The 56,936-nt window shown below is 71.8% G+C and carries 50 protein-coding genes, 2 tRNA genes and 1 riboswitch (2 of these 53 running past the window's edge); of the genes, 16 read left to right on the forward strand and 36 right to left on the reverse strand.

The features are described from left to right. The 11 genes from KKR01S_RS02690 to rpsB all read right to left on the reverse strand — a co-directional run. Positions 1-956 carry the 5' portion of a GNAT family N-acetyltransferase gene (locus tag KKR01S_RS02690; RefSeq protein WP_061225245.1) on the reverse strand. The gene continues 22 nt to the left of window position 1, outside the view, so 956 of the gene's 978 nt are visible here — the first part of the coding sequence; the start codon lies at positions 954-956; its stop codon lies off the left edge, out of view. Continuing rightward, positions 953-2,338, reverse strand: a complete 1,386-nt coding sequence (locus tag KKR01S_RS02695) for a M50 family metallopeptidase (protein ID WP_061225246.1) — start codon at positions 2,336-2,338, stop codon at positions 953-955. Before KKR01S_RS02695 ends, KKR01S_RS02690 begins: the two co-directional genes overlap by 4 nt. Positions 2,339-2,459: 121 nt before the next feature. Then, complete coding sequence (locus tag KKR01S_RS02700) at positions 2,460-2,726, reverse strand: GlsB/YeaQ/YmgE family stress response membrane protein (RefSeq protein ID WP_055684404.1); 267 nt, start codon at positions 2,724-2,726, stop codon at positions 2,460-2,462. Positions 2,727-2,897: 171 nt separating this feature from the next. Beyond that, entirely contained in the window at positions 2,898-4,517 is a 1,620-nt protein-coding gene (locus KKR01S_RS02705; RefSeq protein ID WP_061225247.1) for a monocarboxylic acid transporter, read from the reverse strand. After that, entirely contained in the window at positions 4,514-4,933 is a 420-nt protein-coding gene (locus KKR01S_RS02710; protein ID WP_081101501.1) for a DUF485 domain-containing protein, read from the reverse strand. Before KKR01S_RS02710 ends, KKR01S_RS02705 begins: the two co-directional genes overlap by 4 nt. Positions 4,934-5,038: 105 nt before the next feature. After that, positions 5,039-5,686 carry a DivIVA domain-containing protein gene (locus tag KKR01S_RS02715; protein WP_061225248.1) on the reverse strand — a complete coding sequence of 216 codons (648 nt, stop codon included), beginning with the start codon at positions 5,684-5,686 and terminating at the stop codon, positions 5,039-5,041. A gap of 50 nt (positions 5,687-5,736) precedes the next feature. Further along, on the reverse strand, positions 5,737-6,597 hold the full coding sequence (locus KKR01S_RS02720; protein ID WP_061225249.1) for a phosphatidate cytidylyltransferase: 861 nt from the start codon (positions 6,595-6,597) through the stop codon (positions 5,737-5,739). Then, complete coding sequence (gene frr, locus KKR01S_RS02725) at positions 6,597-7,154, reverse strand: ribosome recycling factor (RefSeq protein WP_058731838.1); 558 nt, start codon at positions 7,152-7,154, stop codon at positions 6,597-6,599. The genes KKR01S_RS02720 and frr overlap by 1 nt, the downstream gene beginning before the upstream one ends. Before the next feature lie 111 nt (positions 7,155-7,265). Continuing rightward, the gene (gene pyrH / locus KKR01S_RS02730) at positions 7,266-7,997 is read right to left on the reverse strand and encodes a UMP kinase (RefSeq protein ID WP_055684400.1); all 732 of its coding nucleotides are present in this window, start codon (positions 7,995-7,997) and stop codon (positions 7,266-7,268) included. Positions 7,998-8,220: 223 nt separating this feature from the next. After that, positions 8,221-9,051, reverse strand: a complete 831-nt coding sequence (gene tsf / locus KKR01S_RS02735; protein WP_058731225.1) for a translation elongation factor Ts — start codon at positions 9,049-9,051, stop codon at positions 8,221-8,223. A gap of 139 nt (positions 9,052-9,190) precedes the next feature. Beyond that, positions 9,191-10,078, reverse strand: coding sequence for a 30S ribosomal protein S2 (gene rpsB, locus KKR01S_RS02740; RefSeq protein ID WP_061225250.1), 888 nt, complete (start codon positions 10,076-10,078; stop codon positions 9,191-9,193). Between the two features lie 541 nt (positions 10,079-10,619). On the opposite strand from rpsB, the gene KKR01S_RS02745 reads away from it, so the two are divergent. Further along, complete coding sequence (locus KKR01S_RS02745) at positions 10,620-11,198, forward strand: M23 family metallopeptidase (protein WP_081046279.1); 579 nt, start codon at positions 10,620-10,622, stop codon at positions 11,196-11,198. Positions 11,199-11,354: 156 nt separating this feature from the next. Here KKR01S_RS02745 and KKR01S_RS02750 read toward each other — a convergent pair. From KKR01S_RS02750 to dusB, 8 genes are all read right to left on the reverse strand, one after another. Then, a tRNA-Met gene (locus KKR01S_RS02750) sits at positions 11,355-11,428 on the reverse strand. A gap of 97 nt (positions 11,429-11,525) precedes the next feature. Continuing rightward, positions 11,526-12,725, reverse strand: a complete 1,200-nt coding sequence (locus KKR01S_RS02755; protein ID WP_061225251.1) for a glycosyltransferase — start codon at positions 12,723-12,725, stop codon at positions 11,526-11,528. A 150-nt stretch (positions 12,726-12,875) separates the two neighbouring features. Continuing rightward, positions 12,876-13,748, reverse strand: coding sequence for a phage holin family protein (locus tag KKR01S_RS02760; RefSeq protein ID WP_055684396.1), 873 nt, complete (start codon positions 13,746-13,748; stop codon positions 12,876-12,878). Positions 13,749-13,888: 140 nt separating this feature from the next. After that, a complete protein-coding gene (locus KKR01S_RS02765; RefSeq protein ID WP_055684395.1) occupies positions 13,889-14,452 on the reverse strand; it encodes a ketopantoate reductase family protein in 564 nt (187 codons plus the stop codon). Between the two features lie 121 nt (positions 14,453-14,573). Further along, positions 14,574-14,649: transfer RNA gene (locus KKR01S_RS02770), tRNA-Asn, on the reverse strand. A 128-nt stretch (positions 14,650-14,777) separates the two neighbouring features. Further along, positions 14,778-16,658 carry a DNA primase gene (gene dnaG, locus KKR01S_RS02775; protein ID WP_061225252.1) on the reverse strand — a complete coding sequence of 627 codons (1,881 nt, stop codon included), beginning with the start codon at positions 16,656-16,658 and terminating at the stop codon, positions 14,778-14,780. A 79-nt stretch (positions 16,659-16,737) separates the two neighbouring features. Continuing rightward, complete coding sequence (locus KKR01S_RS02780; protein WP_058730350.1) at positions 16,738-18,048, reverse strand: deoxyguanosinetriphosphate triphosphohydrolase; 1,311 nt, start codon at positions 18,046-18,048, stop codon at positions 16,738-16,740. A 2-nt stretch (positions 18,049-18,050) separates the two neighbouring features. After that, positions 18,051-19,250 (reverse strand): tRNA dihydrouridine synthase DusB, encoded by a 1,200-nt coding sequence (gene dusB, locus KKR01S_RS02785; RefSeq protein WP_055684392.1) that lies wholly within the window; start codon positions 19,248-19,250, stop codon positions 18,051-18,053. A gap of 164 nt (positions 19,251-19,414) precedes the next feature. Between dusB and KKR01S_RS02790 the strand changes: the two genes are divergently transcribed. Continuing rightward, the gene (locus tag KKR01S_RS02790) at positions 19,415-20,212 is read left to right on the forward strand and encodes a glucose 1-dehydrogenase (protein ID WP_061225253.1); all 798 of its coding nucleotides are present in this window, start codon (positions 19,415-19,417) and stop codon (positions 20,210-20,212) included. Between the two features lie 9 nt (positions 20,213-20,221). Here KKR01S_RS02790 and KKR01S_RS02795 read toward each other — a convergent pair whose 3' ends face one another. The 3 genes from KKR01S_RS02795 to KKR01S_RS02805 are packed head-to-tail and all read right to left on the reverse strand — an operon-like array spanning position 20,222 to position 23,006. Further along, entirely contained in the window at positions 20,222-20,620 is a 399-nt protein-coding gene (locus tag KKR01S_RS02795; RefSeq protein ID WP_081101503.1) for an MGMT family protein, read from the reverse strand. Between the two features lie 10 nt (positions 20,621-20,630). Then, positions 20,631-21,593 carry a GNAT family N-acetyltransferase gene (locus KKR01S_RS02800; protein WP_055684390.1) on the reverse strand — a complete coding sequence of 321 codons (963 nt, stop codon included), beginning with the start codon at positions 21,591-21,593 and terminating at the stop codon, positions 20,631-20,633. Between the two features lie 30 nt (positions 21,594-21,623). Then, a complete protein-coding gene (locus KKR01S_RS02805; RefSeq protein ID WP_061225254.1) occupies positions 21,624-23,006 on the reverse strand; it encodes a glycine--tRNA ligase in 1,383 nt (460 codons plus the stop codon). Positions 23,007-23,123: 117 nt separating this feature from the next. Between KKR01S_RS02805 and KKR01S_RS10520 the strand changes: the two genes are divergently transcribed. Then, entirely contained in the window at positions 23,124-23,351 is a 228-nt protein-coding gene (locus KKR01S_RS10520) for an RNA-binding S4 domain-containing protein (RefSeq protein WP_081046277.1), read from the forward strand. Here KKR01S_RS10520 and KKR01S_RS02810 read toward each other — a convergent pair. The 4 genes from KKR01S_RS02810 to KKR01S_RS02825 all read right to left on the reverse strand — a co-directional run bounded on the left by KKR01S_RS02810 (position 23,243) and on the right by KKR01S_RS02825 (position 27,690). Then, complete coding sequence (locus KKR01S_RS02810; protein WP_055684388.1) at positions 23,243-24,277, reverse strand: glycosyltransferase family 2 protein; 1,035 nt, start codon at positions 24,275-24,277, stop codon at positions 23,243-23,245. The genes KKR01S_RS10520 and KKR01S_RS02810 overlap by 109 nt on opposite strands. A gap of 81 nt (positions 24,278-24,358) precedes the next feature. Then, a complete protein-coding gene (locus tag KKR01S_RS02815; RefSeq protein WP_061225289.1) occupies positions 24,359-25,021 on the reverse strand; it encodes an alpha/beta hydrolase in 663 nt (220 codons plus the stop codon). A gap of 120 nt (positions 25,022-25,141) precedes the next feature. Further along, a complete protein-coding gene (gene metX / locus KKR01S_RS02820; protein ID WP_055684387.1) occupies positions 25,142-26,284 on the reverse strand; it encodes a homoserine O-acetyltransferase MetX in 1,143 nt (380 codons plus the stop codon). Next, the gene (locus tag KKR01S_RS02825) at positions 26,281-27,690 is read right to left on the reverse strand and encodes a bifunctional o-acetylhomoserine/o-acetylserine sulfhydrylase (protein WP_055684386.1); all 1,410 of its coding nucleotides are present in this window, start codon (positions 27,688-27,690) and stop codon (positions 26,281-26,283) included. Before KKR01S_RS02825 ends, metX begins: the two co-directional genes overlap by 4 nt. A gap of 163 nt (positions 27,691-27,853) precedes the next feature. Then, a riboswitch (SAM riboswitch) is annotated at positions 27,854-27,972 on the reverse strand. A 204-nt stretch (positions 27,973-28,176) separates the two neighbouring features. Between KKR01S_RS02825 and KKR01S_RS02830 the strand changes: the two genes are divergently transcribed. The 3 genes from KKR01S_RS02830 to KKR01S_RS02840 are packed head-to-tail and all read left to right on the forward strand — an operon-like array spanning position 28,177 to position 32,992. After that, positions 28,177-29,604: an amino acid permease gene (locus KKR01S_RS02830; protein ID WP_055684385.1), complete on the forward strand. Its 1,428-nt coding sequence runs from the start codon at positions 28,177-28,179 to the stop codon at positions 29,602-29,604. Continuing rightward, on the forward strand, positions 29,601-31,871 hold the full coding sequence (locus tag KKR01S_RS02835) for a S9 family peptidase (protein WP_061225255.1): 2,271 nt from the start codon (positions 29,601-29,603) through the stop codon (positions 31,869-31,871). Before KKR01S_RS02830 ends, KKR01S_RS02835 begins: the two co-directional genes overlap by 4 nt. Beyond that, entirely contained in the window at positions 31,868-32,992 is a 1,125-nt protein-coding gene (locus KKR01S_RS02840; RefSeq protein WP_061225256.1) for a glycosyltransferase family 4 protein, read from the forward strand. Before KKR01S_RS02835 ends, KKR01S_RS02840 begins: the two co-directional genes overlap by 4 nt. Before the next feature lie 82 nt (positions 32,993-33,074). On the opposite strand, the gene gatB is transcribed toward KKR01S_RS02840, so the two are convergent. The 9 genes from gatB to KKR01S_RS02885 all read right to left on the reverse strand — a co-directional run bounded on the left by gatB (position 33,075) and on the right by KKR01S_RS02885 (position 44,049). Beyond that, a complete protein-coding gene (gatB, locus tag KKR01S_RS02845) occupies positions 33,075-34,577 on the reverse strand; it encodes an Asp-tRNA(Asn)/Glu-tRNA(Gln) amidotransferase subunit GatB (RefSeq protein ID WP_061225257.1) in 1,503 nt (500 codons plus the stop codon). Next, positions 34,577-36,151, reverse strand: coding sequence for an Asp-tRNA(Asn)/Glu-tRNA(Gln) amidotransferase subunit GatA (gene gatA / locus KKR01S_RS02850; protein WP_061225290.1), 1,575 nt, complete (start codon positions 36,149-36,151; stop codon positions 34,577-34,579). Before gatA ends, gatB begins: the two co-directional genes overlap by 1 nt. Before the next feature lie 10 nt (positions 36,152-36,161). Further along, positions 36,162-36,458 carry an Asp-tRNA(Asn)/Glu-tRNA(Gln) amidotransferase subunit GatC gene (gene gatC, locus KKR01S_RS02855; protein WP_055684381.1) on the reverse strand — a complete coding sequence of 99 codons (297 nt, stop codon included), beginning with the start codon at positions 36,456-36,458 and terminating at the stop codon, positions 36,162-36,164. Positions 36,459-36,682: 224 nt separating this feature from the next. Next, a complete protein-coding gene (locus KKR01S_RS11445; protein WP_061225258.1) occupies positions 36,683-37,429 on the reverse strand; it encodes a transglycosylase family protein in 747 nt (248 codons plus the stop codon). Positions 37,430-37,843: 414 nt separating this feature from the next. Further along, the gene (gene ligA / locus KKR01S_RS02865) at positions 37,844-40,111 is read right to left on the reverse strand and encodes an NAD-dependent DNA ligase LigA (RefSeq protein WP_061225259.1); all 2,268 of its coding nucleotides are present in this window, start codon (positions 40,109-40,111) and stop codon (positions 37,844-37,846) included. A gap of 70 nt (positions 40,112-40,181) precedes the next feature. Next, positions 40,182-41,222 (reverse strand): PP2C family protein-serine/threonine phosphatase, encoded by a 1,041-nt coding sequence (locus KKR01S_RS02870; RefSeq protein WP_081046349.1) that lies wholly within the window; start codon positions 41,220-41,222, stop codon positions 40,182-40,184. Continuing rightward, entirely contained in the window at positions 41,219-42,361 is a 1,143-nt protein-coding gene (locus KKR01S_RS02875; protein WP_055684444.1) for an adenylate/guanylate cyclase domain-containing protein, read from the reverse strand. The genes KKR01S_RS02870 and KKR01S_RS02875 overlap by 4 nt, the downstream gene beginning before the upstream one ends. Before the next feature lie 165 nt (positions 42,362-42,526). Then, positions 42,527-43,018, reverse strand: a complete 492-nt coding sequence (locus KKR01S_RS02880) for a PH domain-containing protein (protein WP_055684378.1) — start codon at positions 43,016-43,018, stop codon at positions 42,527-42,529. Beyond that, entirely contained in the window at positions 43,015-44,049 is a 1,035-nt protein-coding gene (locus tag KKR01S_RS02885) for a biotin--[acetyl-CoA-carboxylase] ligase (RefSeq protein WP_061225260.1), read from the reverse strand. The genes KKR01S_RS02880 and KKR01S_RS02885 overlap by 4 nt, the downstream gene beginning before the upstream one ends. A gap of 145 nt (positions 44,050-44,194) precedes the next feature. On the opposite strand from KKR01S_RS02885, the gene KKR01S_RS02890 reads away from it, so the two are divergent. The 8 genes from KKR01S_RS02890 (at position 44,195) to KKR01S_RS02925 (ending at position 54,077) form a co-directional block, all read left to right on the forward strand. Further along, positions 44,195-44,497 carry a YciI family protein gene (locus KKR01S_RS02890; protein ID WP_055684376.1) on the forward strand — a complete coding sequence of 101 codons (303 nt, stop codon included), beginning with the start codon at positions 44,195-44,197 and terminating at the stop codon, positions 44,495-44,497. Positions 44,498-44,579: 82 nt separating this feature from the next. Further along, a complete protein-coding gene (locus KKR01S_RS02895) occupies positions 44,580-46,202 on the forward strand; it encodes an acyl-CoA carboxylase subunit beta (RefSeq protein WP_055684375.1) in 1,623 nt (540 codons plus the stop codon). Then, entirely contained in the window at positions 46,199-46,441 is a 243-nt protein-coding gene (locus KKR01S_RS02900) for an acyl-CoA carboxylase subunit epsilon (protein ID WP_061225261.1), read from the forward strand. Before KKR01S_RS02895 ends, KKR01S_RS02900 begins: the two co-directional genes overlap by 4 nt. A 78-nt stretch (positions 46,442-46,519) precedes the next feature. Continuing rightward, on the forward strand, positions 46,520-48,250 hold the full coding sequence (locus KKR01S_RS02905; protein ID WP_081101507.1) for a DUF885 domain-containing protein: 1,731 nt from the start codon (positions 46,520-46,522) through the stop codon (positions 48,248-48,250). 53 nt (positions 48,251-48,303) lie between these two features. Then, positions 48,304-49,752 (forward strand): dicarboxylate/amino acid:cation symporter, encoded by a 1,449-nt coding sequence (locus tag KKR01S_RS02910; protein WP_081101508.1) that lies wholly within the window; start codon positions 48,304-48,306, stop codon positions 49,750-49,752. Between the two features lie 135 nt (positions 49,753-49,887). Next, positions 49,888-50,529, forward strand: coding sequence for a Maf family protein (locus tag KKR01S_RS02915; protein WP_061225292.1), 642 nt, complete (start codon positions 49,888-49,890; stop codon positions 50,527-50,529). A gap of 105 nt (positions 50,530-50,634) precedes the next feature. After that, positions 50,635-52,452, forward strand: coding sequence for an acetyl/propionyl/methylcrotonyl-CoA carboxylase subunit alpha (locus KKR01S_RS02920; protein ID WP_058730375.1), 1,818 nt, complete (start codon positions 50,635-50,637; stop codon positions 52,450-52,452). A 158-nt stretch (positions 52,453-52,610) separates the two neighbouring features. Further along, the gene (locus tag KKR01S_RS02925) at positions 52,611-54,077 is read left to right on the forward strand and encodes an MFS transporter (RefSeq protein WP_081101509.1); all 1,467 of its coding nucleotides are present in this window, start codon (positions 52,611-52,613) and stop codon (positions 54,075-54,077) included. A 100-nt stretch (positions 54,078-54,177) separates the two neighbouring features. Here KKR01S_RS02925 and KKR01S_RS02930 read toward each other — a convergent pair whose 3' ends face one another. Next, complete coding sequence (locus KKR01S_RS02930; RefSeq protein ID WP_439709792.1) at positions 54,178-55,602, reverse strand: NAD(P)H-quinone dehydrogenase; 1,425 nt, start codon at positions 55,600-55,602, stop codon at positions 54,178-54,180. 97 nt (positions 55,603-55,699) lie between these two features. On the opposite strand from KKR01S_RS02930, the gene KKR01S_RS02935 reads away from it, so the two are divergent. Further along, the gene (locus tag KKR01S_RS02935; RefSeq protein ID WP_439709793.1) at positions 55,700-56,542 is read left to right on the forward strand and encodes a purine-nucleoside phosphorylase; all 843 of its coding nucleotides are present in this window, start codon (positions 55,700-55,702) and stop codon (positions 56,540-56,542) included. Between the two features lie 54 nt (positions 56,543-56,596). Beyond that, positions 56,597-56,936, forward strand: the 5' portion of a protein-coding gene (locus KKR01S_RS02940) for a phospho-sugar mutase (RefSeq protein ID WP_061225263.1). Its footprint extends 1,409 nt past the window's final position; the window shows 340 of its 1,749 coding nt (coding positions 1-340); its start codon is at positions 56,597-56,599; its stop codon lies off the right edge, out of view.

Here is a 56,936-nt window from a genome sequence, read left to right on the forward strand (position 1 = left end):
GTCCCGATCCGCTCGAAGCCGACGGCGCGGTACAGCGCGCGGGCCGGGGCGTTGTAGCTGTTCACGTACAGACTGATCGTGTCATACCGCGCGCCGATGAGGGAACAGGCCTGGCGCAGCAGCGGCTCGGATAGGCCACGCCCGCGCAGGCGCGGATCCAGCCACACCCCCTGCAGCTGGCAGACCCCCTCGTGGGCCAGGCCCACGTCGGTCTTGAACACCACCGCGCCGTCCTCGTCCAGGGCCAGGACCGTGCGCCGGTCCATGACCCCCTCGATCACGCGCTGGCGGTAGCCCTGGGGGTCCCGCTCCAGCGGGGAGTAGCCGACCTCCTCGGTGAACATGGCCACGGCCGCCGGGAAGAGGCGAGAGACGTCCTCCCCCTCGGCCCAGCGCACCGGGGAGATCCCGGCGTCGTGCAGGCGGGCCCGGTCCCGCCGGGAGCGCAGGCCCCGCCGGTCCGGGTCGGGCGGGGCCAGGGCCAGCAGCGGCTGCTCCGGGCGCACGTCGAAGGCGCGCAGGCCCCCGTCCTCGCGCAGGGCCTCCCACAGCGGCAGGACGTCGGCGGCCGGGCCGAACAGCGAGGAGATCGGCCGGCGGGTCGCGCGCACCCATGCGGCGATGGCGGGGGCGTGCTCCGGGGCCAGGCGCAGCGGCACGAGGTTGGCCCCGAACCACACGGCGCCGAGCAGCCCGGTGCCGTCCTCGGCATCGAGCACGCCGAGGAACGGGGAGGCCGTGCGCATCCCGGCCAGGCGGGAGGGCCGGGGCAGGCCGGTGCGCTCCAGGTGCTCCGAGGCGAACAGGTGGGTCACCGGATCGGCGTCGAGGATCGCGTGCAGGCCCGGGGCGTCCTCGGTGGTCAGCGGACGCACGATGGGCCCGTCCAGTCGGTGGCGCAGTCTCCGGGCGGGCCCGGCCCCGGCGCGCAGGGCGCGGCGCAGTCCGCGGCTCACAGGGCCTTCACCGGGTCCAGCAGATCCGCGGCGATCAGCAGCACGGACATCCCGAGGAACGCCAGGACGACGACGTAGGTCAGCGGCATCAGCCGCAGCGGGTCGAAGGGACCGGGGTCCCGCTTCCCGCGCAGCCGGGCGAGGCCGCGGCGGATCCCCTCCCACAGCGCCCCGGCCACGTGCCCGCCGTCCAGGGGCAGCAGCGTGATGAGGTTGAAGGCGAACAGGCTGAGGTTCAGGGTGCCCAGCACGGAGATCAGGGAAGCGACCTTGGCCTTGTCGGTGATCTGCTGGGCGGAGGCGACCTCACCGGCCACCCGCCCCACGCCCACCACGGACATCGGGGAGTCCGCGGGACGCTCCTGCCCGGAGAACAGGGCCACGCCCACATCCCACACCCGCACCGGCAGCTTGACGATCACCCCGGCGATGCTGGCGAAGGTCTGCCCCACCACCCCGGGCACGTCCCGGATGCTGCCGGGCTGCAGGTCCTGCACCGGGCTGACCCCGATGAACCCGACCTCCCGGGTGCGCAGGGTGCCGTCCGGGTTGCGCTGCGGGACCCCGGCGGCGTCGGTCACGGGACGCTGGGTGGCGATCGGGGTGATGCTCAGCTGCACGCGCTGCCCGTCCCGCTCCACGACCACGGGCACGGTCTTCCCGCCGTCCTCGCGGATCAGGGCGCTGACCTGATCCCAGGAGGTCACCTCCCGCCCGCCGAAGGAGATCAGCCGGTCCCCCGCGCGGATGCCCGCGGCGTGGGCGGGGGCCTGCGGGTCCGCGTCGGTGCAGGTCTGGGCCCCGGAGTCCTCGGCCTGGCTGGTGCGCACCTGCTGCACGCAGGCGCTGACCGAGCCCACGGTGGTGGTGGGCGCGGCCGTGCCGAAGCCCACGACGACGATGCTCAGGCACACCAGGCCGATGAGCAGGTTCATGCACGGCCCGCCCAGCATGATGATGATGCGCTTGCCGATGGGCAGGCGGTGGAACTGCCGGTCCTCGTCCCCGGGCTGGCGCTTCTCGGCCTCGACGGCGCGGGCCTCGGCGGCCATCCGCCGCAGCATCCCGCGGGGCCCGGACGGCGTCTCGGCCTCGGCATCGGCTCCGGTGTCCGCACCGGCCGGCGGATACATCCCGATCATGGAGATGTATCCGCCCAGGGGGATGGCCTTGATGCCGTACTCGGTCTCGCCGCGGCGGCGGGAGAACAGGGTCTTGCCGAAGCCGATCATGTACTGCGTGACGCGCACGCCGAAGAGCTTGGCGGGCACCAGGTGCCCGATCTCGTGCAGGGCGATGGAGGCGGCGATGCCCAGCACCATCAGCACCACACCCAGGAGGAACAGCGGCCAGGAGCCGCTGAACAGCGTCGAAAGATCCATGGCTTCCCAGTCTAGGCGCGCGGACGGGGCCCGCCGCTCCCCGCCGCCGCGCTCGGCGGGCGGGAGAGCGACGGGCCCCGTCGCTTCCGGGTTGCGCCCCGTCAGGCGGGGCACTGCCGGATCAGCGGGCCTTGCGCCCGGTGATCAGGCCCCAGATGAACAGCACGACCAGCGTGCCGATGATCGCGAGGATCCAGGTGCCGATGGACCAGAAGCCGTTGCCGCCCAGGCCCACGGCCTGGCCGATGAAGCCGCCCACCAGGGCGCCCACGACGCCGAGCAGCATGGTGGCGAAGAAGCCGCCGCCCTGCTGACCGGGCATGATGGCCTTGGCGATGGCGCCGGCGGCCAGGCCGAGGACGATCCATCCGAGGAATCCGAGTCCCATTGCTGTCACTCTCCAGGTTCTTGCTCTCGGGCGGGCCCCGCGGGAGCGTGTTCGCTCCCGTGGTTCACAGGGAACCGCCGTCTTCCTCCGATCCTACCGGGGTCGCCCCGCCCGGACCCCGGATCCGCCGCCCCTGTGACCCATCGCTCACCTATCGGTCCCTGGCCCGCCTCAGTGCTCCACTGCCCCCTCCGCGCCGATGCCGGTCAGGGAGCGGACCTCCATCTCCGCCTGTTTGACCGGGTCCTCCCGGGTGCGGGAGGTGACCGAGCCGAGCCAGCCGAGCAGGAATCCCGCGGGGATGGAGACCAGCCCCGGGTTGGCCAGCGGGAAGATCGCGAAGTCGGCCTCGGGCAGCATCGAGGTCTCGGAGCCGGAGATCACCGGGGAGACCAGGATGAGCCCGACGGCGAGGATCAGTCCCCCGTACATCGACCACACCGCCCCGCGGGTGGTGAAGCCCTTCCAGAACAGGGAGTAGAGGATGGTGGGCAGATTCGCGGAGGCCGCGACGGCGAAGGCCAGCGCCACCAGGAAGGCGACATTCTGCCCCTGAGCGCCGATCCCACCGGCGATGGCCAGCAGACCGATGACCACGACGGTGGTCTTGGCCACCCGGATCTCCCGGCGCGGGTCCGCGTTCCCCTTGCAGATGACGTTGGTGTAGACGTCGTGGGCGAAGGAGGCCGAGGCCGTGATGGCCAGGCCCGCGACCACCGCGAGGATCGTGGCGAAGGCGACCGCCGCGATGATGCCCATCAGCAGGGAGCCGCCGAGCTCGAAGGCCAGCAGCGGCGCGGCCGAGTTCACCCCGCCGGGGGCCTCCTGGATGCGCTGCGCCCCGATTATCGCGGCCGCACCGTACCCCAGGACGAGGGTGAACAGGTAGAACAGCCCGATCAGGGCGATGGCCCAGACCACCGAGCGGCGGGCCTCCTTGGCGGTGGGCACGGTGTAGAAGCGCATGAGCACGTGCGGCAGCCCGGCGGCCCCGAAGACCAGGGCGAGGGACAGGGAGAGGAAGTCCAGCTTGGTCAGCTCGGTCTTGCCGTACTTCTGGCCCGGATCCAGGATCCCGGAGCTTCCGGCGGTCTCCACGGCCCGGCCCAGCAGCTCGGAGAGGCTGAAGCCGTGCAGGGCGAGGATCCACACGGTCATCACGGCGACCCCGGCGATCAGCAGGCAGGCCTTGATGATCTGCACCCACGTGGTGCCCTTCATCCCGCCGATCAGCACGTAGGCGATCATCAGCACGCCCACCACCACGATCACCAGGGACTGCCCGGCGCTGGAGCTGATGCCCATGAGCAGGGAGACCAGGGCCCCGGCCCCGGCCATCTGGGCCAGCAGGTAGAACAGGGTCACCGCCAGGGTCGTGATGCACGCGGCCACGCGCACGGGCCGCTGGCGCAGGCGGAAGGAGAGCACGTCCGCCATCGTGAACTTCCCGGTGTTGCGCAGCGGCTCGGCCACCAGCAGCAGAGCCACCAGCCAGGCGACCAGGAAGCCGATGGAATACAGGAAGCCGTCGTAACCCTGCACGGCGATGGCCCCGACGATGCCCAGGAAGGAGGCGGCCGAGAGGTAGTCCCCGGCGATCGCCAGGCCGTTCTGGGTGCCGGAGAAGGAGCGTCCCCCGGCGTAGTAGTCCGCGGCGGTCTTGGTGTTCTTGGAGGCCCGCAGCACGACGACGAGGGTCACGGCGACGAAGGCGCCGAAGATCGCCATGTTGATCCACGGGGTGCCGACGGTCTGCGCGGTCGTCGCGCTCAGGACGGGGGTGACGCTCATGCTCGTCCTCCCGTGCCGGCCGGGGCGAAGTCCCCGTGCTCCATGCGTCCGCGCAGGTCCGCGGCCTGGGGGTCCAGGCGGCGCCCGGCGAAGGCGATGTACGCGCCGGTGATGGCGAAGGTGGAGACGAACTGCAGGATGCCCCAGACGATGCCGACCGTGATGTTGCCCCACAGCCGCTGGGACATGAACGCGGGAGCGTACATCGCCGTCAGGGCGTAGGCCAGGTACCAGACCAGGAAGAGCCCGGCCATCGGGAAGACGAAGCGCCGGTGGTCCCGGCGCAGCCGTCCGAAGGCCGGGGAGGCCTGGGCGGCGGGGAAGTCGATCGGGGGCTGTGGGGCGGGGCCCGATGCCGCGGCATCGCGCTCCGGTTTCTGGTCCGCGTACGGTGCGGGGTGGTGAGTGGGGCTCATGCCGTCCTCCTCGTTGAGAGACATGGCCCGAACTATACCCCGGATCACACGTGATCGTGACTCAGGGCACTTTCACTCCGGTTTCGGCTCCGCTCCGTTCGGGGATCAGCGGATGAGCTGGATCAGCTCCTGCACCCGCTCCAGGAAGGCGTCCACCTGGGCCTCGTCGTAGGCCCGGGTCCCGGTGCCCTCGCGGAAGGCCGCGGTGCGCACCGCCCCCGGGTGGGGGTGCTCGCTGACCCGCAGGTGCTCGGCCAGCTGCGCGCACAGGGCGTCCGCATCCGCGGCGAGGTAGCCGATGTCGCGGCGTCGGGCCGGGCGACGGAAGCGGCGCCCGTCCGGGCGGTTCAGGCGGCCCATGATCAGATCCGCCAGGGGCTCGGCCCGCTGCCGCACCGCGTCCGGTCCGCGCACCGCATCCAGCCGGGCGCGCTCGGCCGCGGCCAGCTCGTCCTCGACCTCGTCCATCAGGGCGTCCACGGTCTCGGCGTCGTAGCCGCCATCCTGGGCGGGGAAGACGATCTCGCGGACCTCCGCGGAGCTCAGCTCCGGGTAGGACCCGCCCTCCCGCAGGGTCTCCAGGGATGCCTGCGCCCGGGCCAGGAAGTCCCGCACCCGCAGCACGTCGTAGCCCCGCGCGGAGGCCGGCACCCGGCGCAGCACCCCCAGCTCCCGCGAGCCGGAGACCACCCGGTCCTCGGGCTCCTGTTCGGGGCGCTGCTGCGAGGCGTGGGGGTCGGTGGTGGGGGTCATGGGTGGGCCTTTCGCTTCGTGGGGGACGGCGCGAGGATCGAGGAGCCGGCTCAGCTGAGAGCCGCGAACACGACGTAGCCGATGGCCACGGCGAACACGATGGAGTCCAGCCGGTCCATGACCCCGCCGTGCCCGGGCAGGATGTGGCTCATGTCCTTGATGCCGACCTCCCGCTTGACCATGGATTCGGAGAGGTCCCCCACGGTGGAGGCGATGACCAGCAGCACCGCCAGCACGGCACCGTGCCACCAGGGGTCGTGCAGCAGCAGGACCGCGCAGAGGATGCCCACGGCCACCGAGCCGACCATGGAGCCCGCGAAGCCCTCCCAGGTCTTCTTCGGGCTGATCCGCGGGGCCATGGGGTGCTTACCCCACAGGACGCCGGCCAGGTAGCCCCAGGTGTCGTTGCCGATCGCCATCACGACGATCGTGAACACCCGCGCCGGGCCGTCCTCCCCGCGGAACAGGACCACGGCCAGCGCCAGCATGAACGGCACCCAGGACATCGTGAACACGGCGGCCATGATGGAGGGCAGCATCCCCTCCCGGGGGCCGGCCATCCGCCACAGCACCACCACGATCACGGCCGCGAGCACCGAGTAGAGCAGCGCTTCTCCCCCGCCCAGATACGCGGCGACGGGGAACAGGGCCCCGGTCACGACCGCCGGGGCCAGCGGCACCTGCAGCCCCGGGCGCAGGTTCAGCGCCCGGGTGACCTCCCAGGTGCCGACCCCGGCTCCGGCCGCGGCGACCGCGACGATCACCGGCGGCACGAAGAACATGCCGATCACCACCAGCGCGCCGAGGACCACGCCGACGCCGATCGCGGCCGGCAGGTCGCGTCCGGCGCGCGGCGTGCGCTTCGGCGTCGGCTGGGTGGGGGTGGACGGCGGGGTGGGCTGGGCGGACATCAGACGGCGAGCAGCTCGGCTTCCTTGCGCTTGAGCAGCTCGTCGATCTGCTCGATGTGCTTCTTGGTCACGGCCTCGAGGTCCTTCTCCGCGCGGGTGCCCTCGTCCTCGCCGGCCTCGCCATCCTTGACGAGCTTCTCGATCTCGGTCTTGGCGTGGCGGCGGATGTTGCGCACGGACACGCGGGCCTCCTCGGCCTTGCCGGAGACCATCTTGACGTACTCGCGGCGGCGCTCCTCGGTCAGCTCCGGCATGACCACGCGGATCACGTTGCCGTCGTTGGCGGGGTTCGCGCCCAGGTCCGAGTTGCGCAGGGCCTTCTCGATCTCGTTCAGCGCGGACTTGTCGTACGGGGTGATCAGCAGGGTGCGGGCCTCGGGGTTCTGGAAGGAGGCCAGCTGCTGCAGCGGGGTGGGGGCGCCGTAGTAGTCCACCAGGAGGGAGGAGAACAGGGAGGGGTTGGCGCGGCCGGTGCGCACCGCCGCGAAGTCCTCCTTGGCGGCGTCCACGGCCTTGCCCATCTTGGTGCGGGCTTCGGTCAGGGAATCTTCGATCACGGGGGTCTCTCCTGGATTCGGGGGTGGGTGCGGGTGCTCCGGCCTCCAGCTTACCGGCCCGCCTCCGAACGGGCCGGGGCGGGTCGCGGCCGGACACAGGCCGGTGGGGTGTCAGGCGGTGACCAGGGTGCCGATCTGCTCGCCGAGGATCGCGCTGGCGACGTTGCCCTCCCCCTCCATGCCGAACACGCGCATCGTGACGTCGTTGTCCCGGCACAGGCTGAAGGCGGTCTGGTCCATCACGCGGATGTCCCGCTGCAGGGCCTCGTCGTAGGTCAGGTGGCGCAGGCGCTTCGCGTCCGGGTTGGTCTTGGGATCGGCGGTGTAGACCCCGTCCACCCCGTTCTTGGCCACCAGCACCTCGTCGGCGTGGACCTCCAGGGCGCGCTGGGCGGCCACGGTGTCCGTGGAGAAGTACGGCAGGCCGGCCCCGGCGCCGAAGATCACCACGCGGTCCTTCTCCAGGTGGCGGATGGCCCGGCGGGGGATGTAGTTCTCCGCGACCTGCGCCATCTGGATCGCGGACTGCACGCGGGTCTCCACCCCGGCCTGCTCCAGGAAGTCCTGCAGGGCCAGGGAATTCATCACGGTGCCGAGCATGCCCATGTAGTCCGCGCGGGAGCGGTCCATGCCGGCCACGGACAGCTCCGCACCGCGGAAGAAGTTGCCGCCGCCGACGACGATCGCGGTCTCCGCCTGGCCCACCGTGGAGGCGATCTGCTCGGCGATGCGCCGCACCACGCCGGTGTCGATGCCGACCCGGCCGCCGCCGAAGACCTCCCCGGACAGCTTGAGCAGGACGCGGCGGCGGGTGGGGGCGAGGCGGGGAGTCTCGTCGGGCATGGTCTTGTATCCTCCTGGCGCGCGGACGGCGCGGTGGTGGGTCCCGGGCGGCGCGGTGCGGCGGGGATGCCCGCGGCGGGCTCGCGGACCCCGGGGGCGGTCTGGTCCGGGCACCAGCATACGCAGTCCACGCGCGAGGAGCGCCCGCCGTGTGACGGCGGACGCTCCTCGATCAGACCCCGGGGCTATGCCCCGGGTGCGGTGTGCGCGGTGCGCGGGGAGGTCAGTTCCCGACGCGGAAGCGCACGAAGCCGGTGGCCTTGGCCCCGGCCTCCTCCAGGACCTGACGCACGGACTTCTTGGAGTCCTTGGCGAAGTCCTGGTCCAGCAGGGTGTTCTCCTTGAAGAAGCCCTTCAGGCGGCCCTCGACGATCTGCGGGATGATCCGCTCCGGCTTGCCCTCGGCCTTGGCGGTCTCCTCGGCGACGCGGCGCTCGTCGGCCACCTCGTTCTCCGGGATGGAGGTCTCGTCCAGGAACTTCGGGGACATCGCGGCGATGTGCACGGCGACGTCGTGGGCGATCTCCTCGACGTTCTCGCCCTCCACGGCCAGCAGCACGCCCACCTGGGCGGGCAGGTCCTTGGAGGTCTTGTGCAGGTACTGGGACACGTGCGCGCCCTTCAGGCGGGCCACGCGGCGCACGATGACCTTCTCGCCCAGCAGGGCGCCGGCTTCGGTGACCTGCTCCTCGACGGTCTTGCCGTTGGACTCGGCCTTCAGCAGGTCCTCGAGGTTGTCCACGTCGTTGGCGACGGCCGCCTCCAGCACGGAGTTGCCGAAGTCGATGAACGGGGCGGACTTGGCGACGAAGTCGGTCTCGGAGTTGACCTCGACGAGGTAGCCCACGCCGTCCTGGACGCGGGCGGCGACCAGGCCCTCGGCGGTGGCGCGGCCCTCGCGCTTGGTGACGCCCTTGAGGCCCTTGACGCGGATGATCTCCATCGCCTTCTGCTGGTCGCCGTCGGCCTCGTCCAGGGCCTTCTTGACGTCGAGCATCCCGGCGCCGGTGCGCTCGCGCAGGGCCTTGATGTCGGCTGCGGTGTAGTTCGCCATGTGTGCTCCTTCGTAAAGAGTCGTGTTCTGCGGCGTAGGTGTCGGTGGCGCACCGGGGGCCATCGGGCTCGGGCGGGGCCGGATTCCGACGGCGCCCCGATGCGGTCGGTCGGCACCCCGGTGGGGCGCCGTCCGGGTGCTACTGGCCGGAGACCTCGTGCTCGGCGGCCTCGGCCTCGGCGGCCTGCTCGTCCTTCTTGGCGGCCAGGGCCTCGGACTCGTCGACGATCGCGCCGGCCTCGGCCTGGGCCTCCATCTGCTGGTGCTGCTCCAGCAGCTCCTTCTCCCACTCGGCCATGGGCTCCTCGGCGGTCTCCTCGGAGCCGGACTTCTTGGAGTTGCGCTCCAGCAGGCCCGCGGCCACGGCGTCGGCGACGACGCGGGTCAGCAGGTTCACGGAGCGGATGGCGTCGTCGTTGCCCGGGATCGGGAAGGCGACCTCGTCCGGATCGCAGTTGGTGTCCAGGATGGCCACGACCGGGATGCCCAGCTTCTGGGCCTCGTCCACCGCGAGGTGCTCCTTGTTGGTGTCCACGACCCACAGCAGGGACGGGGCCTTGGTGAGGTTGCGGATGCCGCCGAGGGTCTTCTCGAGCTTCTCGAACTCGCGGCGCAGGAGCAGCAGCTCCTTCTTGGTGTACTGGGAGGCGGCGACGTCGTCGAAGTCCACCTGCTCCAGCTCCTTCATGCGCTCGATGCGCTTGGAGACGGTGGAGAAGTTGGTGAGCATGCCGCCGAGCCAGCGGTGGTTGACGTAGGGCATGTTCACGCGGGTGGCCTGCTCCGCGATGGTGGCCTGCGCCTGCTTCTTGGTGCCGACGAACAGGACGGTCCCGCCGTGGGCGACGGTGGCCTTGACGGCCTCGTAGGCGCGGTCGATGAACTCCAGGGACTGCTGGAGGTCGATGATGTAGATGCCGTTGCGCTCGGTGAAGATGTAGCGCTTCATCTTGGGGTTCCAGCGGCGGGTCTGGTGGCCGAAGTGGACACCGGAATCGAGCAGCTGGCGCATGGTCACGACGGGCATGTCGCTCTCCTTCATCACGACGCCGGCCGCGCACCGGCGCGGAGCGTCGCGTTCTCGTGGGTTTCGGTTTCTGTGCGGCACCGCTCACCGGCCCCCTGCGGCGGGGCGGCTCGTCGGTGCTCCTGGCGGTCGATGGGATCCCGTCCCGCATCCCCTTTCGGGGACGGAGGGGTATCCGCGCGGCCCGTGCCGAGCGGTCACCGTCAGGTGCCCGCGTGCGGAACCGAGAGCCGCGCCCGCATCGGGACGGGTGCCACCTGCTGGGGTGGTGGTCCCTGATGCGCATCGCCCACGCGAAGTCAGCGGGCGCACTGCGCCCACTGCTGCCCCTCAGTGTACCCCACCGACGCGCGGGGGCCGAGACCCTCCGAATGCGGCGCCCGGGATGGTGGACGCTGGGGCCGCGGACCGGGGTGCCGGGTCTCTGCACGCCCTGGGACCGTGGATGGGCGCCCCGATCCCGGCGGGTTCTCCCCAGCGGCCCCGCCGGAGCGCGGAGGCCCGGCCCGCGCACCCGAGGTCTGGGGCTGGAATGGGACCCATGAGAGCCCCCATCGCGTCCCGCGCCCCGGTCCCGCCGTCATCACATCCCGCACCCCGGCCGCGCGCGGTCGCGGTGCTGGTCGTCTCGCTCCTGCTGCTGGTGGGACTGCCCGGGGGCGCGGCTCCGGCAGCCCTGGCCGGGACCGACCGGCCGCGCTGGGAGTGGCCGCTGTCCCCGCGCCCGGCCGTGGTCGGGGCGTATCGGCCCCCGGCGCAGCGGTGGCTGTCCGGGCACCGCGGGGTGGATCTGGCGGCCGCCCCGGGCCAGGAGGTCCGCTCCCCCGCGGCCGGGACCGTGAGCTTCTCCGGGACGGTCGTGGATCGGGGCGTGATCACGGTGACCACCGCGGATGGGCGCCGGATCAGCATGGAGCCGGTGGCTCAGCAGCTGCCCCGCGGCACGCGCGTCTCGGCCGGGCAGCGGATAGCGGTGCGCGATGAGCAGGCAGTGCACGAGCCGTGCGGGACCTGCCTGCACTGGGGCGTGCGTGAAGGCGAGGAGTACGTCAATCCCCTGCTGTTCGTCGGGGATCTGCGCCCTTCGGTGCTGCTGCCGGTCCCGGAGCACCTGAAGTGACCGGCCGGAGCGCGCGGGCACCGGGCAGGGGCGTGCGAGCCCTCGCTGAGACGCGGGTTCTGTGCTGAGATACCGCGTTCGTGCTGAGATGCGCCCCGTCGTGACGCATCTCAGCACGAACCGCGCATCTCAGCACGAAGGCACCATGTGAACTAGTAGGGGGTGCGGGGCTTGAACCCGCGACCCAAGGATTATGAGTCCTCTGCTCTGACCAGCTGAGCTAACCCCCCGCGATCACTCCCGACGCACCGCGGCGCGCCGGGGGCGGATCGGTGCACCACTGTACCGCAGGCCCGCCCGAAGCACGGGGAGGCCCAGAGGTACGGTTCAGCCGGCGACGTCGGGCGCGGTCTCGGGCAGGGGGTGCTCACCGCGGTACAGGGCCTCGAACAGGTCCCAGGTGCGGTGCACATCGTGCTGGCGCACCAGCTCGCGACCGGCCCGGCCCATCGCGGCCCGCTCCTGCGGGGTGGCCTCCAGGACCAGGCGCAGCTTCGCGGCGAGGTCCTCCGGGTCCTGCGGGGTGAACAGGTAGCCGTTGACCCCCTGGCGCACCAGGTGCGGCAGGGCCAGGGCATCGGCTAAGACCACGGGTCGGGAGGCGGACAGCGCCTCCAGGGTCACCAGGGACTGCAGCTCCGCGGTGCCCGGCTGGCAGAACACGGTGGCGCTCAGGTATTCGCGGCGCAGCTGCTCGTCGGAGACGTACCCGAGGAACTCCACGCGATCGGCCACGCCCTCGGCGCGGGCGACCTCGCGCAGGGCCGGCTCCACCTCCCCGGTGCCGGCCAGGCGCAGGCGCGCGTCCAGCTCCTTCGGGAGCCGGGCCAGGGCGCGGATGAGCACGTCCACGTTCTTCTCCACCGCCAGGCGCCCGGTGAACAGGATGGTCGGGTGCGCCGGCTCCTCCACGCGCTCCCCCGGGCGGAGTTCGTAGGCCGCGGAGTCGATGCCGTTGGACACGGGCAGGATCGGCTTGGCGAAGCCGTGCTCGTGCATGGACCGGGCGCCGATCGGCGTCGGGGTGGTGATGACCTCGGCGCGCCCGAGCACGTGCTCCATGTCCTTCCAGGACAGCTTGGCGAAGCCGCGCAGGAACCAGTCGGGGAAGGGCAGGAAGGGATTGAGGTTCTCCGGCATGAAGTGGTTGGTGGCCACCAGCCGGATGCCGCGGCGCTGGGCGGCCCAGGCGAGCATGCGACCGACGACGTAGTGGCATTGGATGTGCACGACGTCGGGCCTCACCTCGTCCAGGATCCGCCCGACCCGGTGCTGCATCTCCCACGGGAAGCACAGCCGGTAGTACGGGTGTGTGGGCGGGTGGTGGCTGCGCAGGCGGTGCTCGGTGATGCCGTCGATGTCGATGGTGTAGGAGGGGCCGGCCCCGGTGCGGGCGGCGACGACGTGGACCTCGTGCCCGCGGTCCCGCATGCCCATGGCCAGGCGGTGGCCGAACTGGGCGGCGCCGTTGATGTCCGGCGGGTAGGTGTCCGCGCCGATCAGGATGCGCAGGGGCTTCTCGGGCATCGGTGGGGCTGCACCTCTCGTCGCGGGGCGTGCGCCGGGCTCGGACGCATCGACGCCCCAGTCTACCCGCGCCCGTCCCGCCCATGAAGCGCCGATGCCTCCCCACCCGGGCGGGTGGGGAGGCATCGGCGGTCGGTTGCGGCGGGGTGCTCAGCGGCGCTTGAGCAGGCGCCCCAGGAAGAGCACGAACGCCCCGAGGGAGACAGCCAGCGCGGACAGCGGGGCCCAGCGCTGCTTGGCGGCCTCCGGGTCCATGGCGTTGTCCGCGAGGCCCTCGGCGACGTCGCGGGCCCGGTTCGGGACGGCCTTGGCGTCCGCGGTGGTCTTGCCGACCAGGCCGCGGGCGGTGGAGCTGACCCGCTCGGTCTGGCTGGAAAAGTCGTCGCGCAGGGTCTTGAGGTGGTCGCGGCGGGCCTTGGTCCGCTGCTCCACCTGCTCGCGGGTGGGGGTGGGCTCCTCGGGCACCTCGCCGGCATCCTCGCGGCGCTTCTTCTCCTTCTTCTCGGCTTCCTTCTCCTCCTGCTTCTCGCGCAGCTCGCGGCGCACGCGGGAGGAGGTGTAGGCGGAGCCTTCCTTAGCCACGCCGAGGTCGTAGAGCAGGCCGAAGATCGCCGACTCCGGCTTCAGCGGCAGCTGCTTCTTGATCTTGGAGATCCCGACCAGCACGAAGATCGCGAGCAGAATGAGGAAGAGCACGCCGAGCAGCAGGGCGGCCAGCCAGGCCTCCATGACCTTGGCCAGCCCGGCCACGGCAGCCACGAGCAGCACGATGACGGCGAACAGCGCGAAGACGAGGCCGACGGCGACGAAGGCGGCGCCGACGCCCAGCTTGGCGCCCTTCTCCTTCATCTCCATCGTGGCGATCTTCAGCTCGTCCTTGACCTGCTTGGGGCCGAGCCGGGAGGCGACCCTGGAGATGCCCACGACCTGGCGGGCGCCGTTCTTCAGCGACGCGAAACCGCCCCGGTAGGACCGGGGCTCAGCGGTGGTGCGGGTCTCCGGCGCACCGGGTTCGTGAGACATCAGTACTCCCTTGTGACGACGTGATGGTTCAGCTCCCAACGTACCATCACGGATCTGCATCGACGGCCTCGGGGAGGAGCCCCCGGCCGGGGTTCACCCCGCTTTCGTCGCGCCCCATTTCCTCCCGATCACCTGCCGGTTCATGCCTCGGCCCGAGCGATCGCCTCACGGGCCGACTGCGTCCGATAGATGAACCCGCGCATCGGGACAGCCACACCCACCTGCCCGGCCCGGGCCACCACAGTACCGGTCTGATCCTCCAGCTCCGACGGACGCCCAGCCGCAAGATCCCGCTGCATCGACGACGTCGTCCCCGCCGCGAAGCCATCGGCGTACACCGCGAAGACCTCAGCAGCATCCTCCTCGGTGAACTCCACCCCATGGGCCCGAGCCACCGTCCGCACCTCCTCGATCGCCTCCCACACCAGGGACCGGGTGCCCTCATCCGCACGGGTCTGCCCCACCGTCAGCCCCGTCACCGCCCCGACCCCGCCGTAGGAGGCGATCAGCGCCAGCTTCTTCCACAGGGCCCGCTGCACATCCGCCACGGGCACCAGCTCCACCGTCTCCTCGGCGTCCTCCGTCGCGATCCGCACCCGGGGAGCATCCGCCCACCCCGTGCGGGCCACCAGGCGCACCCGATGCCCGGCCTGCTGCAGCCGAACCGCGAAGTACAGGCCCATCGCCCCAGCCCCATGGATCATGGATCTCCACGATCCGACTCCTCCCCGTCCGGAATGGGCGAGGTGCGCATCACACCCCCAGGGTAACCCGGACGGGACGCAGAAACGGCCCCCTCCCCTTCCGGGGAGGAGGCCTCCAGACTGGCTCCCCCGACTGGACTCGAACCAGTAACCCTTCGATTAACAGTCGAATGCTCTGCCAATTGAGCTACGGGGGACCGTGGCCGCAGCGGCTCGCGCCGCTGGCAACAACACGGTACTCTACCGGCCGCCGCGCGAGCGCGCAAAACCGGCCCGCGGTGACACTGAGCACGCCCGACGTCTGCCCCGAACCGGACGACCCGCCTCAGGTTCCGGCCAGCTGACGGCGTCGGGACTCCAGCTCCAGCAGGTCCCGCTGCACGGCCTGCCACCGCTCCCGGTCCCGGGCGGCGTCCAGCCGGTTCAGCTCCGCGAGCTTATCCGCCTTGCGGGCCACGAGCTCCTGGATGAGCAGCCGGTTGAGGATCCCGGCCGCGTAGCGGGTCAGCTGTTCCGGGGTCGCGGCCGGGATCTGCGCGACGGAGAGCTGGGCGATGAGCCCGTGGGCCTCCGGATCCGCATGGGCGCGGATCGCGTTGACCCACGCGGCCCCGGGCGCCCGGCTGGCCTCGCCCGCCGCGGCCAGCACGGCCCGCAGCACCTCGTGGTGCAGGGCGTAGCGCACCCGGGTGCGAGCCAGCACCTCCCACTGGGAATCCGCCACCAGGTCCGGCTGCTGGACCAGAACCTCCAGGGCCTCCCGCTCCATCCGCGCCGCCGGATCCCGCAGATCCGGGACCTCGAAGCGCCGCGTCTCCTCCCGGTGGGCATCCTGCTCCTCCGGCTGGGCGCCGCTCTGCTGCTGTGGAGCGGGCTCACCGGGGGCGCGGGCGGCGGCGTCGACGGCCCGCTCCACCTCCACCGGCTCCATCCCGATCCACCCGGCCACACGCCGCGCGTAGGCCGGACGCAGGGCAGGATCCCGGATCGTCGCGATCATCGGCACGACGGCGCGCATGGCCCGCACCCGCCCCTCCAGGGTCTCCAGGTCGTAGTCCTCCAGGGTCACCCGGATCGCGAACTCGAACAGGGGCCGCTTGGTCTCCAGCAGGTCCCGCACGGCCCGGTCCCCGCGGGCCAGACGCAGATCGCACGGGTCCATCCCGTCCGGGGCCACGCACACGTAGGTCTGGGCGGTGAAGCGCTGATCCTCCTGGAAGGCGTGCAGCGCGGCCTTCTGCCCGGCCTCGTCGCCGTCGAAGGTGAAGATCACCTCTCCCCCGGAGCCGTCATCGCCCAGCAGGCGCCGCACGATCTTGATGTGCCCCGCGCCGAAGGCCGTGCCGCAGGTGGCCACGGCCGTCTCCACCCCGGCCAGGTGCGCGGCCATCACGTCCGTATACCCCTCGACGACGACCACCTGCTGCCCCTGGGCGATCTTCCGCTTGGCCAGATCGATGCCGTAGAGCACCTGGGACTTCTTGTACAGGGCGGTCTCCGGGGTGTTCAGGTACTTCGGCCCCTGGTCCTCCTCGAACAGCTTCCGCGCCCCGAAGCCGATGGTCTCCCCCGTGATGGTGCGGATGGGCCAGATCAGGCGCCCCCGGAACCGGTCGTACAGTCCCCGCCGACCCTCGGAGAACATGCCCGTGGCCTTCAGCTCCTCCTCGGTGAAGCCGTGGTCCCGCAGGTGCTTGAGCAGGTGGGACCAGCCCTGCGGGGCATAGCCGACGCCGAAGCGCTTCGCCGCGGCGCCGTCGAATCCGCGCCCGCCGAGGAAGCGCTGGGCGGCGGCGGCCTCGCGGGTGTAGAGCTGGCGCTCGAAGAACTCCTGGGCGATCTTGTGCGCGTCCACCAGCCGCTGCCGCCGGCCCTTCTCCTCCCGGTCAGGGCCGCGCCCGTTCTCGTAGTGCAGCTCGTAGCCCACGCGGGCGGCCAGCCGCTCCACGGTCTCGGTGAAGCCGGTGTGGTCCATGGCCATGAGGAAGGCGATGACGTCCCCGGACTCCCCGCAGCCGAAGCAGTGGTAGGTGCCCATCTGCGGGCGGACGTGGAAGGAGGGGGTGCGCTCGTCGTGGAAGGGGCACAGCCCCTTGTAGGAGCCGATGCCGGCGGACTTCAGCGTCACGTAGCCCTCGACGATCTCCCGGATGTCCGTGCGCGAGCGGACCTCGTCGATGTCTTCGCGTCGAATCAAACCAGCCACGGTCGCATCCTAGCCGCCGGGTCCCCGAGTCCCTCCCGAATTCCACAGTCGGCCGAATCGAGGCACATCCCCGCCGGTCTCACCAGAGCGGCTTGTCCCCGATCCGCCAGGACAGCCCGGTGATCCGATCGTGCAGGCGCACCGCGGAGGAATCCGTCAGGGAGGCCACCTGGTCCACGGCCAGGCGCAGCCGGGCGGCGTCGTCGGTCGGGCCCAGCTCCCGCCAGTCCGCGGCGAACACCGGATCCAGGAAGAGCCCGTCGGTCTCCAGCAGGGCCTCCACCAGCACGGTGAGGATCTCCCGCTGGTTCTCATACAGCGGCTCCTGGTCCCGCACGGCCATGACGTAGGCGGTGGCGATGCCCTTCATCACGGCGATCTCGTTCTCCGTCTCCCGCGGCACCCGGATCTGCGCGGCGTAGCGGGTCAGGCGCCCGTCGCCGAACTCGGCGCGGGTCGCCGCCAGCGCCGCTCCGCTGAACCGGCCGATCAGCCGGCTGGTCAGGGCCTTCAGGGCCGCCATCGACGCCCGGGTGCCGATCATGTCCGGCAGCCACTCGGGCAGGGCCTCCAGCCGCCGCAGCGCCGCGTCCAGCTCCTCCGGGTCCCGGTCCGGGGTGTACCAGCGGCGGGTCCACAGGATCACCCGCTCCCGCTCGGCCGGCCGGGACATCCAGCCCAGCTGCACGTGACCGGCGAACACGGCGTCCTCGACGTCGTGCACCGAGTAGGAGATGTCATCGGCCAGGTCCATGACCTGCGCCTCGAGGCACTTGGTCCCCGCCGGGGCGCCCTCGCGCAGCCACGCGAACACCGGCAGGTCATCCTCGTAGACCCCGAATTTGCGGGACCGGGCGCCCTTCTTCACGGGGGCCTCCGCCCGGGTCCAGGGGTACTTGCAGGCGGCGTCCAGGCTGGCGCGGGTCAGGTTCAGTCCGGCCGAGACGCCGTCCGGTCCGATGACCTTGGGTTCCAGGCGGGTGAGCAGACGCAGGGTCTGGGCATTGCCCTCGAAGCCGCCGGCGTCCTCGGCGATCGCGTCCAGGGCCGCCTCCCCGTTGTGCCCGAAGGGCGGGTGCCCGAGGTCGTGGGACAGGCAGGCCGCGTCCACGACGTCGGGGTCGCACCCGATCATCCGGCCCACCTCCCGGCCCACCTGCGCGACTTCGAGGGAGTGGGTCAGCCGGGTGCGCACGAAGTCATCCGAGTTCGGGGAGACCACCTGGGTCTTGAAGCCCAGGCGGCGCAGGGCCGAGGAGTGCAGCACGCGCGCCCGGTCCCGTTCGAAGTCGCTGCGGTACAGACTGCGGTGCTCCTCCGGAACCCACCGCCGGGCGTCGTCGGCGGTGTACCCGGGGGTTTCCGGGCGCACGAGGTGCGGATCAGCCATGCTCACCCTCCGGAGATGTCGAGTTCGGCGTCGGCCAGGCCCAGGCGCTCGGCGTCGCCCAGGATCCGGGAATCCAGCCAGCCGTCAGGAAGGTGGGGCTTCTTCGGGGAGCCGGCCCGGCCCCGCGGACCCTCCACGGCCGCCCCCGGATAGGGCAGGGACAAGTCCAGCTGGTCCAGCAGCTCGCGGAACTGCTCCAGGGTCGCCACCTGCGCCATCTGGGCGCGCAGCTGCCCGCCCACCGGGTAGCCGTGGAAGTACCAGGCCACGTGCTTGCGGATCTCGCGCATCCCGCGCTGCTCGTCCCCGAAGGTCTCCACGAGCAGCTGCGCGTGCCGGTGGATGATGTCCGCGACCTCCGCGACGCCGGGGCGGAAGCGCTCCGGGCTGCCCTCGAAGGCGTTCTGCAGGTCCCCGAACAGCCAGGGGCGGCCCTGGCAGCCGCGCCCGACGACGACGCCGTCCACCCCGGTCTGCTCGACCATCCGGGCCGCGTCCTCGGCGGAGAAGATGTCCCCGTTGCCCAGCACGGGCACGTCCGGGATGGCCTCGCGCAGCTCGGCGATCGCGTCCCAGTCCGCCTGACCGGAGTAGTGCTGGGCCGCGGTGCGCCCGTGCAGGGCGATCGCGGCGACCCCGGCGTCCCGGGCGGTCTTAGCGGCGTCCAGGAAGGTCAGGTGGTCCTCGTCGATGCCCTTGCGCATCTTCACGGTCACCGGGATCTGCGCCCGGGAGGCCTCCCGCACGGCAGTGGTCACGATCGCCTCGAAGAGGTCCCGCTTCCACGGCAGGGCGGAGCCGCCGCCGTTCTTCGTGACCTTGGGGACGGGGCAGCCGAAGTTCAGGTCGATGTGATCGGCCCGATCCTCCTCCGCGACCATCCGCACGGCCTTGCCGACGTTGACGGCGTCCACTCCGTAGATCTGGATGGAGCGGATCTCCTCGTCGTCGTCGTGCTCGATGATGCGCAGGGACTCGGGGCGTCGCTCCACCAGGGCGCGGGCGGTGACCATCTCGGTCACGTACAGTCCGCCGCCGTAGTCCCGGCACAGCCGACGGAAGGCCCGGTTGGTGACCCCAGCCATGGGCGCCAGCACCACGGGCACGTCCACGGTGAGCTGGCCCAGCTGCAACGGGGGCAGGCTGAGCCTCGTCGTGGGGGTGGTCTGGAGGGTCGGAGCTGGTGCGGTCACGTCCGTCATTGTGTCACAGGGTGTTTCGCCCTCCGCAGGAAATCCGCGCCCGCCCCTGGGGCGCTCCGCGACCCCGTGCCTACTGTGGAAGGGATGAGCCCGGCGCCGCGCCGGGCCCCGCACAGAGGACGTCGAGCCGGGGCGCGTCCTGCGCCGGTGCCGAAGGAGGACGCATGCAGCGCTATGAGAACCGTCGAGCCGTGATCACCGGTGCCGCGACCGGCCTGGGGCGGGCCATCGCCCAGCGCCTGGCCGCCGAGGGCGCCCGCCTGGAGCTGGTGGACATCGACCGGGAGGGGCTCACCGGCACCCAGGCCGCCGTGCACGGGCAGAGCCCGCAGGCCCAGGTGGGCCTGCACCTGGTGGACGTGGCAGATGAGGCCGCGGTCCAGGAACTGGCCCGGACCCTCGGGGAGGACGGGCCGGTGCACGTGCTGGTGAACAACGCCGGGGTGGATTCGCGCGGCGGCAAGGTGCACGAGTACCCCACCGAGCTGTTCGATCGGATCATCGCGGTGGATCTGAAGGGCACCTTCCTGATGACCAAGCACCTGGTGCCCCTGATGTTCGACGCCGAGGACCCGGCGATCGTGAACATGGCCTCCTTCTCCGGGCTGGCCGCGGACTTCGACCGCTCCGGGTACAACGCAGCCAAGGGCGGCGTCGTGAACTTCACCCGCGCCACCGCCGTGGACTACGGCGAGCAGGGCATCCGCGCCAACGCCGTGTGCCCCGGGACCATCGAGACCCCGCTGATCGACAAGCTGGCCGGCTCCGAGGACGAGGCCGAGGGCCGGAAGTTCCGCGAGGATCAGACGCGGGTGACGCCGCTGCGTCGCCTGGGCGACCCCTCGGAGATCGGCGCGGCCGTGGCATTCCTGGGCTCCTCGGACGCCTCCTTCATCACCGGTCAGACCCTCACCGTGGACGGCGGGGTCATGGCCTACACCTGGCCGCAGGCGATGCTGTAGGTCGTTACCTCACCGGCGGGGGCCGCCGGGGATCTGCGCGAGGCTCGGCAGGTCCGCGGTGGCCTCCCCCCAGGCGCGCTCCAGCGACTCCCGCTCCATCAGGACCCGGGGAAGATCCACCCGGGCCGCACCCGGATCGACGTCGGCCCCCGGCACCCCGGAAGCGGATGAGGCGAGCAGACCCTCCTCCCGCCAGTGCGGCAGGGCACGGGCGGCGTGGCCGGGGATCGTGCCGGCGGCGTTGACGATGCGCCACCAGCACTGCTCCGAGCCCCAGGCGTGCATCGTCCAGCCGACCACCCGCGGCACCTCCCCCACGACGTTCCCGATCAGCCCGTAGGTGGCGGCCCGGCCGCGGGGCACGCATTCCACCGCGCGCAGGATGCGCTCGACCCGCAGGTCATCCATCGTGCCGGACCTACCGGTCCGCGAGCACCAGGGTCTCCTCCTCCACGGAGGCGGAGCCGCGCTGGATCAGGGCGTCGACGAGCTCGACGAGGGTGGTCATGGCGTCGTCCACCTCGATGACGATCGGGTACTGGTTGACCAGCAGCGCGATCAGCTGCACGAGGTCCTCCCCCACCCCGGTCCGATCCGGGTCGTAGCCCAGCAGCACCTCGGTGGCCTCGTCATCGGAGACCTCCCGCCCCGGGGCGTCGGCGTCCAAGGAGCGGTAGCTGATCGCGAAGGCCGCGATCGGCGCCTTGCGACCCTCCCGCTCGGCCTCGAGCACGTCCTCCCGCAGCACGACGGCGCCGAAGGCCTCGGCCTCATCCGAGAGGAACAGCCGGTTGACCCGGCCCAGGGACTGCTCGGCCGGCGGGTCCCACTGGTGCACCCGCACGTAGAAGTCCCACAGGGCGCGGGTCAGCTCCAGCGAGCCGGTGGCCAGGTCCTCCACGGCCTGGGTGGGGCGCCCGGCCTCATCCTCGCGCAGCGGCTGCGGGGGCAGGGCTCCGGGCTCCACGCGGACCATCCGGCTGCGCTGGATCGAGCCGAGGCCGGCCCACTGGGCGAAGGCCGCCCCGGGGCTGCCCGGGACCACCTTGGTGCGCAGGGCGGTGACCCCGCTGGGGGCGGACTCGGCGTGTTCGCGCAGCCGCTCCAGGATCCGCGCGGCCAGGCCGGCGCGCCGGTGATCCGGGGCCACCTCCACGTAGCACCACAGCCGCTGGGAGTGCAGCGAGGTCTCGTAGACGGTGCCGGCCGCCACGGGCACCCCCTGGTGCTCGACGACGACGCTGCGCTGCCACGGCTGGTCCGCGTCCGGGCCCAGCTTGGCGCGGAACACGGAGGCCTGCACGTTCTCCGCGTCCGGCCACAGCTGCATGAGCTCGAGGTCGTCGCCATCGCGCCAGGGGCGCAGGGTGTACTCGGACATGGTGCTCCTCGCGGTGCGCGGTGGTGGGTGCTACTTGATCAGGCGGCCGGCCAGCCAGGACTTCACCTGGTCCAGTCCGACCCGCTCCTGGGCCATGGTGTCCCGCTCGCGGATGGTCACGGCCTGGTCCTCGAGGGTGTCGAAGTCCACAGTGATGCAGAACGGGGTGCCGATCTCATCCTGGCGGCGGTAGCGGCGCCCGATCGCCCCGGAGGTGTCGTAGTCGACGTTCCAGGCGGTGCGCAGATCCGCGGCGAGCTTCTCCGCGACCGGGGTCAGCTCCGGCTTCTTGGACAGCGGCAGCACCGCGGCCTTGACCGGGGCCAGGCGCGGGTCCAGCTTCAGCACGGTGCGCACGTCCACCCCGCCCTTGGTGTTGGGCGCCTCGTCCTCGGTGTAGGCGTCCACGAGGAAGGCCATCATGGAGCGGGTCAGACCGAAGGAGGGCTCGATGACGTAGGGGACGTAGCGCTGCCCGCTGCCCTGGTCGAAGTACTCCAGGCGGGCGGTGGAGTGGGCGTTGTGCACGCCGAGGTCGTAGTCGGTGCGGTTGGCCACGCCCATCAGCTCGCCCCACTCGCCGCCCTGGAAGCCGAAGCGGTACTCGATGTCGATGGTCCCGGCGGAGTAGTGCGCCCGGTCCTCCTCCGGCACGTCGAACTTCCGCATGTTGGCGGGGTCGATGCCGAGATCCGTGAACCAGTTCCAGCAGTCCTCGACCCACCGGTCGAAGTGCTGCGGGGCGTCGTCGGGGTGGACGAAGTACTCGATCTCCATCTGCTCGAACTCGCGGGTGCGGAAGATGAAGTTGCCGGGGGTGATCTCGTTGCGGAAGGCCTTGCCGATCTGCCCGATGCCGAAGGGCGGGCGCTTGCGGGAGGCGGTGAGCACGTTATTGAAGTTCACGAAGATGCCCTGGGCGGTCTCCGGGCGCAGGAAGTGCAGGCCCTCCTCGTTGTCCACGGCTCCCAGGTAGGTCTTCATCAGGCCGGAGAACTGCTGCGGCTCGGTCCACTGGCCGCGGGTCCCGCAGTTGGGGCAGGCGATGTCGGCCATCCCGTTCTCGGGGGCGTGGCCCTTCTTCTCCTCGTAGGCCTCGATCAGGTGGTCCTGGCGGGCGCGGTGGTGGCAGGAGCGGCACTCCACCAGCGGGTCGGTGAAGGTCTCCACGTGCCCGGAGGCCTCCCACACGGCCTTGGGCAGGATGATGGAGGAGTCCAGGCCGACCATGTCCGCCCGGGAACGGACGAAGTGCTGCCACCACAGCTGCCGGATGTTCTCCTTCAGCTCCGCACCCAGCGGGCCGTAGTCCCAGGCGGAGCGGGAGCCGCCGTAGATCTCACCGGCCTGGAACACGAATCCGCGGCGCTTGGCCAGCGCGATGACGTTGTCCAGCGTGGACTTGGGTGCCATGAATGGGGTCCTTCCGTGGAAAGCATGGACGCGCCGGGCAGCACGACGCCGCCCGGCGCGGTCGGGCGTCTGCCCACCAGACTACCGGGCGGCGTCGGGCTCGGTAGACTCCGAGGGATGAGCACCGATCCCGAGCCGCTGAGCATCCGCGACGACATGATCCGCCTCGGCCAGGCGATGAAGCTGGCCAACCTGGTGGAGGACGGCCAACAGGCCCGCACCGTGATCACCGAGGGCTACGTCAGCGTCAACGGCCGGACCGTGACCGAGCGGGGACGCCAGCTGCACCCCGGCGACGTCATCGAATTCTCCGGGCGGGCGGTGCGGCTGGAGAAGGAGGCCTGAGCCCTCAGTCCTGATTCCGGTAGCGGATTCTGCCGACGAAGTTGCCGAGACTGCTTCCCAGGGCGGAGCTCAGCTGCTGACGCCGTTCCCCATCGACTCTCGTCCAGGCAGAGCATGCCCAGCACCGATGTCCCGACGGATCGCACATGCGCCTGGATGGAGAGCCGATGGGGATGCGCGATCGGGTGAGCGGCCATCACCCGTTGCCCGTCCGCGCTCCAGCGATACTGCTGGGTCATCAGCTTCGAAGAGCTGGAACGGGGCCGTTTGTGGATGCACAGCTGCTCGGCGTAGCCCATGCTGGCGTGTGCCTCATGCAGGCGCAGGCACAGCTCGTAATCCTCACCCGCCCGTGTGAACGACTCGTCGAATCCGCCTACGGCGGTGAAGGTCTCCGCCCGGGCGCCGAAGCTGCACCCCATCGCCATGGGCAGGCCTGCGAAGCGCAGGGCGACCCCGGCAGGCTCGGTGCGCTCCACCTCACGCAGCACCGCCGACGCCGGGCAGATCCCCTCCATTCCGTCGAAGGCCCGTAGGGACCCCGCGCCGGAGGCGAACTCGTGGCTGCGCAGCACGTCACTCATCAGGCGCACGAAGGCCGGCGTCACGATATCGTCGGCGTCGCAGAACAGCAGAAATCGACCGTGCGCCGCTTCCACCCCGACGTTGCGGGCCACGGCCGGTCCGCGCCCCCGGGAGGCATCCACCCACCGGAACCGCGGATCCGCGGCGGCGAAGGTCTCAGTCACATCCGCGGTCCCATCCGTGGAGCCGTTGTCCGCCACGATCACCTCGTACGGAAGGTCGGAGTCCTGATCCCGCAGGGCGGCCAGCTGGCAGGGCAACTCCGCCTGGGCGTTGTAGGCCGGGATGATGACGGAGACTTCGATGTCGGCGAGGTCCCTCCCCCGATCATCAGCAGTCATCTAAGCGATCCTCTCTATGTCCTCTATGTCGCAGCTCATCTCGCGTCGCTCGGCCCGCGCGACTGGGCACGGCGAGACAGCTCATGCCTCAGCCTCCCGTGCCACGTGGCGCAGGAACTCCCCCACGTGCCCGATCTCCTGCGGGCACACGCTGTGCCCCATCCCCGAGTAGAGCACCTTGGTGACCTCCGCGTGCTCTCGCAGCCAGCCCAGGGTCTCGGCGACCATCGGCTCCGGGATCACCGGGTCCTGCTGATCCCGGCCGTAGAAGACGGGCAGCCGAGGGCGAACCTGCGCCAGGGCGGCGTCGTGAGCGAAGTCCTCCGGCAGGGACGGGACGAAGCCGGACAGGCCGACGAGGGCCCGGGCGATCCCGGGCCGGTGGCGCACCGCGGAGGAGGCCACGGCCATGCCCTGGGAGAAGCCCAGCAGGATGACCCCGGCGTAGGGCTCCCGGTGCTCCTCGATCCAGGTGACCAGGCCCTCGGCCGCCTCGCGCAGCCCCTGCTCGTCCACGCCGATCCGCTCCCCGGGCGTCCCCGTCAGCGGGAACCACTGGAATCCGGGGCCACAGGGCTGCGGGGCGCGCATCGCGGCGTAGGTGAAGCCCTCGCCGGGCAGGGACGGGACCATGCTCATCAGGTCCCGCTCATTCGAGCCGTAGCCGTGCAGCATCAGCACCAGGTGGGTGCCGGCGCGCTCGGCCTCGGGGCGGGAGTACTCCACGACGGGGTCGAAGCTCATGCCCACCATGCTATCCGCCCTCCGCACCCGCAGAACTGGAGATGCGCGGCATCACGGGAGACGTCAGCTCCGGGAATGTCACGCATCTCCGGTTCTGCGCAGGGGGTGCAGGAGGGGTGGTCACAAGACGGTCTCGGTGAGGATCCTCCCCAGCTGCTGCGTCTCCGTGAGGAAGCCGTCGTGCCCGCGGGTCGAGGCGATCCGGCGCACCCGCACCGGGCGGGGCAGGCTGGCCGCCAGCAGCTCGGACTGCTCCGGGTGGAACAGCCGATCCGAATCCACCGCGGCCACGGTCCACCGGCAGGTGGTGCGGGCCAAGCCCGCCCGCAGCCCGCCCCGGCCCCGTCCCAGGTCATGCCCGAGCAGGGCCTCCGTCAGCCCCAGGTACGCGTTGGCGTCGAAGCGGCGGGCCAGCTGCCGGCCCTGGTGGTCCAGGTAGCTCTCCACCCGGTACCGCCCGCGCCCGTGCACCGCCCGGTCCTCCTCCGTGCCCTCCTGCCCGCGGCGCCCGAAGCGACGGTCCAGCTCGGCAGGTGAGCGGTAGGTGATGTGGGCGATGCGCCGGGCCAGCTCCAGGCCTCGCACCGGACCCGCCCCGAGGGGGTAGTCGCCGTCGCGGAACTCCGGATCCTGCCGGATGGCCAGGGCCTGGGCGTGGCCCCACGCGATCTGCTCGGCGGTGGCCGCGGGACCGGCCGCGACGACGGCGCAGGCCCGCACCCGCTCCGGGAAGCTCACCGCCCACTCCGCGGCCCGGCAACCGCCCAGGGACCCGCCCACCACCAGGTGCCACCGGTCGATGCCCAAGGCATCGGCGAGCAGGGCCTCGGCCGCGACGGCGTCGCGCAGGCTCGCCCGCGGGAAGCGGGAACCCCAGATCCTCCCGTCCGGGCCCGGCGAGCACGGGCCCGTGGAGCCGTCGCAGCCGCCGAGCATATTGGGGCACACCACGAAGTACCGGTCCGTGTCGATGGCGCGCCCCGGCCCGATCAGGCCCTCCCACCAGCCCGGCCGGCTCGCGGCCAGCCGGGTCTGCTCGGGGGCCTCCGGTCCCACCCGCCCGGCGGCGGCGTGGGTGTCCCCGGTCAGGGCGTGCAGCACCAGCACCGCGTTCGAGGCGTCCGGGGCGAGCTCGCCCCACGTCTCGTAGGCCAGGGACGCAGCGGGCAGCACCTGCCCGCTCTCCAGGGCCAGGGGCCCAAGGCCGAGGGTGCGCACCACACCCTCGGCCCGGGTCCCGACGGGTGCTGCCACCGCGGTCACGCCGCCGGCTCCGGGGCCCGCGCGTCCTGCGCGGCCCCCTCGACGGCACCCGTCTCACGGGCCTCGGCGATCCGCTCGAAGCCGTGCTCCAGGTCCGCGAGGATGTCCCGGATGTCCTCGATGCCCACGGCCAGCCGCACGAACCCGGGGGCCACCCCGGCCGCGCGCAGCTCATCTTCGGACAGCTGGGAGTGGGTCGTGGAGGCCGGGTGGATCACCAGCGAGCGCACGTCCCCGATGTTCGCGACGTTGGAGTGCAGCACCAGGGAGTCCACGAACCGCTGGGCCGCCGGGGAGCCGCCGTCGATCTCGAAGCCGACCACAGCACCCACGCCCTGCGGGCCGTACTTGCGTCCCAGCTCGTACCACGGGGAGGAGGGCAGACCGGCGTAGTGCACCTTCGTGACCTCGGGACGGGCCTGCAGCCATTCGGCCACCTTCTGGGCGTTGTCCACGTGGCGCTGGACCCGCAGGGACAGCGTCTCGATGCCCACGGAGATGTTGAAGGCGTTGGTCGGGGAGATCGAGCAGCCCAGGTCCCGCAGCAGGGTCACCCGGGCCCGCAGGATGTAGGACAGGTTCACGCCGAACACGCCCTTCTCCCCGAGGTCCTCCGCGAAGACCAGCCCGTGGTAGCTGGGATCCGGGGTGTTGAACTGCGGGTAGCGCTCCGGGTCCCGGCCGTAGTCGAACCTGCCGGCATCCACGATCGCCCCGCCGATGGAGTTGCCGTGCCCGCCGAGGTACTTGGTCGCCGAGTGCACGACGACGTCGGCACCCCACTCGATGGGCCGGATCAGGTACGGGGTGGGCACCGTGTTGTCCACGATCAGCGGCACCCCGGAGTCGTGGGCCACCGCCGCGAGCGCCTCGATGTCCAGGACGTCGCTGCGCGGGTTCGGGACGGTCTCCCCGTAGAAGGCCTTGGTGTTGGGGCGCACGGCCGCACGCCAGGCCTCCGGGTCGGAGAAGTCCTCCACGAAGGTGGTCTCGATGCCGTAGGCGGCCAGGGTGTGCTTGAGCAGGTTGTAGGTGCCGCCGTACAGGCTGGGGCTGGCCACGATGTGGTCCCCGGCCTGGGCCACGTTGAGCAGCGCGAGGGTGATCGCGGCCTGCCCGGAGGAGACCAGCAGCGCCCCGACCCCGCCCTCCAGGGAGGCGATGCGGTTCTCCACGACCTCCTGGGTGGGGTTGGTCAGGCGGCTGTAGATGGGGCCCAGCTCCTTGAGGCCGAAGCGGTTGGCCGCGGTCTCGGCGTCGGGGAAGACGAAGGAGGTGGTCTGGTAGACGGGCAGCGCCCGGGCGCCGGTCGCGGCGTCGGGCTCCTGCCCGGCGTGGATCTGGCGGGTGTCGAATCCCCAGCCCTGCGGGGCGGAGGGGGTCGGGAGGGTGGTGTTCTCGGTCATGGTTGCTCCTGCGCTTCTGTGTCAGGGGCGACGACGTCGCACACGGGAGGACATCACCGGTGGGAGCCCGCGCACTGCCTCTCGACCCGGAACCCGCTGGTTCACCGGGGAGCAGCCTCTCGGCGTGCGCGGAGGTCTGTCGGCGACCTCCCGGGCACTCGTGCGCCCGCGCTTGCCGCGTCCGCCGGTCGGCGGTGCGGCCAGGTCCTCACCCAGGGCACCCCACCGCGGTGGGAGGGTTGCCGGCCAGCTAGCTGGGGCTTGTCGCTGGCTCTCGTGACCTGGCATCAACCCTGCTCCCCCGTCCGGCGCCGGTCAAGGACGGCGGCGAATGGGTCCGCGGATGACGGATCGTGACGCGTGTGACGCCGCCGCGACGTCCTCTAGGGTGGAACGGTGCGCGAGGACGGGCCGGGGGCGGACTGTCCGCATCCTCCGGTGCGCCGCGCGCCCACGCACCGCTTTCGTCGTCCGATGAGGAACTCCATGTCCGGTACCAGCCTCCCCTCGCCGTCCCCCGCCGACGCCGCGGATCCGACCACCCTGCAGCGGGGGCTGACCCTGCGCCACATCCGCTTCATCGCGCTCGGCTCCGCGATCGGCACGGGCTTGTTCCTCGGCTCGGCCTCCGCGATCGGCTTCGCCGGGCCCTCCGTGCTGCTGGCCTACGTGATCGGCGGGGCCGCGGTGTTCATGGTCATGCGGGCGATGGGCGAGATGGCCCTGGCCCATCCGGTGGCGGGGGCGTTCTCCGAGTACGCGCACCTGTACCTGGGCCCGTGGGCCGGGTTCGTCACGGGCTGGTCCTACGCCTTCGAGATGGCGCTGGTCGCGGTGGCCGATGTGACGGCGGTCGCCCTGTACATGCGGTTCTGGTTCCCGGGCACCCCCAGCTGGGTGTGGATCACCGCGGTGCTGCTGCTGCTGGCGGCGGTGAACCTGGGGAAGGTCAAGGTCTTCGGGGAGGCGGAGTTCTGGTTCAGCATCATCAAGATCTCCGCGATCGTCGCGATGATCGTCGGGGGTGCTGCCCTGCTGGTCTTCGGCGTGCAGCTGGATCCGGTCCAGCCCTCCACGGTGGCCAATCTGTGGGATCAGGGCGGCTTCTTCCCGAACGGCCTGGCCGGGTTCCTCGCCTGCTTCACGGTGGTCATGTTCGCCTTCGGCGGGGTGGAGACCATCGGGATCACCGCCGGTGAGGCCCAGCACCCGGAGGTGTCCATCCCCCGGGCGGTGAACACGGTGCCGGTGCGCATCCTGCTGTTCTACGTGCTGACCATGGGCGTGATCATGTCCCTGACGCCGTGGTCGGCCATCGACGGCGATTCCTCGCCGTTCGTGCAGATCTTCTCCGCCCTGGGCGTCCCGGCGGCCGCGCACATCCTGAACTTCGTGGTCCTCACCGCCGCGGTCTCCGCCATCAACGCGGACATCTACGGGGCGGGGCGGATGCTGTTCGGCCTGGCCGAGCGCGGTCAGGCGCCGCGGGCCTTCGCCCGGGTCTCCTCCCGCGGGATCCCGCTGTTCACGGTCCTGGCGATGATCCTGGTGCTGGTGGTCGGGGTGCTGGTCAACCACTTCTTCGAGAACGCGTTCCTGATCGTCGCCTCCCTGGCCACCTTCGCCACGGTGCAGGTGTGGGTGATGATCCTGCTGACCCACCTGGCCTTCAAACGCCGGATGCGCGCCGAGGGGACCGCCACGGCCTTCCCCACCCCGCTGTGGCCGCTGGCCTCCTGGCTGGCCCTGGCGTTCATGGTGGGCGTGGTGGTGCTGCTGGCCTTCTTCGAGGACACCCGGGTGGCCCTGTACGTGGGGGTCATCTGGTGCGTCCTGCTGGCCGCGGTGTACCCGCTGGTGCGCCGCCGCGGCGGTGGGGCCGGGCCCTCCCCTGCCCCTACAGTGGAGGGATGAGCCAGACTCCCTCCCCCGTCTGGGGCGACGCCGAACCCCCGAGCACCCCGCAGGAACCCACCGTGCGCACCCTGCACGGGGATGCCTTCGAGGACCCCTACGAGTGGCTGCGCGCCAAGGAGGAGCCGCGGGTGCGCGCCCAGCTGGAGGCGGAGAACGCCTACGCCGAGGCCGTGACCGCCCCGCTGGCCGGGCTGCGCACCCGCCTGTTCCGGGAGATCCGCGAGCGCGTGCAGGAGACGGACCTGACCGTGCCCGTGCGCGACGGCGCCTGGTGGTGGTTCGCCCGGACGACCGAGGGCCACGATCACCCCGTGTACTGCCGGGTCCCCGCCGTCGGCGACGAGCGGGATCCCGAGGCGTGGGAGCCGCCGGTCATCCGGCCCGGCGAGAGGCTGGACGGGGAGCAGACGGTGCTGGATGCTCAGGGGCTCTCCGAATCCGTGCCGTTCTTCGCGCTGGGCTCCTTCTCCCGGGACCGGACCGGGAACCTGCTGACCTACTCCGTGGATGACTCCGGGGATGAGCGCTACACCCAGTACGTCAAGGATCTGCGCACCGGGCAGCTGCTGGCGGATCGACTCGAGGAGGTCTTCGCCGGGGGTTTCCTGACCCCGGACGGGCGCTGGCTGATCTACACCCTCGTGGACGAGTCCTGGCGCCCGTGCGAGATCCGGGCCCACCGGATCGGGACCCCCGTGGAGGCGGATCTGAGCCTGCTGGTCGAGCAGGACCCGACGATGTGGCTGGGCTGCGGGTTGAGCTCCGATGAGACCCACCTGATCTTCGAATCCGGGCACTCCGAGGCCACCGAGATCCGACTGCTGGAGCTGTCCGAACTGGACGCCGATGACCCGGCGGTGCCCTGGCTGCTCCTGGACCGCGGGGCCCGGGTGCTGGCCAGCGCGGACCCGGTGGAGCTGGAGGGCGTCCCGGCGGTGCTCCTGGTGCTCGACGACGCCGCCCCGGACGGCCAGCTGGTGGTCCTGGACCGGGAGGCCGCCCGGGCGGCGTCGGGCCGCATCGAGCAGCTGCGCCGGGCCTGGACCGCGCTGCTGGCCCCGCAGCCCGGGCGTCGGGTGGAGGCGGTGGCCCTGGGCGCGGGCCACGCCGTCGTGGGGCTGCGTCAGGAGACCATCAGCCAGGTCGGGTTCCTGCCGCTGAGCGAGATCGCGGCGGCGCTGCGCGGCGGCGTCGTCCCCGAGCCGTTCTTCCCGGCCTTCGACGAGCAGCTGTTCACCGCGAGCCTGTCGCACTGCTCGGTCCGCTCGCCCGTGGTGCGCCTGGCCGTCACCTCCTGGACCACCCCCTCGCGGGTGTACGACTACCTGCCCCAGGGGCGGCGGCTGCTGCTGCGCCGGGAGCAGCCCGTGCTCGGCGGCTTCGACGCGCGGGACTACACGGCGTACCGGGACTGGGCAGAGGCCCCCGACGGGACCCGCATCCCCGTCTCCGTCATGCACCGGGCGGACCTGGACCTCGACGCGGAGCACCCGGTGCTGCAGTACGGGTACGGCTCCTACGAGACCAGCATGGACCCGTACTTCTCCATCCCCCGGCTGTCCCTGCTGGATCGCGGCGTGATCTACGTCGTCGCCCACGTGCGCGGCGGCGGCGAGCTGGGCCGGGCCTGGTACACGGACGGGAAGAAGCTGGCGAAGCGGAACACGTTCACGGACTTCCTCGCCGTCACGGACCACCTGGCGGCCCAGCCGTGGGCGGATGCCGCCCGGATCGCGGCCGAGGGAGGGTCCGCCGGGGGCCTGCTGATGGGGGCGGTGGCCAACCTGGCTCCGCAGAAGTACGCGGGGATCCTGGCGGTGGTGCCCTTCGTGGACCCGGTCACCTCGATCTCCGATCCGCAGCTGCCGCTGTCCGCCCTGGAGTGGGAGGAGTGGGGCAACCCCATCGAGGATGAGGCGGTATACCGGTACATGCGCCAGTACGCGCCGTATGAGAACGTCGGCGCCCTGCCCTATCCCCCGATCGCCGCGATCACGAGCCTGAACGACACCCGGGTGCTGTACGTGGAGCCGGCCAAGTGGGTGCCGGCCCTGCGTGCGGCCTCGACCTCCGGGGCGCCGGTGCTGCTGCGCACGGAGATGGACGGCGGGCACGGCGGCGGCTCCGGCCGGTACCAGCGCTGGGAGGACACCGCCTGGGAGTACGCCTTCCTGCTGGGCTGCCTGGGTCTGGCCGAGGCCGAACCCGTCCACGACGACGCGGCCGCAGACAGGCTCCGGGAACAGGGCGGGTCCGGCGCGTGAGCCGCGTGCCGGGATCGGAGCGGAAGGCTCCGCCGCCGATCCGCCGGGTGGTGTTCGCCGAGGACGCCGTCGGGCGCTTCGGCGGGGTGGAGACCCTCCTGCGGGTGCTCGCCCCGCGCCTGCGCGAGCGCGGCCTGCGGGTCGAGTACCTCTCTCACGAGCCGCCGAGCGGCCCGGCGCCCACCCCGGGTGCGGTGCGCTGCTTCGCGGTGCCGGGCTCCGCCTCCCGGTGGCGGCGACTGGCGGCCGGACTGCGCCGACGGGCCCTCCTGGCCTCGCTGGGCCCGCGGGATGCGCTGGTGATGATGAATGAGACCACCGCGGCCGAACTGCTGCCGGGCCTCAGCATGGCCCACCGCCTGCGCCCGCGATCCCGGCGCCCGCTCAGCGTGATGCAGTTCCACAGTCGCTTCGACTCCGCCTGGCGGGTGCGCGGAGACGCGATCCTGCGCCGGGCGGCCGCGATCTGCGAGGAGTTCCTGGCGCTGAACGAGCAGGAGGCCCGCCGCTTCGCCGCGGCCTACGGACGCCCGGTCGGGTCCATCCCCAACCCCGTGGCGGTGCCGGTGGCCCCGACCCCGCGCACCCGACGCCCCACCCGGGTGGTGTGTGTGGCGCGGCTGGCCCCGGAGAAGCGGGTGGACTGGGTGCTGCGCGCCTTCGACGCCGCGGCCGCCCGGCACCCGGGCTGGGAGCTGGAGGTCGTCGGAGACGGCCCGGAGCGGGCCGCGCTGGAGCGGCTGACCGCGGGCCTGGAGCACGGGCAGCGGATCCGATTCCGCGGGGAGGTGCCCACCGCAGACCTGGCCGAGGTCTACGATGCCGCCGGGGTGCTCGCCCTGGCCTCGGCCTTCGAGGGCACCCCGATGGTCCTGGCCGAGGCCATGGCCCGCGGCGTGCCCGTGGTGTGCACGCCGTCCTCCGAGGCGGTGGCGGCCACCGCCCGGGCGGCGGGCTTCCTCAGCGAGGACTCGCCCGGAGCCTTCACCCGGACCCTGGCCGACGCCATGGGCCAGGAGGAGACCGCCTGGCGGGAGCTGTCCGCCGCGGCCCTGGAGCAGGCCCACACCCACGACCCGCAGGCCGTGGTGGAGCACTGGCTGCGGCTGCTGCGCCGCTGAGCCCAGATGCGCGAGGGGCCGGGCGCCGCAGGGTCCCGCCCTGCCTCGCCCGGCCCCTCAAGCGGTCTCCCGGTGTCGGGGGCTAGCCCTGCACGCCGAGCTTCTCCAGGATCAGCTCGCGCACGCGGGCGGCGTCGGCCTGGCCGCGGGTGGCCTTCATGACCTGCCCGACCACCGCACCGGCCGCCTGGACCTTGCCGCCGCGGATCTTCTCCGCGACCTCCGGCATCGCCGCCAGCGCCTCGTCCACGGCCGCCCCCAGGGCGGAGTCGTCCGAGACGACGGCCAGGCCGCGGGCCTCCACGACCTCGGCCGGGGTGCCCTCCCCGGCCAGGACGTGCTCGAGGACCTTCCGGGCGATCTTGTCGTTGATCTTGCCGTCCTCGATCAGCCCGTTCAGCTCCACCACGGTGGCGGGGGTGGCCCCCAGCTCGCCGGGCTCCACCTCGCGCTGCTTGGCCAGGCGGGCGATCTCGCCCATCCACCACTTGCGCGCCACGGCCGGGCTGGCCCCGGCGGCCACGGTCTGCTCGATCTCCTCCAGCACCCCGGCGTTGACGACGTCGCGGAACTCCTCCTCCGAGTAGCCCCACTGCTCCTTGAGCCGCTTGCGCCGCTGCGCGGGAGGCTCCGGCAGCTCCGCCCGCAGCCGCTCCACCCAGGCCCGGTCCGGCACGATCGGCACCAGATCCGGCTCCGGGAAGTAGCGGTAGTCGTCCGCATCGGACTTCGGGCGCCCCGAAGTCGTGGAGCGGGTGTCCTCGTGCCACATGCGGGTCTCCTGCAGGATGGACCCGCCGGCGGCCAGCACCGCGGCGTGACGCTGGATCTCGTAGCGCACGGCCCGCTCCACCGAGCGCAGGGAGTTGACGTTCTTCGTCTCCGTGCGGGTGCCGAACGTCTCGGCGCCCTTGGGCATCAGGGACACGTTGGCGTCGCAGCGGACGTTGCCGCGCTCCATGCGGGCATCCGAGATCCCCAGGTTCTTGACGATCTCCCGGATCGCGGCCACGTAGGCCCGCGCCAGCTCGGGGGCGCGCTTGCCGGCCCCGGTGATCGGGCGGGTCACGATCTCGATCAGCGGCACCCCGGCCCGGTTGTAGTCCACCAGGGAGTACTGGGCGCCCTGGATGCGTCCGGCCCCGCCGTGGTGCCCGAGCTTGCCGGCGTCGTCCTCCATGTGGGCGCGCTCGATCTGCACGGTGAACACCGTGCCGTCCTCCAGCTCCACGTCCAGCGCGCCGTTCTCGCAGATCGGCTTGTCAAACTGGGAGGTCTGGAAGTTCTTCGGGGTGTCCGGGTAGAAGTAGTTCTTCCGGGAGAACTCGGTGACCTCGGCGATGTCGCAGCCCAGGGCCAGACCCAGCCTGATCGCGGACTCCACGGCCTGCTTGTTCACGCTGGGCAGCACCCCGGGCAGGCCCAGGGAGACCGGGCTGGTGTTGGTGTTGGGCACGTCGCCGAAGGCGTTGGGCGCCCAGTCGAACATCTTGGTGGCGGTGTTCAGCTCCACGTGCACCTCGAAGCCGAGCACCGGGTCGTAGGCCTCCAGGGCCTGATCGAAGTCCATCAGCTCATCGGTCATCACTCGGACACTCCTTCGGCGTCGGCCTCACCCGAGGCGGCGAGCAGGTCTTCCACGGCCGGGCGGCGCTGCAGCAGCGGAGCCCCCCAGGCCTTCTCCAGGGCGGCCTCCAGGCCGGCCGCGGCACGGTACATGCGGGCGTCCTCGCGCACCGGGGCGATGAACTGCACGCCCACCGGCAGGCCGTCGTCCTCGGACAGCCCCGCCGGGACGGAGATCGCGGGGACCCCGGCCAGGTTGATCGGGATCGTCGCGATGTCGGACAGGTACATGGACAGCGGGTCGTCGGTCTTCTCCCCGAAGCGGAAGGCCGTGGTCGGGGAGGTCGGGGCCAGCAGCACGTCGGCCTGCTCGAAGGCCGCGGTGAAGTCCTCGATGATGCGGGTGCGGGCTTTCTGGGCGGAGCCGTAGTAGGCGTCGTAGTACCCGGCGGACAGGGCGTAGGTGCCCAGGATGATGCGCCGCTTGACCTCCGGGCCGAAGCCGGCGGCCCGGGTCGCGGCCATGACCCGCTCGATGGTCACGGGGCCCTCCTCGGGCTCCACGCGCAGGCCCCAGCGCACGCCGTCGTACTTGGCGAGGTTGGAGGAGACCTCCGAGGACATCAGCAGGTAGTACGCCCCCAGGGCGTAGCGGTAGTGCGGCATGTCGATCTCCACGATCTCCGCCCCGGCCTCACGCAGCGCCTCCAGGGCGTCGGCCACGCGGGCGGCGACCCCGGGCTGGATGCCCTCGGCCTGCTGCAGCTGGCGGATGACGCCGATGCGCATCCCCCGGATCCCGCCCTCGACGGCCCCGGCGCGGGCCTGGGCGGCGAAGTCCCCGACCTCATCCGGCAGGGAGGTGGAGTCCTTGGGGTCGTGTCCGGCGATCAGCTCGTGCAGCAGGGCCGCATCCAGCACGGTGCGCGCGTGCGGGCCGATCTGGTCCAGGGAGGAGGCCATCGCGATCGCCCCGTAGCGGGAGACCGATCCGTAGGTGGGGTGCACCCCCACGGAGCCGGTCACTGAGGCCGGCTGGCGGATGGATCCGCCGGTGTCCGTGCCCAGGGCCAGGGGCGCCTGGTGGGCGGCGACCGCCGCGGCCGCGCCGCCACCGGAGCCGCCGGGGATCCGGTCCAGGGCCCACGGGTTGCGGGTCGGGCCGAAGGCGGAGTGCTCGGTGGAGGAGCCCATCGCGAACTCGTCCAGGTTGGTCTTGCCCAGGATCGGCATCCGCGCCTGGCGGATCCGCTCGACGACGGTCGCGTCGTAGGGGCTGACCCACCCGTCGAGGATCTTCGACGCCGCGGTCGTGGGCTGCCCGGTGGTGACGATGTTGTCCTTCACGGCCACGGGGACGCCGGCCAGCGGGTGCAGCGGCTTCCCGGCGGCGCGATCTTCGTCCACGGCGCGGGCCGTGGCCAGGGCGCCCTCGGCGTCCACGTGCAGGAAGGTGTTCAGCCCGTCGGCCCGGCCGGTGGCCTCGATGCGCTCCAGGTGGGCGCGCACCAGCTGCTCGGAGGTGATCTCCCCCGCGGCCAGCAGGTCAGCGGCCTGGGCGGCGGTGAGGGTGGTGAGGTCTGCGGCGCTCATCGGCATCTGGCTACTCCTCCCCCAGGATCGCGGGCACCTTGAACTGGCCGTCCTCGGCGTCGGGGGCGCCGGACAGGGCCTCCTCCTGCGTCAGGGTGGGCCCGACGACGTCCTCGCGCAGCACGTTGGTCAGCGCGATGGGGTGGGCGGTCGGGGCGACGTCCTCCTGGGCGATCTCGGACACGGACTGCACGGATTCGACGATGACCTCGAGCTCGCGGGACATCGCGTCCAGCTCCTCGTCGGTCATGTCGATGCGCGCCAGCTCGGCCAGGTGGGCGACCTGCTCGCGGGTGATCGCAGACATGGATTCTCCTGCTCGGGTTCGGTGGGTGCGGGACCCCGCGCCCGGCGCGGGCGTCCCGCAGGTCAGTCTAGTCGCGCCGCCGCGGGCTAACCTCCCGGGCGGGTCCGCCGGAGCGCACCCGGGGACGCGACGACGCCCCGCTCCCCTTCCGCCGGAGCGGGAGGGGAGCGGGGCGTCGGAGTCGAAGTCCGCTCAGCCGCGGGGGCCGGAGCGGATCAGGCGCTTCACGCGGCCGGGATCTCCAGGACCTGACCCGGGTAGATCAGGTTGGGGTTGGAGACGGTGGAGGCGTTGGCGTCGGCCAGGGACTCCCAGGAGACGCCGTGGGCCGCGGCGATCGCGGACAGGGTGTCACCGGCCTGCACGGTGTAGGTGCCGGCAGCCGCGGTGTACTGGGTCTGCGCCGGGGCGGCCTGCTCGGTCTGCGCCGGGGCGGTGTACTGGGTCTGGGCCGGAGCAACCTGCTCGGTCTGGGCCGGGGCCTGGGTCTCAGCCTTGGGGGCCTCGACCTGCTGGGTCTGGGCCGGGGCCTGGGTCTCAGCCTTGGGGGCCTCGACCTGCTGGGTCTGGGTCTGCGCAGCGGAGGTGCTCTGCTGCTCGGTGGCGCCAGCGGCGGAACCGCTGGTGTCGGCGGCACCCAGGCCGACGCCGCACACGGGCCAGGCGCCCTTGCCCTGGGTGGCCAGGACGTTCTCGGCCACGCGGATCTGCTCGGCGCGGGAGGCGTTCGCCGGGTCACCGGTGCCGCCGTTGGCGGCCCAGGTGGAGGCGGTGAACTGCAGACCGCCGGAGAAGCCGTTGCCGGTGGAGGTGCTCCAGTTCCCGCCGGACTCGCACTGGGCGACGGCGTCCCACTGGGCCTCGGTCGCAGCGTGGGCCGGCATGGACAGGGTCGCGGCGGCGGCGCCGCCGACGACGAGGGCGGCGGTGCCGCGGCGGACGTTACGACGGATGGTGGAAGTAGTCTTCACGATGCTCCTCGGGCCACCTGCGCTCCGTCCATCCCTGGACTTCTCCGCGCCGTCGTCTACCCATCGATGTGTGTGGGGATCTTCTCGAGGTGTCTGCCCTGTAGACGACTCCGGTGTACGGCAGCACCCAGCATGTTCGGCCCCTGCACCATGCGCAGGATGACCAGCGTGATCGCCTCGCGGCGATGAACTTTGATAACGATACAATAACGATTTTGGGCTTGGCAACCAAAAATCGTGACGGAAGCTTGACCTTCCGTCGTCCCGCCGTCGGAAGCACCTCAGCGGGTGTCCTTGGCAGGACGCGTGCCAGCCTAAGCGGACCCCGCGCAGGGGGTCAAGACCGCAGCCCATGGCGGGGGCCACAGGTCACGGGCCGGTCACGAACCCCGAAAGGCCCCGGAACCCGCGGAATCACGCGGCATCGAAGGGGGCCGGGCCCTCCCGCAGCAGCACCGCGAAGCCCTCCGCATCCAGGATCTTCACACCCAGCTGCTCGGCCTTCTCCAGCTTGGAGCCGGCGTTCTCCCCCGCCACGAGGAAGTCCGTCTTCTTGGACACGGAGCCGGTGGACTTCCCGCCGCGCCGGATGATCGCCTCCTTCGCGGAGTCCCGGGTGTAGCCCTCGACGGTGCCGGTGACCACGACCGTGACCCCCTCCAGCACCCTCGGCACGGTCTCGTCCCGCTCGTCCTCCATCCGCACCCCGGCCGCGGCCCACCGGTCCACGATCTCCCGGTGCCACTCCTCGGCGAACCAGTCGATCACGGCGTCGGCGATCACCGGGCCCACCCCGTCCGTCTCGGCCAGGGCCTCGCGATCGGCCGCGCGGATCGCGTCCATCGAGCCGAAGCGGGTGGCCAGGGCCCGTGCGGCGTTGGGACCCACGTGGCGGATGGACAGGGCCACCAGCACCCGCCACAGCGGCTGGGTCTTGGCCTTGGCCAGCTCCTGGAACAGGGTTTCGGTGTGCTTCTGGGGCTGATCCCGCCGCAGCCCCTTGACCCGCGCGGGGGCGTCCACCGGGATGCGCCCGTAGAAGTAGGGCACCAGCTCCTGCTCGCCGGTGCGCTGGAACCGGCCGTCGGCCCCGCGCACCCGCTTGCCCGCCTCGTCGGTGAGGAAGGTGTCCCGCCAGGTCTGCACCGGCTCCAGATCCTCGGGTCTCAGCTCGAACAGCCCCGCCATGGACACCAGCGGCGGTTCGGCGGGCTCGGCCGGCTGGGTCAGCGCCTGGGCCGTCTCCTCCCCCAGGGCGTCGATGTCCAGCACCGAGCGGGAGCCGATGTAGGCCAGGGTCTGCCACAGCTGGGCCGGGCAGGAGCGGTGGTTGGGGCAGCGCAGGTCCACATCCCCCTCCTTGGCCGGGGCCAGCCGCGTCCCGCAGGAGGGGCAGGTCTCGGGCATCCGGAACTCCCGTTCGGTGCCGTCGCGCAGGGCCGCCACGGGCCCCACGATCTCCGGGATCACGTCCCCGGCCTTGCGCAGCACCACGGTGTCCCCGATCAGCACCCCCTTGGCCTTCACCACGTCCTGGTTGTGCAGGGTGGCCATGGACACGGTGGAGCCTGCCACCTTCACCGGCTCCATCAGCCCGTACGGGGTGGCCCGTCCGGTGCGCCCGACGCTGACCTCGATGTCCAGCAGCCGGGTGTTGACCTCCTCCGGCGGGTACTTGAAGGCCACGGCCCAGCGCGGCACCCGGGAGGTGTGCCCCAGCAGGGCCTGGGTGCGGAAGTCATCCACCTTGACGACGATGCCGTCGATCTCGTGCACCAGATCGTGCCGGTGCTGCCCGTAGTCGGCGATGAACTCCAGGATCTGCTCCTCGGTCTCCAGCACCCGGGCATAGGGGCTCACCGGCAGCCCCCAGGAGGCCAGCAGCTCGTAGGCCTGCGACTGGGAGTCCGCGGACAGCTCCGTGCGGTGCCCGATGCCGTGGATGAACACGGACAGCCGACGCCGCGCGGTGACCTCCGGATCCTTCTGCCGCAGGGACCCGGCCGCGGCGTTGCGCGGGTTGGCGAAGGGCGCCTTGCCGGCCGCGACCAGGGCCTCGTTCAGCTCCCGGAAATCGGCCGAGGCGATGAAGATCTCCCCGCGCACCTCGATCTCCGCGGGTACGTCCTCATCGGTGAGCCGCTGGGGGATGGAGGCGATGGTCGCGACGTTGCGGGTCACGTCCTCCCCCGTGGTCCCGTCCCCGCGGGTCGCGGCGCGCACCAGGCGCCCCTCCCGGTACAGCAGGTTCACCGCCAGTCCGTCGATCTTCAGCTCGGTGAGCCAGGCCGGGCGCGCCCCGGGTCGCAGCCGCTCGATGGACTCCCGGGCCCGGGCCAGCCAGGCGCGCAGCTCCTCGACGGAGAACACGTCCTCCAGGGAGTACATCCTCTCCAGGTGCCGCACCGGGGCGAAGGCCTCGGAGACCTCCCCGCCGACCTCCTGGGTCGGGGAATCGTTGGCGACCAGCTCCGGATGCTCGGCCTCCAGCGTCTCCAGCTCGCGGTACAGCGCATCGTAGGAGGCGTCGGAGATCCTCGGGGCGTCCTCCAGGTAGTAGGCGGTGCGCGCGGCGCGGACCTGCTCGATCAGCTCGGCGTAGCGGTCCTTCAGCCGCTCCTCGGGGATCTCGCGGTCGGCGTCGGCGGTGGCGTGCTGGGCGCGGGTCTTCTCGGTGCTCACGGCAGACCATTGTCCCCCATGGCCCCCGGCCCCGCCCACCGGGGGACGCGAGCGGGCCCGGGGCCGACGCTCAGCGCTCGGGATCGACCGTGGTCTCCTCCGGGGCCAGGGGGCCGTCCGGATCCTGGCCCGGGTTGAAGGAGTCCAGGTCCAGCACCCCCTCCTCCGGGGCGGTCTCGTGCACCCCGTCGGTGTCCCCGTCGCAGCCGTGGTCGGTGCAGGAGCCCGCCGGCACGGCGTCGGCGACGATCACGGAGATGTTGTCCCGGCCCCCGGAGCGAAGCGCGGCGGCCTGCAGCACGTCCGCGGCGTCCTTGGGGTGCTCCACGGTGGCCAGGACCTTGGCCATGTACCCGTTGGACAGCTCCCCGGAGAGCCCGTCCGAGCACATCATCAGCCGGTCCCCCACCTGGGCGGGGATGACCCAGAAGTCCGGCTCCCAGTAGTTCCCGGTGCCCAGCGCCCGGGTGATGACGTTGCGCCGCGGGTGGATCAGCGCCTCCAGGGCGGTGATCTGGCCGGTGTCCACGAGGTACTGCACCTCGGAGTGGTCCACGGTGATCTGCTCCAGGCTGATCCCCTCCACCGGGGACTGGGAGACGGACAGCGGCTCGTGGCTGATGGGCTGGTCCGTGTCCCGACGCAGCCGGTAGGTGCGGGAGTCCCCCACGTTGAACACGATCCACAGGGGCTGCTCCCCGATGCGGGTCAGCCAGGCCCCGGTCAGCGTGGTGCCGGCGCGCATGCGTCCGGCCTTCTTGATGTTCTCGTCGGCCTCGCCGATCACGGCCTTGACCCGGCCGAGGACCTCCATGATCTTCGCGTTCAGGGCGGAGGTGGACTTGCGGCGGCGCCGGAACAGGCCCCGGGAGCTCTCCTCGGAATCCTCCTCGGCGGGCACGTCGAAGTGCTCGGTGCCGAACAGCGGGGCCTCGGCCAGGGTCCGCACGGCGATCGAGCTGGCGACCTCCCCGGCCTCGTGTCCGCCCATGCCGTCCGCGACGACGCAGAGGTTCCCGCGGGTGATCAGCGAATCCTCGTTGTTCTGACGGTGGCAGCCCTGATGGGTCGTGGCACCGATGCAGGTGGCCAGCTCGGCGGCAGTCGTCATTCGAAGTCAATCTCCAGTTCGGGGCCGATGCCCGGGTCCAGGACCACGGGTTGGACGTCTCCGAATCCGCGCACGTTGCGCACGCTCTGCGGACGCAGGACGAACCGCTCGTCTCCGCGCAGCACCTCGGCGGTGTCGGCATCGACCAGCACGACGCCGGGTTCGGCCAGGGCCACCAGGCGCGAAGCGAGGTTCACGGTCGGACCGTAGACGTCCCCCAGCCTAGGCAGGATCCGGCCCCAGACAAAAGCGACGCGGGCCTCCGGCAGGGCCGGATCCTCGTCGATCATCCGGGACAGTGCCAGGGAGATCCGGGCGCCGGCCTCCGGGGATTCGGTGAGGAACAGGATCTCATCACCCACCGTCTTGATGATCCGGCCGCCGCCGACCGCCACGATCTCGGCGCAGCGCTGCTCGAAGTGCTGGACCAGGCTGGCCAGGGTGGATTCGCCCATGCGCCGGGACAGCGAGGTGTAGGAGACGAGATCCGCGAAGCCGATCCCGCGCACCAGCGGCAGCGGGCGGAACCGGTCGTCCCCGTCCTCGTCCGCGTCTGCCTCACCGGGCTTCTCCGCCTTCAGCGCCAGACGGATCACCGCCGCGTTGAGCTGGCGACGGAAGCCGTAGTGGATCAGCTGATCCAGCTGCTCGATCAGCTGCGGCAGGATGGTGAGCAGGTGGCGCCGCGCCTCGGCGTCGGTGACCCCGCGATGGGCGACCATGTCCTCCACCAGCGCCTCGATCTGCCAGGCGACCATCCGGTCCGTCATCTGCCCCACCGACCGGACGATGGACATGACCCCGGACTCGGTGATGTCCGCGTTGTCCACCAGATCCGCCATGGTGCGCAGCGCCTCGACGTCGAAGGGAGTGAAGAAGACGTCCTCGTCCTTGAGGTTGGGCAGACCCAGGGCGCGCCACATCTTCCGCGCCCCGAGCAGGGAGACGTCCGCGGCCTCGGCCGCCTCCTCCCGGCGCAGGCTGCGGTTCTGCCCCAGCAGGGCGCGTTCCAGCGCCCCGACGGCCGCCTTGGCCTCCACGGAGCCGTAGAGGTTGGACTGGGCCGGGTTCGCGAGGTTCAGCTGGCTGGTCTGCGGTCCGGTGTAGACCGGTGCGTCCTCGGGAACGTCCTGGGGCACGATGAGCTCCACCTTCTTGGTCTCGGGGTCGGGGGTGCGGCGGATCCTCTGCGCGCGGTCGGGGCCGACGGGGCGGCGCGCCGCTGCCGACCGCGCAGGGGGCGGCGACGGTGCCGTCACTGCGACCGGAAGGGTTGTCCGGGTCACAGGCCATGCATGAGAAGCCTACACCCCGGACCTCCTGCGTCGGCCGATGAACTCGGCCCGCTGCTGTTCGCACAGGCGCGCGAAGCGGGCGGGCTCCTTCTGGTGGGTCAGGTCGAAGGCCTGCCCGGGCAGCGCCACGCGCACCGTGCCGCTGCCCAGCACCCGGTGGAGCACCCCGCGCGGCCCGACGACGCCGAGCACGTGCTCCAACGGCAGCGCCAGGGGCCGTCGGGCCCGCAGGGAGCGGAAGATCACGATGCGGCGGGTGGTCAGCGCGTATCCCGTGACCAGCCAGCGGCACATCCTGACCACGGCGTAGATCACGGCCGCGACCAGCAGGATCGGGCCCACCGGGGACCATGCCGGATACACCCCGGCGACCACCTGCAGGACACTGGCCAGGAAGATCGCGCCGAGCAGGGTCAGGGCGGGGCGCAGCAGCCGGGTGGGGTGGGCCCGATTGCAGGTCACGACCTCCTCCCCCGGCTCCAGCGGGGCCCGGTACCTCATGCCCACCGCCCTTCGGCGGATCCGGCGTCCGGGCGCAGGTGCACGACGTCGCCCACGGAGACCTCCTCGAGCGCCCCGTCCTCTCGGCGCACCAGGAGGGCGCCGTCGGCGGTGAGGTCCTCGGCCGCGCCGCGGAGGTCGGGCTGCCCGTCGCGCTGCACGCGCACCCGGCGCCCCAGGGTGTCCAGGCGGGGGCGGATCGCCTCCAGCAGACTCGGGCCGGGCCGCGGATCCCCCGCGGAGTCCTGCCCCATAGGCGAGTCCTGATCCACCGCGGAGGCGGGCAGCGGCCGGGACGGATCGCCGCCGACGGCCTCGAAGCGCTCGAGCAGATCCCGGAACCCGGCGATGAGATGGGCTGCCAGGATCGTGCGATCCACGACGGGCTCGGCTCGATGTCCCGTGCGGGCCTGATCCGTGCGGGTCAGCTCGGCCCGCAGGGAGGTCGCGGTGGGCACCGGCAACTGGTCCCTCTCCAGATCGACGTTGATCCCGATGCCGACCACCACGCACAGGCGCCCTTGCGGGTCCGGGGCCACCCGCGCGAGGATCCCCGCGGTCTTGGCCCCGTCCAGCAGCAGGTCGTTGGGCCACTTGATCCGCGCCGGAAGGCCGGTGGTCGCGCGGATGGCTCGCTGCCCGGCCAGCGCCATGAGCAGGGTCAGCCAGTGCAGGGAGTCCGGCTCCAGGGTGCGCGGGCGCCCGGGGCGTTCGGGGCGCACCAGCGCCGAGAGCATCACCGAGCTGCGCGCCGGCGCCGTCCAGGTCCGGTCCCGCCGTCCCCGTCCGGCCCGCTGGTGCTCGGCCAGCAGGACGCTCCCGTGCACGGGACGCCGGATCGGATCCGCCAGTCGGCGCACCAGCTCGTCGTTCGTGGAGTCCACCTCCCCCAGCACCTGCACGGGGGCCGCGCGCAGCAGCCGCGCCAGCTCCGACACGACGTCGTCCGCGCCGGTCAGGACCTGCCGACGCAGCGGCGCCCGTGCCCCGCCCTGGGCGGGCTCGTGCGGGGCGGGGAAGTCTTCGGACACGGGATCTCTCCTTGGCAAGGGCCGGGTGGTGTGCCCGCGGCGGGCGCGGACGCGGACGGGGGTGTGAGCTAGTTTAGGAGGCGGAGCCGGGCGTCGGCTGGATGCGCCCGCACCGACCCATCCCCGCCCGAGAGGACCCATCACCGTGAGCGAGCACTTCGCCGTCCTGTACAGCTACGGCCCGGCCGAGGCGCAGGCCGCGCACCGGCCGGCCCACCGGCGCTTCCTCGCCGGACTCCTGGATGAGGGGAAGCTGCTGGTCTCCGGCCCGTTCACCGACGGCTCCGACCAGGCGCTGCTGATCCTGCGCGCGGAGTCCGAGGAGGAGGTGGCCCAGCTGCTGGACGAGGATCCGATGCGCACCGGAGGAGTGGTGACCGAACGCCGGATCCACCGCTGGAACCCGGTGCTGGGTACAGTGGGGGCACCGGAGGCGCCGACCAGCTGAGGCTGATCCGCTCCTTCGCCCGCGACCACGGCGCGCCGTCCCACCGTCCGCGCATCGATCCGCATCGTCTGAGGAAGTGCCCATGACCGAAACCCCCGCCCCGCAGGACTCGAAGCAGCAGGACGGACCGGATCTGTCCACCACCGCCGGGCGCATCGCCGACTTCTACGCACGGCGCGAGGCCTCCCTGCTGCCCACGGGGCAGGCGCCGGTGGACCGGCAGCACTCCCGCGGCAAGTCCACGGCCCGCGAGCGCCTGGAGATGCTGCTGGACGAGGGCTCCTTCGTGGAGTTCGACGCCCTGGCCACCCACCACTCCACGGCCTTCGGGATGGAGAGGAAGAAGCCGCTGGGCGACGGCCTGGTCTCCGGCTACGGCACCGTGGACGGGCGCCTGGTGGCCGTGTACTCGCAGGATTTCACGGTCTTCGGCGGCTCCCTGTCCCGGGTCAACGGGGAGAAGATCGTCAAGGTGCAGAAGTTCGCGCTGCGCAACGGCTGCCCCGTCATCGGGATCAACGACGGCGGCGGGGCCCGCATCCAGGAGGGCGTGGACTCCCTGGCGATGTTCGCGGACATCTTCCGGATGAACGTGCGGGCCTCCGGCGTCGTCCCCCAGATCTCGGTGATCATGGGCCCGTGCGCGGGCGGGGCCGCCTACTCCCCCGCGCTGACGGACTTCGTGATCATGGTGGATAAGACCTCCCACATGTTCATCACCGGCCCGGACGTCATCAAGACGGTCACCGGCGAGGAGGTGGACATGGAGACCCTGGGCGGGGCGCGCTCCCACAATGCGGTGACCGGCACCTCCCAGTACCTGGCCGAGGACGAGGAGGACGCCTTCGACTTCCTGCGGGAGCTGCTGGAGTTCCTGCCGTCGAACAACCTCATGGACGGGCTGGTCCTGGAGCACGATCAGGACCCGGAGATCACCCCGGAGGATGAGGAGCTGGATGCCCTCGTCCCGGATTCGGCCAATCAGCCCTACGACATGCGCACCGTGGTGGAGACCGTGGTGGATGACGGGAACTTCCTGGAGATCCAGGGGCTGTACGCCCCGAACGTGATCACCGGCTACGGGCGGGTGGAGGGCCGCACCGTGGGGGTGGTCGCCAACCAGCCGATGCAGTTCGCCGGGACCCTGGACATCGCGGCCTCGGAGAAGGCCGCGCGCTTCGTGCGCCACTGCGACGCCTTCAACATCCCGATCCTGACCTTCGTGGATGTGCCCGGGTTCCTGCCGGGCACCGAGCAGGAGTTCAACGGGATCATCCGGCGCGGGGCCAAGCTGATCTACGCCTACGCGGAGGCCACCGTCCCGCTGATCACGGTGATCACCCGCAAGGCCTACGGCGGGGCGTACATCGTCATGGGCTCCAAGAAGCTGGGCGCGGACATCAACCTGGCCTGGCCCACCGCGCAGATCGGCGTGATGGGCGCCCAGGGTGCGGTGAACATCCTGTACCGCCGGGACCTGAAGAAGGTCGAGGAGGAGGGCGGCGACGTCGAGGCCGCTCGGGACGAGCTGATCCAGCGGTACGAGGAGGAGCTGCTGAACCCGTACCAGGCCGCGCAGCTGGGGTACGTGGACGCGGTGATCGCCCCGGCCGAGACCCGGGTGAACATCATCAAGGGGCTGCGGGCCCTGCACGACAAGCGCGCGGCGATGCCGGCCAAGAAGCACGGGAACATCCCGCTGTGAGTGCGCGACGGCATGAGGAGCAGGACCGGGCCCAGGAGCCGCTGTTCTCGGTGGTGCGCGGGAACCCCACCGAGGAGGAGCTGGCCGCGCTGACGGTGGTGCTGCTGCAGCGGCGGACCGCCCCGAAGCCGGCCGCCAACCCGCTGGCGGAGGTGGGGCGGCTGCTGGCCCGGCGCCAGCGGCTGGGCGCCGGGCTGCGGCCCGGCCCCGGGTCCTGGAAGCGGGCTCGGCCGCGCTGAGCACGGCCCGGTGTCGAGCCGGAGGCCGACCCGCGACCCTGTCCCGGCAGCGAGCACCCCGGCGCTACAGTGGGTGCCATGACCGAGAACACTGTGACCGGTGTGACGCCGGACGAGCTGCCCGAGGCCCTGCGCCTGGACCGAGACCGCACCGCCATCGACGAGGCCGCGGACGCCTACTACGAGGAATACCTGGCCCTGCATCCGGATGCGGCGACCATCGAGGGGCGGCCCGGGCACGAGACCGAGTACTCCGATTACTCCCCCGCCGGGGAGGAAGCCGACGTCGAGCTGGCCCGGCGCACCCTGGAGGCCGTCAACGCGCTGGAGCCGCGCGACGCGGTGGACCGGGTGACCCTGGACGTGCTCAACGAGCGCCTGGGCCTGCAGATCGAAGCCCACCTGGCCGGTCTGGGCGCGTGGGAGCTGAACCCGCTGGCCACGGAGGCCCACGGAATCCGCCAGATCTTCGACCTGATGCCGCAGGAGACCGCGCAGGACTGGTCGCACATCGTCGGTCGGATGGCCAACGTGCCCGCGGCCATCGACGGGTTCATCGAGACCCTGGAGCATCACCGGGAGGCCGGCCGGGTGGCCGCGGCACGGCAGGTGCGTCTGCTGGTGGAGCAGTTCCGCGCCTACGCGCAGTCCGGCGGGTTCTTCGACGGGCTGGCCGAGCAGGCGGTGGCCGCCGACGCCGGGCTGGACGGGTCCGCGCAGGACGCGGCGAGGGCGGCAGCCGGCGCGTACCGTCGCCTGGCCGATCACCTCGAACAGGTGCTGCTGCCGGAAGCTCCGGAGGAGGACGCCGTGGGCATCGAGCGCTACCGGCTGCACTCCCGGCAGTTCCTCGGTGCCGAGGTGGACCTGGCCGAGACCTACCGCTGGGGCGTGGAAGAGCTGGAGCGGATCATCGCCGAGCAGGAGCAGGTGGCCGAGCAGATCCGCCCCGGAGCGAGCATCGCGGAGGCCAAGCGGGCCCTGGATGCGGATCCGGATCGCCGGCTCGAGGGCACGGACGCCCTGCGGGAGTGGATGCAGGGGGTCTCGGACCGAGCCGTGGAGTTCCTGGCCCGGGAGCACTTCACCATCGAGGGGCCCATGCGCACCATCGAGTGCATGATCGCCCCGACCCACGACGGCGGGATCTACTACACCCCGCCATCGGCGGACTTCTCCCGGCCGGGCCGGATGTGGTGGTCCGTTCCCGAGGGGGAGACGCAGTTCACCACCTGGGCGGAGACCTCCACCGTCTACCACGAGGGGGTTCCGGGCCACCACCTGCAGTTCGCCACGGGAGCGGCCCTGGCCTCCTCGGTCAACGACTACCGGGCGCACGGGGTGTGGGTCTCCGGGCACGGCGAGGGCTGGGCCCTGTACGCCGAGCGGCTGATGGAGCAGCTGGGATACCTGGAGGATCCCGGGGACCGGATGGGCATGCTGGACGGGCAGCGGATGCGCGCGGCGCGGGTGGTCTTCGACATCGGCGTGCACTGCGGCTTCGAGATCCCGCAGGCCTGGGCCGAGCGGATCGGGCACTCGGGGACGTGGACGGCCGAGGCCGGGCACGAGTTCCTGGCGCAGAACCTGGACATCTCCGAGGGGCAGCGGGAGTTCGAGTTCCACCGGTATCTCGGCTGGCCGGGCCAGGCCCCCAGCTACAAGATCGGCCAGCGCATCTGGGAGCAGCTGCGCGATGAGGCCCTTCAGCGCGGGGAGTCCCTGCGCGAGTTCCACACCCGGGCCCTGCTGATCGGCTCGGTGGGCCTGGACACGCTGCGTCGGGCGCTGCAGGATCCGGAAGCGTAATACGACGACGCATTTGGTTTACCGGAAAAGCATCCGCTCCTAGCCTGGAGCGCATGTCCGAACGCTCCACTGCGCCCGCAGCGCGCCGCCGCCTGCCCTCCTGGATGACGAACTTCGGGGTCCAGATCCTCCTGGGCCTGCTCATCGGCGTCCTGCTGGGCTTCGCCGCCCTCGCCCTCGGCGGGGATCCCGAGACCTCCCCGAACTGGCTGATGACCACCCTGGACACCATCGGCTCCAGCTACGTCAGCCTGCTCAAGGCCGCCGTCGTGCCGCTGGTGGTCACCGCAGTGATCACCTCGATCGCCAACCTCTCCGCCGTGGCGAACGCGGCGCGCCTGGCGGTGAAGACCCTCCTGTGGTTCGCCGGGACCGCGCTGATCGCCGTGATCATCGGCATCGTGCTCGGCGTCGTCTTCCGCCCGGGGGTCGGCACGGGCCTGTCCACCCCGGACTCCTACACCGGCACCCAGGGGTCCTGGCTGGCCTTCGTCACCAGCATCGTCCCGGCCAACGTGCTCGGGCTGTCCGCGAGCACCCGGGAGACGGCCGACGGGCTGCACACCTCGGTGAGCTTCAACATCCTGCAGATCCTGGTGATGTCCGGGGCGGTGGGGATCGCCGCGCTGAAGATCGGCAAGCCGGCCGAGCCGTTCCTGAACTTCATGCGCTCGGCCCTGGCGATCGTGCAGAAGATCCTGTGGTGGATCATCCGCCTGGCCCCGCTGGGCACCCTGGGGCTGATCGGCACGGCGGTGTCCACCTACGGGTGGGCCACGATGGGCTCCCTGGCGAAGTTCGTGCTGCTGCTGTACGTGGGCCTGGCGATCGTGGGCTTCGTGGTCTACCCGCTGCTGGCCCGGCTCAACGGGCTGTCCATCCGCCAGTTCTTCACCGGGGTGTGGCCGGCCGCGCAGATCGGCTTCGTCTCCCGCTCCTCGATGGGTACGATGCCGGTGACCCAGCGGGTGGCCGAGCGCAACTTCGGCGTGCCCCCGGCCTACGCCTCCTTCGCCGTGCCCTTCGGGGCCACCACCAAGATGGACGGGTGCGCGGCGGTCTACCCGGCGCTGGCGGCGATCTTCGTCGCCCAGTTCTACGGCGTGCCGCTGGGGATCACGGACTACCTGCTGATCGTGGTGGTCTCCGTGCTGGGCTCGGCGGCCACCGCCGGGACCACGGGAGCCACGGTCATGCTGACCCTGACCCTGTCCACCCTGGGCCTGCCCCTGGACGGCGTGGGGCTGCTGCTGGCCATCGACCCGATCATCGACATGGGCCGCACCGCCCTGAACGTGACCGGGCAGGCGCTGATTCCGGCGATCATCTCCCGCCGGGAGGGGATCCTGGACGAGGACCTCTACAACGCTCCGCGCTCGGCGGACTGGTTCGACTCCGATCTCACCGCCGCCCAGTGGGCGCAGGAGCACGGGGCGAACGCCGAGCAGACCGGGCAGGACGACGCCGTCGGGCCCCACGCCGAGCCCGCACGCCTGGGCTGATCCCGCCCGCCCGGGACGCCGCATCGAGGAGGTGCCCGCTTGCCCTCGGCCGCTAGGCTGGGGCGGGTGAGCACCTCCTCCCGCACGTCCGCGCCCGCCGACCCCTCCGGCTCCGTCGATCCCGATCGGCCCCTGCTGATCCTGGGCTCCCAGTCCCCCTCCCGCGCGCAGATCCTGCGCCAGGCCGGGCTGGAGTTCTCCGTCCTGGTCTCCGGGGTGGATGAGCCGGCAGCCGTGGAGGAACGGCGTCGGGCCCTCGGCCGGGAGCCCTCCCCCGCCGAGACCGCCGAGATCCTGGCCCGCACCAAAGCGCAGGCCGTGGCCGGGCTGCCGGAGGCCGCCGGGCACCTGGTGCTCGGCTGCGATTCCGTGTTCGAACTGGACGGGCGAGCCTACGGCAAGCCGGGCACCGGGCAGGCGGTACGCGAGCGCCTGCGGGCCATGTCCGGGCGCACCGGCATCCTGCACACCGGCCACTGGCTCGTGGACCGGCGCGACCTCGCTGCCCCGGCCGAGGGCACGGGGCTGTGCGTCAGCGCGCGCGTGTCCTTCGCCGCGATGACCCCGGAGGAGATCGACGCCTACGCCGCCACCGGCGAGCCGCTGTGGGTCGCCGGGTCCTTCACCCTGGAGGGGTACGGCGCCGCGTTCATCACCGGGGTCGAGGGGGACCCGCACGCGGTGCAGGGACTCAGCGTGCACGGGCTGCGCGAGCTGCTGGGCCGTCTCGGCGTGGGCATCCAGCGGCTGTGGCGCGCCCCCGAGCAGACTGCCTGAGCCGGCCCGCCGAATGCGGAGCACGGCCCGCGCGAGGCCCCGGCGCTTAGGCAAATGCTGAGTCCAGAGACTAAGCTCGCGCTGAGGATGATAAGGAGTTTCCCCGTGACCGATACCGTGTCCGCGCCGCAGGCGACCCCCGCAACCCGCTACGCCAGCGGTCCCGTGACCAAGGTGCTCGTCGCCAACCGCGGTGAGATCGCGGTGCGCGTGATCCGCGCGGCCCGGGACGAGGGACTGCCCACCGTCGCGGTCTACGCCGAGCCGGACCGGGACGCCCTGCACGTCAAGCTCGCGGATGAGGCCTTCTCCCTGGGCGGGTCCACCGCCGCGGACTCCTACCTCGTCATCGACAAGATCATCGACGCCGCCCGCCGCTCGGGCGCCGACGCCGTGCACCCCGGCTACGGGTTCCTCTCCGAGAACGCCGACTTCGCCCGCGCGGTGCAGCAGGCCGGACTGACCTGGATCGGCCCCTCCCCGGAGGCCATCACCGAGCTCGGGGACAAGGTGGCCGCCCGGCACATCGCCGAGAAGGTCGGCGCCCCGCTGGTGCCCGGCACCAAGGACCCGGTCTCCGGGGCCCAGGAGGTCCTGGACTTCGCCGACGAGCACGGGCTGCCCATCGCCATCAAGGCCGCCTTCGGCGGCGGGGGCCGCGGGATCAAGGTCGCCCGCACCCGGGAGGAGATCCCGGAGCTCTACGACTCCGCGGTGCGCGAGGCCACGGCGGCCTTCGGGCGCGGGGAGTGCTTCATCGAGCGCTTCCTCGACTCCCCCCGCCACGTGGAGACCCAGTGCCTGGCCGATGCCCACGGCAACGTCGTCGTCGTCTCCACCCGGGACTGCTCCCTGCAGCGGCGCAACCAGAAGCTCGTGGAGGAGGCTCCGGCCCCGTGGCTGTCCGAGGAGCAGCTGAGCAGCCTGTACGCCTCCTCCAAGGCGATCCTCGCCGAGGCCCAGTACCAGGGGGCCGGGACCTGCGAGTTCCTCGTCGGGCAGGACGGGGTCATCTCCTTCCTGGAGGTCAACACCCGTCTGCAGGTGGAGCACCCGGTCTCCGAGGAGGTCTCCGGGCTGGACCTGGTCCGCGAGCAGTTCCGGGTGGCCCGCGGAGAGGAGCTGGGCTACGGGGACCCGGTGCTGCGCGGACACTCGTTCGAGTTCCGCATCAACGGGGAGGACCCGGGACGCAACTTCATGCCGGCCCCCGGCACCGTGGAGGTGCTCACCGTGCCCTCCGGTCCCGGGGTGCGCTGGGATTCCGGCGTGGTCCAGGGGGATGTGATCGGCGGGAACTTCGATTCCATGCTCGCCAAGCTCATCGTCACCGGGGCCACCCGCGAGCAGGCCCTGGAGCGCTCCCGCCGGGCCCTGGCGGAGCTGACCATCGAGGGGATGCCCACGGCCGCGACCTTCCACGAGGTGGTGGTCTCCGACCCGGCCTTCGCCCCCGCCGACGGCGAGCCGTTCTCCGTGCACACCCGCTGGATCGAGACCGAGTTCCACAACGCCATCGCCCCCTACGGAGGGGTGCCCGGTTCCGTGGATGAGGAGCAGGACGAGCGCGAGCGGGTGGTCGTGGAGGTCGGCGGCAAGCGCCTGGAGGTCCTGGTGCCGCACCTGGCCGGGGCCGGCGCCCCGGCGGCCAAGCCGGCCAAATCCCGCTCCTCCCGCCGCAGCCGGCAGTCCGCGGCCGCCGCGGCCAGCGGGGATGACCTGACCTCGCCCATGCAGGGCACGATCGTGAAGGTCGCCGTCAAGGACGGTGCGAAGGTCAGCGAGGGCGATCTGGTGGTGGTCCTGGAGGCCATGAAGATGGAGCAGCCGCTGACCGCGCACAAGTCCGGGAAGATCACCGGGCTGAAGGCCAAGCAGGGGGACACAGTCTCCGCCGGCGGGGTTATCGCGACCATCAAGTAGCCCCTCCGCCGGGATCCAGTCTCAGGATGCGGAACGCGTTGTCCAGCCTGTGAGCACCGCTCTACGCTGATGACACCCCGTTCCCATGGGCCCCGTCACCCGCCGCACCCGGTGGGCGACGGGGCCCGATCGCACCTGTTGATCCGCAAGGAGAGGCCATGTCCTCCACCCTGGTCGCCGAGGAGTCCCCGGGCTCCTCCCCCGCCGAGACCGATCCCGTCGCGCGCGTGCCCAAGCACCGCATCATCACCGCCTCGCTCGTGGGCACCACGATCGAGTTCTACGACTTCTACGTCTACGCCACCGCCGCCGTGGCCGTGTTCCCCGCCCTGTTCTTCACCGGGGCCGACGACACCACCCGCCTGCTGGCCTCGATGGCGACCTTCGCCGCGGCCTTCTTCGGCCGGCCCATCGGCTCGGTGGTCTTCGGGCACTTCGGCGACCGGATCGGACGCAAGGCCACCCTGGTGGGGGCCCTGCTGACCATGGGGCTGGCCACCTTCCTCATCGGCCTGCTGCCCACCTACCACCAGATCGCCTTCTGGGCCCCGGCGATGCTGACCATCCTGCGCTTCGCCCAGGGCCTGGGCCTGGGCGGGGAGTGGTCCGGGGCGGCGCTGCTGGCCAGCGAGTACGCGGAGCCGGGCAAGCGGGCCCGGGCCGCGATGTGGCCGCAGCTGGGCGCCCCGTTCGGCTTCATCCTCGCCAACGGCTTCGTGCTGGGCTTGACCACCTGGTTCGGCTTCAACTCCGCCCGGGACGGGGCGGACCTGAGCCACCCGTTCATGGTGTGGGGCTGGCGGGTGCCCTTCCTGTTCTCCGTCGTCATGGTCCTGGTGGGCCTGTACGTGCGGGTGCGCCTGGAGGAGACGCCGGTGTTCCGCCGGGCGGCCCAGCGCGGGGAGAAGGTCAAGGCTCCGGTGGCCGAGGTGTTCCGGGTGGCCTGGCGCCCGATGATCCTGGGCACCTTCATCATGCTGTCCTGCTACGTGCTGTTCTACCTGATGACCGCCTGGATCCTGTCCTTCGGCATCGGCAAGCCGGCGCAGGGCGGGCTGGGGATCGGCTACCACACGTTCCTGAAGATCCAGCTGGCCGCGATCGTGTTCTTCGCGGTGTTCGTCCCGATCTCCGGGTGGCTGGCCGACCGCATGGGGCGGCGTCGGCAGCAGCTGATCACCAACGTGCTGATGGCGGTGTTCGGGCTGAGCTTCGGGCTGTTCATGGCACCCGAGCGCATCGGCACCGGCGAGGCCGCGAACATCGGCGGGATCATCCTGTTCCTGTCCGTGGGCATGGTGCTGATGGGCCTGTCCTTCGGGTCCATGTCCGCGTACCTGCCGGAGCTGTTCCCCACCAACGTCCGCTACACCGGCTCCGGGATCTCCTACAACGTCGCCTCGATCCTGGGAGCTGCGATCACCCCGTACGTGGCGGTGTGGCTGAACGCCCACGGCGGGGTCGCCGCGGTCGGCTGGTACCTGTCCGCAGCCGCCGTCGTGACCATCGCGGCGCTGCTGCTCTCCCACGAGACCCGGGATCTGGACCTGGACAGCGTGGGCGCGGCCCCCGCCGCCCGCCGGGAGCGGCCCGAGCTGGCCGAGGAGCCGGCCGGCCTGGTCTGAGTCGACCTCGACTCTGAAGCCGCCCCCGACGGCGCACGGGACGGGCGGGGCACCTCCTTCGGGTGCCCCGCCCGTCCCGTGTGTGCGCAGATCCCCCGGCTCAGCCGGGCATCACGTGCAGGCGGCGGGCCGCCTCCGAGAGGGACCCGGACAGGGACGGGTACACGGTGAAGGTGTCCGCGAAGGAGTCCACGTGGATCTTGTTGTGCACGGCCAGGGAGACGGCGAAGATCAGCTCCGAGGCGCGCGGACCCACCACGACCCCGCCGATCACGGTGCCCGAGTACTTGCGGGCGAAGATCTTCACGAACCCGTCCTCCACGGCCATCATCTTGGCGCGGGGGTTGGTGCCCAGCTTCAGCATCACCACATCCGCCTGGTACTTGCCCGCGCGGATCTCCGCCTCGGTGACCCCCACGGTGGCGATCTCCGGGGAGGTGAAGATGTTGGAGGCCACCCGATGGGACTTCAGCGGGGAGACGGAGTCGCCCATCAGGTGCGCGATCGCGATGCGCCCCTGCATCGCGGCCACCGAGGCCAGCGGGAGCACGCCCGTGCAGTCCCCGGCGGCGTAGACGTTCGGCGCGGTGGTGCGCGAGACGCCGTCCACGGCGATGTGCCCGGACTCGGTGGTGCGCACCCCGGCGGCCTCCAGACCCAGGTCCGCGGTGTTGGGGATCGAGCCCACGGCCATGAGGCAGTGGGACCCGGCGACCTTGCGGCCGTCGTTCAGGGTCACCACCACCCCGTCCTCGGTGCGCTCCACGGCTTCCGCGCGCGAGCGGGGCATGACCTGCAGCCCGCGGCGCTCGAAGACGTCCTCCAGTACCTGGGCGGCGTCCTCATCCTCCCCCGGCAGCACCCGGTCCCGGGAGGAGACCAGGGTGACCCGCGAGCCCAGGCCCCGGTAGGCGGAAGCGAACTCGGCGCCGGTGACCCCGGAGCCGACCACCACGAGGTGCTCGGGGATGGTCTCCAGCCGGTACAGCTGAGTCCAGTTCAGGATCCGCTCCCCGTCCGGGGCGGCGGTGGGAATCTCCCGGGGGTGGGCGCCCACGGCCAGCAGCACGGCCTCGGCCTCCAGCTCGTAGGTCAGCCCGTCCGCGTCGGTCACCTGCACCGTGGTCGGGGACAGCAGCTTCCCCGTGCCGTCCACGACCTTGACCCCGGCCTTCTCCAGGGAGCGGCGGATGTCCTTGGACTGCTCGGCGGCCAGGCGCAGCAGGCGGCGGTTGACCTTGTCCATGTTCACGTCCAGCTCCACGAGCTCATCGCCCTTGCGGGTGCGGATGCCCAGGGCCGGAGCCTCGGAGAAGCGGTTCATGGTGTCCGCGGAGGCGATCAGCGTCTTGGAGGGCACGACGTCGGTCAGCACGGCCGAGCCGCCCAGGCCCTGGCGCTCGATGAGGGTGACGTCCGCCCCGAGGGTCGCCGCGACGAGGGCGGCCTCATAGCCGCCGGGCCCGCCGCCGATCACGAGCAGGCGCTGGGGTGCGAAGGATTCGTTCTGGCTCACACGCCTCATCCTCGCGCATCCACGCCCTGTCACCAAACCTCCGCGCACCGCACATGCCCCCGGTGGATGCGGGGCGCACGTGGGGCCCTGCTGATACCGTGGTGGGGTGAACGACGACGCCGCGCAGCTGCCCTCCTCGCACCCCGATTTCCCGCCGAACCGCGCCGCCCGCGAGGCCGCGGCCCGCCTGGCCGAGATCACGGGGGTGCCCCGCCACGATGTGGCCCTGACCCTGGGCTCCGGGTGGGGTGAGGCCGCCGAGCTGATCGGGGAGACCACCCACGAGATCCCCGCGGAGCAGATCCCCGGCTTCCACGCCTCCGGGGTCGCCGGGCACAGCGGCACCCTGCGCTCGATCCGCACCGAGGACGGGCGCCGCGCCCTGGTGATCGGCGCGCGCACCCACTTTTACGAGGGCCGGGGCGTGCACGCCGTCGTGCACGGGGTGCGCACCGCGGCCGCCGCGGGCGCCCGGACCATGATCCTGACCAACGGGTGCGGCGGCCTGCAGCCGGACTACGCCCCGGGCCAGCCCGTGCTGATCCGCGACCACCTCAACCTCACCGCGGCCTCCCCGCTGGCCGGCGCCCACTTCGTGGATCTCACCGACCTGTACTCCCCGAGGATCCGGGAGATCGCCCGGGAGGCGGACCCATCCCTGACCGAGGGGGTCTACCTGCAGCTGCCGGGCCCCCACTACGAGACCCCCGCGGAGATCCGCATGGCCCGCACCCTGGGGGCGGATCTGGTGGGGATGTCCACGGCCCTGGAGGCGATCGCCGCGCGCGCCGCCGGCATGGAGGTCTTCGGGATCTCCCTGGTCACCAACCTGGCCGCGGGGATCTCCGCCTCGCCCCTGTCCCACGAGGAGGTCCTGGCCGAAGGCCGGGCCGCCGGCCCCCGCATCTCGCGCCTGCTCGCGCAGATCGTGGCGGGCCTGAGCTCCTGATTCGGGCTCCGCACGAGCCACCCGCACACCGCCACCATCGAGGAGAGCACCGCCATGTCCGATCTCGCCGCCCTGACCGAGCAGGTCGAACGCTGGGTGGAGTCCGATCCGGACCCGGAGACCCAGCGGGAGCTGCTGGACCTGCTCTCCCGTGCCGAGGACGATCCCGCAGCCGCCCGGGAGCTGACCGAGCGCTTCTCCGGAACCCTGGGCTTCGGCACCGCGGGCCTGCGCGCGGCCCTGGGCGCCGGCCCGATGCGGATGAACCGCGTCGTCGTCGCGAAGGCCGCCCACGGGCTGGCCGCGTACCTGACCGGGCGGGCCGAAGAGGAGAGCTGGGGTGCGCCGCGCGCGGTCATCGGCTACGACGCGCGCCGCAAGTCCCAGGTCTTCG

Source organism: Rothia kristinae NBRC 15354, from assembly GCF_001570865.1.
Lineage (GTDB): Bacteria > Actinomycetota > Actinomycetes > Actinomycetales > Micrococcaceae > Rothia > Rothia kristinae.

Coding starts and splice junctions, on each gene's coding strand:
- KKR01S_RS02880 (WP_055684378.1), bottom strand. CDS start 43,018: ATGAGGTACCGGGCCCCGCTGGAGCCGGGGGAGGAGGTCGTGACCTGC.
- KKR01S_RS02720 (WP_061225249.1), bottom strand. CDS start 6,597: ATGTCCGCCCAGCCCACCCCGCCGTCCACCCCCACCCAGCCGACGCCG.
- KKR01S_RS02805 (WP_061225254.1), bottom strand. CDS start 23,006: ATGGCACCCAAGTCCACGCTGGACAACGTCATCGCGCTGGCCAAGCGC.
- KKR01S_RS02710 (WP_081101501.1), bottom strand. CDS start 4,933: ATGAGCCCCACTCACCACCCCGCACCGTACGCGGACCAGAAACCGGAG.
- KKR01S_RS02905 (WP_081101507.1), top strand. CDS start 46,520: ATGACCGAGAACACTGTGACCGGTGTGACGCCGGACGAGCTGCCCGAG.
- rpsB (WP_061225250.1), bottom strand. CDS start 10,078: ATGCCCGTCGTGACCATGCGCCAGCTGCTCGATTCCGGTGTCCACTTC.
- KKR01S_RS02930 (WP_439709792.1), bottom strand. CDS start 55,602: ATGAGGCGTGTGAGCCAGAACGAATCCTTCGCACCCCAGCGCCTGCTC.
- KKR01S_RS02745 (WP_081046279.1), top strand. CDS start 10,620: ATGAGAGCCCCCATCGCGTCCCGCGCCCCGGTCCCGCCGTCATCACAT.
- KKR01S_RS02705 (WP_061225247.1), bottom strand. CDS start 4,517: ATGAGCGTCACCCCCGTCCTGAGCGCGACGACCGCGCAGACCGTCGGC.
- KKR01S_RS02895 (WP_055684375.1), top strand. CDS start 44,580: ATGACCGAAACCCCCGCCCCGCAGGACTCGAAGCAGCAGGACGGACCG.
- gatA (WP_061225290.1), bottom strand. CDS start 36,151: ATGAGCGCCGCAGACCTCACCACCCTCACCGCCGCCCAGGCCGCTGAC.
- tsf (WP_058731225.1), bottom strand. CDS start 9,051: ATGGCGAACTACACCGCAGCCGACATCAAGGCCCTGCGCGAGCGCACC.
- gatC (WP_055684381.1), bottom strand. CDS start 36,458: ATGTCTGCGATCACCCGCGAGCAGGTCGCCCACCTGGCCGAGCTGGCG.
- KKR01S_RS02825 (WP_055684386.1), bottom strand. CDS start 27,690: ATGACCGAGAACACCACCCTCCCGACCCCCTCCGCCCCGCAGGGCTGG.
- KKR01S_RS02870 (WP_081046349.1), bottom strand. CDS start 41,222: ATGACGACTGCCGCCGAGCTGGCCACCTGCATCGGTGCCACGACCCAT.
- KKR01S_RS02715 (WP_061225248.1), bottom strand. CDS start 5,686: ATGACCCCCACCACCGACCCCCACGCCTCGCAGCAGCGCCCCGAACAG.
- gatB (WP_061225257.1), bottom strand. CDS start 34,577: ATGACCGATGAGCTGATGGACTTCGATCAGGCCCTGGAGGCCTACGAC.
- KKR01S_RS02810 (WP_055684388.1), bottom strand. CDS start 24,277: ATGACTGCTGATGATCGGGGGAGGGACCTCGCCGACATCGAAGTCTCC.
- KKR01S_RS10520 (WP_081046277.1), top strand. CDS start 23,124: ATGAGCACCGATCCCGAGCCGCTGAGCATCCGCGACGACATGATCCGC.
- KKR01S_RS02800 (WP_055684390.1), bottom strand. CDS start 21,593: ATGTCCGAGTACACCCTGCGCCCCTGGCGCGATGGCGACGACCTCGAG.
- KKR01S_RS02815 (WP_061225289.1), bottom strand. CDS start 25,021: ATGAGCTTCGACCCCGTCGTGGAGTACTCCCGCCCCGAGGCCGAGCGC.
- KKR01S_RS02910 (WP_081101508.1), top strand. CDS start 48,304: ATGTCCGAACGCTCCACTGCGCCCGCAGCGCGCCGCCGCCTGCCCTCC.
- KKR01S_RS02830 (WP_055684385.1), top strand. CDS start 28,177: ATGTCCGGTACCAGCCTCCCCTCGCCGTCCCCCGCCGACGCCGCGGAT.
- KKR01S_RS02765 (WP_055684395.1), bottom strand. CDS start 14,452: ATGATCCATGGGGCTGGGGCGATGGGCCTGTACTTCGCGGTTCGGCTG.
- KKR01S_RS02780 (WP_058730350.1), bottom strand. CDS start 18,048: ATGGCTGATCCGCACCTCGTGCGCCCGGAAACCCCCGGGTACACCGCC.
- KKR01S_RS02790 (WP_061225253.1), top strand. CDS start 19,415: ATGCAGCGCTATGAGAACCGTCGAGCCGTGATCACCGGTGCCGCGACC.
- KKR01S_RS02695 (WP_061225246.1), bottom strand. CDS start 2,338: ATGGATCTTTCGACGCTGTTCAGCGGCTCCTGGCCGCTGTTCCTCCTG.
- KKR01S_RS02925 (WP_081101509.1), top strand. CDS start 52,611: ATGTCCTCCACCCTGGTCGCCGAGGAGTCCCCGGGCTCCTCCCCCGCC.
- KKR01S_RS02795 (WP_081101503.1), bottom strand. CDS start 20,620: ATGGATGACCTGCGGGTCGAGCGCATCCTGCGCGCGGTGGAATGCGTG.
- KKR01S_RS02700 (WP_055684404.1), bottom strand. CDS start 2,726: ATGGGACTCGGATTCCTCGGATGGATCGTCCTCGGCCTGGCCGCCGGC.
- dusB (WP_055684392.1), bottom strand. CDS start 19,250: ATGACGGACGTGACCGCACCAGCTCCGACCCTCCAGACCACCCCCACG.
- KKR01S_RS02755 (WP_061225251.1), bottom strand. CDS start 12,725: ATGCCCGAGAAGCCCCTGCGCATCCTGATCGGCGCGGACACCTACCCG.
- pyrH (WP_055684400.1), bottom strand. CDS start 7,997: ATGCCCGACGAGACTCCCCGCCTCGCCCCCACCCGCCGCCGCGTCCTG.
- KKR01S_RS02835 (WP_061225255.1), top strand. CDS start 29,601: ATGAGCCAGACTCCCTCCCCCGTCTGGGGCGACGCCGAACCCCCGAGC.
- KKR01S_RS02760 (WP_055684396.1), bottom strand. CDS start 13,748: ATGTCTCACGAACCCGGTGCGCCGGAGACCCGCACCACCGCTGAGCCC.